The organism is Sphingobacterium sp. (assembly GCF_039596235.1).
Lineage (GTDB): Bacteria > Bacteroidota > Bacteroidia > Sphingobacteriales > Sphingobacteriaceae > Sphingobacterium.
Window position 1 is genome coordinate 57672 of sequence record NZ_JBCNKE010000005.1, and the last position, 57671, is coordinate 115342.

Below are 57671 nucleotides of genomic sequence, written 5' to 3' on the forward strand. Positions count from 1 at the left end.
AACAGTTTATGCTTTCCAAAACTCCGCCCTGCTAGATATGCTCCAGTATCATTCGTCCAAAGCAATATTAAAAACCCAAGCGGAATATAATGATTGAATACGCCATTGATAAAGCCTAGTTGCGCAAAAAGGAAGAAAGGTAAGGTGACATAACAGATTCCCAAAAATGTATAGGCGATATCACTAAAAGGAAAACTTCGTTTTTGAAAAAGTGAAAAAATGTACGTCAAACTAACCAATGGTGTAATAAGCCATAGGAATTTAGGTGCCAAATCACCCATGGCTACCATAGATCCTAGTGCAAATAATGTCGTCGCTAAAATAATTCCCAGTACCTTATTGGGTGCTCGCTCTTCCGACGATACGATTCCATAAAACTCAAATAGGCACCATGCACTCAATAGGGTAAAAAAAACGCTGTATAAATATGGCCCGAATAAGGTAGATGCCACCATGACAGCTACAAAAATGGCTCCGGTTATCGCTCTTGTCTTCATTCTAATTTTCTCCCGCTGCTTCTTCCATCAATCTTTCGGCAGTTTCAACCGAATTTTTATTCACATACAGCTCTATTTTTCCAAACAGATAAGAAGAATCCTGTTTATTCAATACCACAGTAGGAATACCGTTCTCCTCCAGCATCTGTTTTACTATTTCAGCCTGAATAGCATTTGTGTATGTTTTAATTTTCTTCCAGTCGTTCTCCATGGTTTTCTTTTTGTGTTGACAGATAAAATAAGAATACAAAAATAGCAGTAAAAATGAAGGCTACAACATATATCCACCAAGATTGCACTTCAAATGCATTGATTTCATCATAGCTTTTACCATTTCTGGTATAATAAAATGCCATGATTGTAGCCCCTGCATTGTTGACGAAATGGCCGAAAATAGGTAACCAGATATTTTTGCCCCACAGATAGAGGTAACCAAAAAATGCCCCCAATAACATCCGTGGTATAAAGCCAAAAAACTGCAGATGTATGGCACTAAAAACAATAGCTACAATCCAGATGACTACATGGGGATTGGATATCCATCTTCCGACAATATTTTGAAGGATACCGCGAAATAATAGCTCTTCACCTATTGCTGGTATCAAAGCCAAAACAACCAAGTTAAACAGAAATCCGACAAAACTTGTTTCTACGATAATCCCCTCAATCAGATCGCCCGATTCCCGCTCACTACGTTCCATCCAAACCTGCACGGATCGCATATTGTCCGGCAGCTGTAAGGATTCATTCCAATGTCCGATTAAACTCATCATTGGCATAAAAGCAAGCATAGCGAAAAAGATATAAGCAAACTGCTTTGCCCGCGGCTGATATTCCTGCTTAAAATAACGGATTCCGTACCCCTCCCGTGTATTCATCAGATAAGCTGGTACAACAAAGGATCCGAGACTACTCAACAATAACAAAAAACGCATTTCATTTGGGGAACCCTGCATAAGTATGGCCAATGAGAATACCTGCCCTGTAAATTTGTAGTAGAAAAAAAGGATAAGGATACCAATAACCTGTGAGAGAAAGGTAAATCCTATGACCAACAGGACCAGACGCAATAAAGATTGAAATGGGGATGTAGTTTGCTCGGGGTACATAAATTTTAAATATGCTTTAAAGATAACAATAAAAGCATGTTACTTTATAAAGTAGTCACAATTCAATCAAGCTTTCCGGATCTGAGGCTATTGAACACGAAGCAACAAATGACCTAAAACTATTTTAAACAAAGGAATATTTATTAAACACCATAAAAAAGCACTATATAAAGGAGACCTTTTCTTAGTGAGATAGAGGTCGACAGTACGATATAAAAAATTTGGTTGCCAGCTCAAGATGACTTTTTGAGAATGAAAAACGGGCAATTTTCGATCTGAAAATTGCCCGTTTTAGTAAACCAATTATTTGCTCAAAACCAAAATTTGCGAAGATTTACCAAAATCGACTTTATAAATACAACCTTTTCTCTATCGATATTGACTTATTAATTTACCCGTATTGGATCTGCTGGTTTCTGTAGATTTTTGTAAGGATAAGTTTTCATTTCTTCCAATAAAATCTTCACCGTTCTTTCCAATTGTGGATCACGTCCCTCTAACAAATCTTTCGGTAATTGCTCAACAAAGATATCTGGAGCAACACCTTCATTTTCTATAATCCAGTTTCCTTTCAGATCATATACACCAAAGTTAGGTGAGGTAATACGTCCACCATCCAACAACGGCGGATAGCCACTGATACCGACCAGAATACCCATTGTTGTGCGGCCAACCAGCTTACCAAGACCTTTAAAACGGAACATATAAGGCATCATATCACCACCCGAACCCGCATTTTCATTGATGATCATTGCTTTTGGACCATAAATACCATTGCCTGGTGTCGTAAAACCTCTACCATCGCGGATGCCCCAGCCGGAAATTAATTCCCGAGATAGTAAATCAATGACATAATCGGCTACCCAACCACCACCATTGTTTCTTTCGTCCATCAGAAGGGCCTTTTTATCCATCTGAGAGAAATAATATCGGTTGAAGTAGGTATAACCCTCCGGTCCGGTATTAGGCATGTATACGTAAGCTATTTGCCCATTACTTAACTGATCAACCTTCTTGCGGTTGCGCTCCACCCATTCCATGCTACGCAAGCTCATTTCGTCGGCAAAAGAAATTGGTTTTACAACAACTTCGCGGGCGCCAACCTGCGACGGTTTGGAATTAATTTTTAAAGTTACCTGTTTGCCTACAGTGTTATCAAATAAACTATAGATATCCTTTTCTTCGGTTAATTCGATACCGTTTACAGCAACGATATAATCACCTTCTTTGATATTTAACCCCGGCTCTGCCAGCGGCGCTTTAAAAGAAGGATTCCATTCCAAACGTGTAAATAACTTTCCAATCTGATAATAACCATTTTTGATTGTATAGTCTGCACCCAAAACACCTACCGAAACCGACGGAGTGGAAGGTTGATCTCCGGGATAAATATAGTTATGTCCAACAACCATTTCACCCATCATTTCGTTAAGCAAATAACCTAAATCCGAACGGTGGTTAACAAATGGTAGGAATTTTTCGTATTTGGCTTTCATCGCTTTCCAATCAGCGCCATGCATGTTCTCTACATAGAAATAGTCTTTCTGCATAGCCCAAACCTCGTTGAAAACTTGTTTCCATTCTGCGACAGGGTCTACCAGCTGTTGGATCCCATCCAATTTTATTGCGCCCGCAGTTGGAGATGCAACTTTCTGTCCAGCTGTCACGATATTATAACCATTTCCTGTCTGATATAACATTTTCTTGCCATCGGCACTAATTACAAAACTCCGTGCATTTTCAACCAATGTCTTATTTTCCAGTTCTTTAAAATCGAAAGCACCGATAGTGCCGCCGCGTTGGTAAGTCAACTGGTTTGGAACCAGGCCATTCAGGTTCCAATAGGTACCTACCGGCAAAGGCAGAGCTACAATACGGTTCTCGATGCGATCAAAATCTACCTGAATGGATTTATCTTCGGGCTTGTTTGCCGAATTTTCTTCCTTTTTATCATTTTTCGGTGCTTTTTTATCGTTCTCTTTTACGCGTGCCGTTTTATTGCTCTCTTTTTCTACTGGTTTGTCTGCCTTTTCTTCGCGAATCTGTTCTTCATCACTTTCGTTCTTAAAGAAAGAAGGGGTTTTGCTGGATAGAATGAAAGCATATACAGCATAGTCCACATTACGTTGCGTAGCCGACATATGCAGACCGGAATTGGTTAATCCAGTATTGGTGCTTGCTGTAAAGAAAAGATACTTACCATCCTGTGAAAAAGCTGTGCTACGAACAGAACTCATACCATCTGTAATCTGCTGCGTTTTCTTTGAATCCAAATTATACATAAATACTGCCGGTACGCCGTTTTCCAAAGTACGTGTAAATGAAATCCATTTTGAGTCTGGAGACCAGCTAGGCTGGAAATGATTGGATACTCTGCCGGTTTGACCACTCAGTTTATCATCTGCAACCTTCACAATAGCCTTCGATGCAATATCAATGTAATATAGATTGAGATGGGCATCGTTATAAAATAACTTTTTTGAATCCGGAGACCAGGTAGGTTCAAAATAAAAATTCGTTTCGCCCAGATTGAAATACAATGGCTGATCTTTTCCAAACTGATCCACTAAAACTAACTGGTAAGCGCCATTTTTATCCGAAATATAAGAAACCCATTTTCCATTTGGTGACCAATCTGGAAAACGTTCGTGTGAGCCCGGAGAATTCGACAAATTACGGGCTTCACCTTTTTCCTTAGGTACAGTGAAGATCTCTCCCCGTGACTCAAACAGGGCACGTTGACCGGTAGGAGACAGTGCCACATAGCGAATGTCTTCCTTGATATTTTTGTAAAAAGGACGCTTAAACATGGCATCCGTATGTACACTAATGTGTAGGGCAGTTATCTTATTATTGTTATTCAGGCTTAATGTATTCAAAATGCCTGCGTATTCAAAAATCAATTCATTGCCATTTCCATTTAGCGAGCGAACATCATAATCTTTGAAATCAGTCAGCTTTTCAACTTTCTTTGACTTGGTATCATAACTGAAAATATTTACTATTTTATCGCGATCTGATAGGAAATATACCTTGTTACCTAACCATAGGGGTTTGACATCGTTGCTTTTTACCTGTGGAATGGCTTCTATTTCCTTGGTTTTTGTATCAAAGATCCAAATGGTAGGTGTACCTCCACCACGGTAGCGTTTGAACGCTACACGATCGCGCTCCGTTGGATCAGTATTTTTAATATAAGCCCAATAGCGCCCATCTGCGGAAGGGCTGCCTTGCGTTGCTTCGGGCATCAATAAAGCCTTATCCATTCCCAGTCGCTGAATATTAGAACTATATAAGCGTGGGCTTAGCGCATAGGTGAAATCACGTGATGTGGTATAATATACTTCATCATTATTCAACCAGCCACGTAATACATCCGAAGAAGGATGATAGGTAATACGTTGAGGCTCTCCTCCTTCAATAGGAAGAACGTACACATCGGTGTTACCATCATAATTGCCCGTAAAAGCAATTTTCTTCCCGTCAGGGGAGAACATCGGATTTTGTTCGACACCGGGATTTGTGGTCAGACGTCTCGGGTTTGCACCATTCTTGTCTGCTAACCAGATATCTCCACCGTAGACAAAAGCGATATTACTGGCACTGATGCTTGGATTTCGGAGTAATAAAGTCTCTTGTCCTTTGACCTGTAGAAATGAAGTACCGATCAAAAGTGCCGCAATAAACTTAAAATGAGTTTTATTCATAAATTTTCAATGGTTAAAATTAATATGCGAAACTACTGCTTTATAGTACCTGCGATTCGCATACCAACTTCATAAAAATATAAAGGTTAAAATTACAATACAAAGCTACTATTTTATGAAACAAATAAGTTCGTATATCAACAAAGTTGCATAAAAAATATCTTAAAAAAAAAGCCCTGCTTTTTGAGCAGGGCTTTATTCTGTTATTAACGATTAGAAACCGTATTCTTGTTCAATTTCCAATACGATACCTTCGTCTACCAAAACGCGACCACAATGTTCGCAGATAATGATTTTTTTACGTTGACGAATCTCCGATTGCATCTGAGCAGGGATTTTATTGTGACATCCTGAACAGCTATCACGATCGATAGAAACGACCGCCAAACCATTTTTGAAAGAATTACGCAAACGGTAATAAACTTTTACCAAACGCTCTTCTATATTAGCTTCCGCTTCAGCAGCTTTAGCCAATAACGCATCTTCTTCCTTTTGGGTTTCAGAAGTAATTGTTTCCAATTCTTTCTTTTTACCCTCAAGTTCGTTTTTGCTATATTCCAGGTTACCTACGGTAGCATCGTAGTTTTCTGTTTTATTGCGAATCTCGAATTCTGCTTCTTTGATTCTTTTTTCACAAACCTGAATCTCAAGACCTTGGATTTCAATTTCTTTCGAAATAGCGTCATATTCACGATTATTTTTTACCTCATTTAACTGCGACTCATATTTCTTGATAGCAGCCTGGGCATCTTTAATCATGTTTTTACGCTTAACGATTGAATCTTCTAAATCGTCTAAGTCTGTTCTGATCTTCTCAATACGAGTTTCTAAACCCGCAATCTCATCTTCAAGATCTGCAACTTCCATAGGCAATTCACCACGAACCTGGCGAATTTTGTCTATTTTAGTATGTATGGCTTGCAAAAGCCATAATGCTTTCAATTTTTGTTCTACGGTTTGTTCCATCAACTGTAGTATTTTATAGGATTTGTATCTATTTCTGTTGTTAAGGTTGCAAAGTTAGGAAATTTTTTCGTAATAATGTCGTACAATAATTCTTGTGTAAATTGTTCGCTCTCAAAATGTCCCGTATCTGCAATGACAATCTCACCTTCTGCATCAAAAAACTCATGATATTTATAATCTGCTGTGACAAAAAAATCAGCACCAGAACGCTTTGCCGCCCCCAATAGGAAGCTACCTGCACCACCGCAAACTGCAACTCTACTCACCTTCTTTCCCAGAAGGGCTGTATGGCGAATTACATTTAGCTTGAGATTCTCTTTCAAATAAGCCAAAAATCCCAATTCATCCATGGGCTCGGATAAATTACCAATCATTCCAGCTCCAATTTCTCCAGCTGTATTCTGTAAATCGAAAAGATCATATGCAACTTCTTCGTAAGGATGTGCTTCATAGAGAGCCAAAAGAAGTTTTCTTTCAATCGAACGTTTATAGATCACTTCAATGCGTGTCTCTTCGACACGTTCCTGTGTTCCTATTTCGCCAATAGCGGGCTCAGCCCCCGCCAAAGGCCTAAAACTTCCATAACCGGCAGTATTAAAACTGCATTGATCGTAATGTTTTCCAATTTGACCGGCTCCGGCATCAAACAAAGCTTTCCGGACTTCTTCTACATGACTCCTGGGGACAAATACCACCATTTTGCGTAGTACATTTGGCTTGGATTCCAATATCGCCTGATTAACCAGTCCCAGTTTATCAGCTATTTTGGAATTGACCCCGCCAGTGACATTGTCCAAATTGGTATGTATCGCATAGAGCGCAATTCTATTTTCTATTGCTTTTATGACCGTTCGTTCTACATAGTTCTTTCCATTGAATTTTTTTAATCCTTTGAAAACAATGGGATGATGTGAAATAATCAAATTACATCCCTTTTCGATCGCTTCCTGTACTACCTCCTCCGTACAATCCAACGAAATCAATACTTTGGTAATCTCCTGATCTGCTTTGCCGACAATCAATCCTGCATTATCGTAAGTCTCCTGCAAATCCAATGGAGCCAACTGCTCCAGATATTGAATAACCGCTTTAATTTTCATCGTTTATAATAGCCTCCTTTTCTCGAAATTTATCATGTTCTTCCAAAATTCTACGATTTGAGCTGATATTAAACCAATAGTTAGCCAAGGTGACAAAGTGCATGATAACCAGCACGCCTGAAATAGCAATCGGCAACGGAATATTTGTCGCCAGGTAAATCCATGCATATAATGATCCTTTCCGAAATGTCGGATTTTCCTCAACCGCGATCTTGCGGTCGTAAAACTCATTGATAAGAGAATCTCTCAAACGGGAAGCGACTTGAAAATTCCAATAAATATTGACTAAAGGAACGGCTACCAGCCAAGATTGATTGGGTGTCATCAATCTATTTTCTACTGCTATCAGGTTTAACGTCCTACGAATGGTATTCGCAAATAACAACCAAATAATAATGCGTATAACAACGAGGCCTAACGCCGCGTATAATACTTCAGGTTTACTTAACTCTTTTATTAATTCTTCTTGTGACATTGAAATCTTACTCTTATTTATCGTTCCTGTAATAACAAATCTACTAATTCTTTCAGCTTTTTTATTTGCGGGTTGTGATCACCGATCAATTCAATAGTTTTGAAATGCTTCTTTTTTGCTTTCGCATAAAATTGAAAAAAATCATCTTTTTCCATGGGCTGATCTCCCTCGTAGGTCAGGATATAGGTTGCCGGAATTTTCTCCCTTTCCGGATTATTTAAATTGATTCCATCGCTCATCGTCTTCAAAGGGTGGGGGACATCCCGCGGAAACTTCGTATCGTCTTTTACCCAAAATGGAATAATAAAACCTTCTTTCCCATATTTTAAAAGTCCATTGTTGCCATCCGCCTTACCCATCAAAGTCAGAACGGACTCCTGATCCTCCGGAAGAATGGCATCTAAATATACCAACTTTTTTATCCGATCTGGAAGGCTATCCGCAACTCCGGTTATAACCATTCCACCATAGCTGTGGCCAACCAGTACAATATCCCGCAAATCTTCAAATAATATCGTATTGATAACATCATTGATATGGGTCTGTAAACGAATGGAAGTATCTGCTAAGTGATAACGTTCACCTAGCCCTGTTAGTGTGGGTCTATAAACTTTATGACCTTTTTTCTCCAATTCATTTGCTGTCTTTTTAAATTGCCAGGCGCCACCCCAGGCACCATGTACAATAACATAAGTAGTTTGCTGTGCATAAGCAGATTTTAAGCCTACAACTAATGAAAAAAACAATATAAAATAACCTAATTTATTAAATTTCATCACATTATGTTTAGTCAAATTGACACATCACTCCTCCTAAATCTACTCAACAATTTGCTATGTTCCAATAAGCGTTTTCCATTTTTCAGTCGAAAATGACATATGTGAGTAATTACTCACAAAACTACACCTAGCTTTATCCTTATTTAAAGAGAGATTTCATATTAAAACTGCCTCAACAGCTAAAGCAGGGTAGGGGAGAACTCAACATAACTTATTAGACATACAGCAAAAATATTGTCGGTTTTTTATGGTAATCCGCTTTCTGTTTTTTCCATTCAGCAACAGTCAGACTTTTTATAGATTCGTCTGCCGAAGTCACATTACACGCGACACAAAGCTGAGTACTGGATTTACAGGTTTTGAGAAGATCTTCCAAAAGATGATTGTTTCGAAAAGGTGTTTCAATAAAAATCTGAGTTTGTTTCTCACGCATGGATTGCAGTTCCAGATCTTTGATCTTTTTTGTACGCTCGTTTTTATCGATAGGTAAATAACCATGGAAAGCAAATTTCTGCCCACTAAATCCCGAAGCCATAAGTGCAAGCAAGATGGAGCTGGGACCAACCAATGGTACCACTTTAATTCCAAGCTGATGAGCATGAGCAACAATAGAAGCGCCAGGATCGGCTACCCCCGGACAACCAGCCTCGGACATCAAACCGACATTTCGACCTTGTTTAAGACCATCAAAAAAGTCATTAATATTTCCTTTGTCCCGAACATGTTTCCCATAATCGTGTATCTTCAATGCATTTTGGGGAATTTTAAGTCCTGCTAACTTCAGAAACTTTCTTGCCGTCTTCTCATTTTCCACGATATACTCATCCAGCGTATTTATTGTCTCTACCAAATAAGGAGTAAAAGACTGAAATGCTGCGTCATCGCTCAAAGGGACAGGAATTAAATATAATATACCATTTGCCATATACAAACCTACTAATTTAAGGATCACTTGACTACAGTAATTTTAAACTTAGCACAATTTAACCTTTAAAAATGATTAAGTTTGTAAATTTTAAACTCATTATTAGTATTTTAGCATAAGTATTTGTTGCAACAATAAACATCATCCAAATGATCACACAAATAACAGAAGGCGTAAAAATCTCGGTTGAAACCATCTATCAATCGGAGTATTCGAATCCCGACCGTGAACATTTTATGTTTGCTTATCACATTAGCATAGAAAATTTGAGCGATTACACGGTTCAATTGATCAGTCGTTATTGGAAAATATTCGATGCTAAGGGCGACTATAGGGAAGTATCCGGTGAAGGTGTTGTAGGTGAACAACCGATAATTGAACCGGGCAAGGTACATCAATATACTTCGGGATGTAATCTTAACAGCGAATTTGGTTTCATGGAAGGCCATTACAACATGATCCGTTCTTTGGATAATAGTAGTTTTCAGGTTGAAATACCACGCTTCAATCTGATTGCTGATTATGCATTGAATTAAATTTATCAAGGTAATATCATTATTGCCGTTTTATCACACAACGAAGCTTTTTTCGCATCGAATAAGAAACTATTTCTTTATTTTTGCGTGCATTCTAAATCAACTTGTTACTGAGATTACGCTAAACGGGATTTTCGACTTAGCTTCTGATTTACTCCTTTAACATGATAGAAAGCCCCATTAAGATTTAATTAGTCAGCAATCAAAAGATTATTGATTCACTATATAAACAATTGGAAATCGAATTTAAAAAAGTAAATAATTGATTTTCAATACATTAAATAAAAATTTTGAAAATAAAATATTTTCGAAAGGTATTTTTATTGTATAAAAACGACTAAGATTAATTTAGGGTGATATAACGTGAGTATTTTAGCTACAGAACAAGTAAGCCATTCCTTCCATGATAGATGGCTTTTTAGAGACTTACACTTCGGACTCCAAAAAGGGGAGCGGGTGGCTTTGGTTGGCATAAATGGTACAGGCAAATCAACGTTGCTTTCTATTTTGGCAGAGCGTACCTTACCAACTTCGGGAAAAGTTGTAAAAGAAAAAGGAATAAAAATAGGTTTCCTTGAACAAGATCCTGATTTCACAGGATTAAAATCGATCAATGATTTTATTTATAGTGCCGACAACGATCAACAGCGTCTCATAAGAGAATATGAAGAACTGCTCGAAAATAGTGATATTGATCAAAAAAAATTAGAAGACCTCACCGAAAAAATAAGTTCACTGAATGCCTGGGAGTATGAACATAATATAAAGACGATTTTAAATCGTTTAAACATTATGGATTTTAAGCAGGATATTAAAAGTCTATCCGGTGGTCAACGTAAAAGATTAGCTTTGGCTAAACTATTGATTGACGAACCAGACGTATATATTCTTGATGAGCCAACCAACCACCTGGATATTGAGACCATTGAATGGCTCGAAAAGTTACTCACTACCGGGAATAAAACAGTACTCTTAGTCACTCACGACCGCTACTTTCTTGACAATATCTGTACGGAAATTCGAGAACTGGATAGGGGAAACCTTTTTATTTACAAAGGTAACTATGCCTACTTTTTGGAGAAAAAATCCGACCGTGAAGCAATTGATGCCGTCATGGTTGAGAAGAGTAGAAATTTACTTCGGAAAGAGTTAGAATGGATGCGTCGGCAACCTCAGGCACGAGGGACCAAATCAAAATCTCGTATAGAGGCTTTTTATGATCTAGAAGAAAAATCGAAATCAATTAAAGGAAATGACTCTGTACAGTTGAGCGTAAAAGTAAGCAGGCAGGGATCAAAAATTCTTGAACTGGAACATATCGCTAAGCATTATGGAGCAAAAGAAATTATAACTGATTTTTCTTACATATTCAAAAAAGGAGACCGTATAGGGCTAGCGGGTAGAAACGGAACGGGTAAATCGACTTTTCTCAATCTGATTACAAAAGAAGAAAATCCGGACAGCGGGAAGATCGCAATAGGAGATACAACGGTATATGGATACTATAAACAAGGCGGGCTTGAAGTAAGCGAAAACGACCGTGTACTTGATGTTGTAAAAAACATTGCGGAATATATCGAGATGGCAAATGGAGAAGTAATCACAGCTTCCCAATTGCTCACGCACTTTCTATTCCCCCCTGAAAAGCAGTTTGGTTTCGTAAACAAGCTTAGTGGTGGGGAGCGGAAACGCCTCCAGCTTATGCGCGTGTTAATGAAGAACCCTAATTTTCTTATACTGGATGAACCGTCTAACGACTTGGACATTGATACACTAAATGTATTAGAAGAATTCCTTGATAACTATAATGGCGTACTTATATTGGTCTCTCACGACAGATATTTATTGGATAAGTTGACAGATCAACTTTTCATTTTTGAGGGTGAAGGTAAGATCCGTATTTACAACGGCAACTACGCAGACTTCAAAATAGAGCAAGAAGAACTTCAAAAATTAGAAAAGGAAAAGCAAAAAAAGAATATTCAGGAAATTGCAAAACCTCAGGTAAAAGAAGAAAAGAAAAAACTCTCCTATAAGGAACAGCTTGAATATAACAAACTCGAAACAGAAATAGAAAATCTAGAATTACTACTAAAAGCGAAGACGGGAGAACTAAATCAACTGACGGATCATGTCAAACTATCAGAAGTATCAGAAGAGATAAAAACGATACAGGAACAAATAGACCAAAAATCAGAAAGGTGGTTATATCTAGCTGAATTTATGTAAAATTTTCTATTGCGTTTCACGTGGAACGTAAAGAAAAGAGTAAATTTGTAAACAAATAAAAAGCCACGTTTCACGTGGAACAAGAATTAAAAGATGTTTAAAAAATATAATGTAATTGTAGTAGGTGCCGGACATGCCGGATGTGAAGCAGCGGCAGCAGCGGCTAATCTGGGGTCGTCCACTTTACTTATAACAATGAATATGGGTGTGATAGCTCAGATGAGTTGTAACCCGGCTATAGGTGGTGTGGCCAAAGGACAAATCGTAAGAGAGATTGATGCGATGGGGGGATATACCGGGATCATTGCAGATAAATCAACTATTCAATTTCGCATGCTTAACCTATCGAAAGGCCCAGCCATGTGGAGTCCGCGTACACAGAATGATCGCATGCGATTTGCAGAAGAATGGAGGTTACAACTAGAATCTCTTCCAAACTTAGACATGTGGCAGGACACCGTAAAGGAAGTCATCGTCAAAAATGGAAAAGCATGCGGGGTGATTACCTCCATGGGCATAGAAATCGAATCTGATGCCGTTGTACTAACAAATGGAACATTCCTAAATGGGGTGATCCATATCGGTGATAAAAAATTCGGTGGTGGCAGGACAGGAGAGAAGGCCGCTACCGGACTAACTGAACAGCTGGTTTCGCTGGGCTTCGAATCCGGCAGAATGAAAACAGGCACGCCACCGCGGATAGATGGACGTAGTCTTAATTATTCGCTCATGGAAGAGCAGTGGGGTGACGAAAAGAAAGGCCGTTTTTCTTATACTGATGTCGAGATGCCAACAGAACAACGTTGCTGTTGGATCACATATACCAATGATAAAGTACACGAAATGCTCCGAACAGGGTTCGAAAAATCACCTATGTTTACTGGTCGGATTAAGGGATTAGGCCCGCGCTATTGTCCTTCAATAGAAGACAAAATAAATCGTTTTGCAGAACGTGAACGCCACCAAATTTTCGTAGAACCAGAAGGTTTCAAAACTGTAGAAATTTACGTAAATGGATTCTCGACCTCACTTCCAGAAGATGTACAGCTAAAAGCATTGCAACTGATTCCGGGTTTTGAAAATGCAAAGATGTATCGTCCTGGATACGCCATAGAATATGATTACTTCCCGCCAATGCAACTTGATCTCACATTGGAAACTCAGCTGGTAAAACATCTTTTCTTCGCTGGACAGATCAATGGAACTACAGGCTATGAAGAAGCAGCGGCGCAAGGTTTCCTTGCAGGTATAAATGCACATCAACGTGTCAATGACGATAAAGAACTTATTCTAAAAAGATCAGAGTCTTATATCGGAGTATTAGTTGATGACCTAGTCACTAAAGGAACCGAAGAACCATATCGCATGTTTACTTCAAGAGCAGAGCATCGTTTATTATTACGCCAGGATAACGCAGACATCCGTCTGACACCACTAGCCTATAAACTGGGATTAGTGGGAGAGGAAAGATTAAAGAAAGTTCAGGATAAGATCCAAAATTCAAACAGCATTATTGAATACCTCAAACAGAATTCCACAAATCTGGAAAAGATGAATATCGTTCTGTCAGAAGTAGGATCGAGCGCACTTACTCAGAAAACACGTTTAAGCAACGTGCTTGCCAGACCACAAGTTAATATACAGGACATCGTAAAAGGCGACGAAGGCTTTGCAGCGTACGTTTCTCAATTTGACAATGAAACCATAGAGCAGGCAGAGATCAATCTGAAATATGAAAGCTACTTTGAAAAAGAAATCGATATTGTGAACCGCATGAAGAAGATGGAAGATCGAGAAATTAATCCGGATTTCGATTATAGTTTGCTAACTTCACTCTCAATAGAAGCTAGACAGAAATTGGCAAAGGTAAAACCTAGAACATTAGGTCAAGCATCCAGGATTTCTGGTGTATCGCCGTCGGATATCAGTGTTTTAATGGTATACATGAGTTAATATATTGATTATCAATTTATTACAAATAAAAATAAACAAGCTTAAAATAAGCGATTTACGACAATATTTTATTTTTTATGACAACTTCCTTAAAAAGCAATAAAAGTAGCTCAGAAAGGCTAAAAAATAGCTTAAAAGCGAGATTACTTATTTTAAGCATGTTTATAATGCTCATTGGCTTGTCTATACAATGTGCGAGTATACAACAACCAACGGGAGGACCAAAAGATTCCATTCCACCAAAGATTCTACAGGAAAGTCCTGCGAACTTCTCAAAGAATTTTACCGATAAAAAGATTGTCATCACATTTGATGAGTATGTCAAATTGGCTAATCAACAAAAGGAATTTAGCATCACACCGGATATGGGAAGTAACCCCGAGTTCAAAATCAAGAAAAAAAATCTGGAAATCACATTACCGGATTCTCTCGAAAAAAACACCACCTATAGTATCTATTTCGGTAAAGGTCTTGTAGATTATAACGCAGGAAACGCTTTGGTAAATTATGCTTACGTATTTGCAACAGGTGATAAAATTGACTCGCTTAGTATATCAGGAAATGTAAAGAGTGCTGTAACAAAAGAGGTATTAAAAGAGGTTAAAGTTCTCTTAATTCCCACAAGCCAGGATTCTATTTTCGGAAAAAAGAAAGCAAATATCTTTACAACGACAGATACTGCCGGAAATTACAAGCTTAATAACCTACGTGAAGGGACATATCGCATTTATGCGCTCCAGGAAAAAAACAACGACCGAATCTATAATGCACCCGATGAAGAAATAGGTTTTCTAAAAGATTCAATTGTATTGGAACGTGATTTAACAAATATCGATCTCGAAGTATTCAAAGCAATTCCAAAGAAATTCCGTACGCAAGAAAAGAAATTTGAAAAAAATGGAAGTGTACTACTTGTCTTCAATAGAAGGATAGATCATCCAAAATTGAGTATCCTGAATGATGAGGTAAACAACAAGGATAAAATAGTCCGCTTCTCAAAATCTTCAGACTCCGCGTCGCTATTTCTTCCAAATCTAAAAATAGATTCGCTAAAATTAGTGCTAACTGAAAATGAGAAACCGCTGGATACGATCCTTGTCAGAAAGGGAAATGTAAAAATAGAGCAGGTAATTGATCCTCAGTTCACACCAAATAATGGAAAAGTAGATCGGGTCAATCATTTACAGGTATCCGCTTTTACACCCATAAAAAATATAGATAAAGCGAAGCTAAAATTCAAAGAAGATTCTCTCGTAAGAACAAATTATCAATTGGCAGTGGACACAAATGACGCCAATATCTACCATATCCGCTATAACTGGAAAAAGGATAAAAAATATCAAATTGAATTTAGCGAAGGTGCTATAACGGGGTATTTCGGAGAGCATAATAAAGAGAAAAAATTTGATCTTACTTATGATGATAGTGAAAATTATGGGGATCTTACATTTGATTTTACGGATCTGGATAGTAATACAACCTATCTGGTCGAGCTTATTAGTGAGAAAAAAGATAAGATCTATAGGATAGACAAAATCAATAGCAATACCCCCTCGGTAGCCTATAAACAGTTTCCAGGAGGTAAGTATACCCTACGTGTCATTCGGGATAGCAATAATAATGGAATATGGGATACCGGCGATGTTGAAAAGAAGACTTTTCCTGAACCTGTTGTCTACTTAAATAAAGTTTTTACCATACGGGCGAACTGGGAACAAAAAGATAGCTTTTCATTAAGTGGACTCAAAAAGGAATAAAATTCAGTTTTAAAAAATATAACGAAAAGCTACTGCTAATACGTTTAAGCTAAAACCAGGAGCTATATAATACATAATTATGTGGCAACTGTTGCAAAAGCGCCTTCTGTTCGTCAGTTAGCGCTTTTATCTTTTTGGCTGGAACCCCGGCATACAAAAATCCAGACTCACATCGTGTATTCTCCAAAACGACGGCACCGGCAGCGATAATGACATTAGATTCTATCACGGCATTATCCATCACTATCGCCCCCATTCCAATCAACACATAATCCTCCACTATACAACCGTGTACCATCGCCTGATGGCCTATGTTAACATAATTACCAATGGTTGTACCGCTTTTTTTATACGTGCAATGAATAACAGCACCGTCCTGTACATTCGTATAATGACCAATACGAATATAATTGACATCGCCACGTACTACGGCGTTAAACCATATCGAGCAATGGTGCCCAATCTCCACGTCCCCTACAATAGTCGAATTTGGTGCTAGAAAGCATTCTTCTGCAATCACAGGAGATTTGTCCAGAACAGGTAAAATAAGTGCCATGTTTATTAGAATATAGTATCTTGTAATACGGTTGAATGCTGAGGATAATCGGTTGTATAATGCAGACCTCTACTCTCTTTTCTTAGCATAGCAGACTTGGTCACAATATAGGCGACCTGGATCACATTACGCAGTTCGCAAAGCTTTACAGAAAGCCTAGTATTACGATAAAAATCCTCCGTTTCCTCATATAATAGATGTAGGCGTTTTAGCGCCCGTTCTAACCTAAAATCTGATCGTACAATGCCTACATAATCACTCATTATTTTCTGGCACTCCCGTAGATTGTGACTGACCAAAATATCCTCGTTAGAAAGTGAAGTCTTGGAGTCATCCCAATCAGGAACGTTGGCAACATATTGCATTGATCCAATAGTTTTGGTAGCGTCCAAAAATATCCTATGGGCATATACAAGAGCTTCGAGCAGTGAATTCGACGCTAAGCGGTTTGCTCCATGCAATCCAGTTGACGAGCACTCGCCACAAGCGTATAAATTGCGTATACTACTTCTTCCGAAATCATCCACATAAATACCCCCACATAAATAATGCGCGGCCGGAGTAACAGGTATAAAGTCTTTAGCCATATCCAGCCCTATGGAAAGGCATTTTTCATAAATATTCGGAAAGTGTTTGATGATGTCCTCTTTATTCCTATGGGTAATATCCAGATATACGTAATCCATACCTGACTTTTTCATTTCCGCATCGATTGCCCTTGCGACAATGTCCCTAGGAGCCAATGACGCTCGTTCGTCATATTCCTCCATAAAAGACTCACCATTTAAACGTCTTAGGATCCCTCCAAATCCACGAACAGCTTCAGAAACCAAAAATGCCGGAGAATCTTTAGGATTATATAAAGAGGTTGGATGGAATTGCATAAACTCCATATTGCGTACCTTTCCCTTAGCACGATAAACCATTGCTATACCATCACCGGTTGCGATTGTCGGATTAGTGGTACTTGAGTACACATGTCCAGCTCCACCAGAAGCCATAACGGTTACTTTACTTAAAATTTTGTCCACAAGGTGTGAGGAAGTATTGAACGCATAAATTCCATAGCAGGTAATATCATCCCTATTCTTATCCACATACTCCCCCATATGATGCTGGGTAATTAGATCAATAGCAAAATAATGTGTCACAATATCTATATTGGGATCATTATGTGCTTGTTCCAATAAAGCTCTTTCTATTTCATAACCGGTTATATCTTTATAATGAAGAATCCGATGAGCGGAGTGTCCCCCTTCTTTAGCAAGGTCATATACGCCGGATTCCTCCTTGTCAAAGGAAGTTCCATAGGCGATAAGTTCAGCAATCCGATCTGGCGCCTCCCGAACTACGTTTTCCACAATTTCCACATCGCATAATCCGTCTCCAGCTATCTGAGTATCAACGATATGCTTTTCAAAGCTATCAGACTTATCCACAACGGCAGCCACTCCCCCCTGTGCATATTTTGTATTAGACTCATCCTCATTGGACTTGGTGACTATCAATACTTTACCAAATTTAGAAGCTTTTAACGCAAAACTTAATCCGGCAATACCTGATCCAATGACCAAAAAATCTACTTTTCTATCTGCCATATATTTTAAAATTCACAAATTATCCCAAAAGTGACGGTTCAAATTAACGAAAAATGTGGAAAACGTGTAAATAAAAGGTTAAATAAAAATGAAAAGTATTTAACATTCCACAAATCCCCTACTCTGGCCAGGAATTGTCATTATTTTTCCGCACAAAATTTGACAGATTTCCACATTTTTTAGACATGAACTATTCAACAAAAAAATATTGAAAATAAAAAACGTCAAAAATTAGAATTTTAAAAATCAGCTCTTTAATCCGTAATTTCTGTTGAAAAATTGTTGAAAACTCTGTAAAAACCTAAAATCAAAATTCAGAAAGATCAATTTATACCACTTTTCCACACCCTAATAAACAATAAGAGAATCTCTATTTTAAAAAATTAGTATTTATTGAAAAAAAAGATTGTGGAATACGTTCGAAAATCTTTGTTTAGTTTTGTCAACATCGAAACAAACCTATTCAGAATGGAATATTTGGTTGGGGATAAACTCCCCTATTTAAATATCCCATTCTGAACGAGTTTATTTTGAAAATTTAGATTTAAAAGGTTTTTTAAACCTTTTTAGAGTTAGATATTTTTTTAAAAACTTTTTAAACAACATTTTATGGAATTATAAAAGAGCTTGTATTGGGATTTCTGTAGATTTTAGCATAAAAATTGATTTTTTGCTCCTGTTAGAGCAAGTTATTTGCCCGCATTTGGTTTCAATTTCATTTTATGAGAAGCTCAAGCGGTTTAAAATTTTTTGATATAGAAACTTTTAAGAATTAAATCGCTTAGATTGGCATATTTTTATTTTTTCCCGAATTTTTTACGGTGATTTTAATTTGAAAGCGTTTTTCCTAGTGTTTTCCAGAAATAAGTAGATCCGAAATTGGGATGTAATTGAAATTTAAGCAGCCTGAAGTCGTTTAGGTTTTGGAATTAGACTTTAAAATATTTTTTTTTCATTTTACCGTAATTTAAGGGCCTCTTTGTAATAAAGAATATAGCCGTCAAACGTCTTGAAGGGTTATTTCTTTGGAATATACAATTCTTCGAAAAATTTATTTGTATTTAGCGTATTCTGGAACGTTTTGATATAAATTTTTGAAAAAATAAACTCGATTACAATTGAATATATGTTTTTGAGATGTTCTCTTAATTTTTTATTGGATTTTAATACAGTTTGAAAGTATATGGGGAAAGAAAAGCACCTTGCAAATCGTTTAGGTATTGGATGATATCTAATTATTATTAGAAATTTCATTGTTGAACAAACATTCTTACTATATTTGCGAGCCAAAGTCATTTTTTGATTTTGAGTGTTATAATTTAAAGTCTTTTAGATTTAGATAAAAGCTCTGATCGGATACAATGTGCGTTTTATCCTATTCTCAGCGAGCTTGTTTTAAAATTAACCGGCTCAGCATGCTGTAAATTTTTATTGTTGATAAGCCATTTGATTTACCAGATTCTAGCGGCCTTTTTTCATCGAATTAGAAATAGCTTATTTAATATTTTTAGTTATTATATAAAATTATAACTTTATATTTTAAAAATTATATATATTATTTAGAAAGTATAGTTTATCTTTTCTAAATCTCCAGTTTTGAATCTATTTAAATTAAGAGCTTGGCTAGGATTATTAGTTTAAAGCCATTGAGATTTTGATTTAGAAAAATTTATATTGTTTTTGCATAAATATCAAATTGTATAGCTGTTTACTTATGATATTACTGGTAAAGGCTAGTTAGAAGCGCTGCGTGTACGCTATTTTCTCCCGCTTTTGTAGATAAAAATTCTAGCATATTGTTAGGAGCCTTGAGCCAAGAAATTTGTCATCTTTTTGCATTATGGATGAGCGTGTGCGGCTACTGCTTTGGCTGCCTTCATAAGCGTAACCGTTCCGATGGTTGTATCATGGCGAGTTTGACTTGCACATACTAAAAGAATTTTTTCTGTTTATAGCCCCTGAGAATGCTTTATAATACATCATATTACAGCAGATTAAAAATATCCGATTCTCATCGACCTTAATTAAGAATGGATTGCAAAAAATACCTTTATTGAATTTTACTTTGATTTTTATCGGTTGTAAGAATAAAATTAAATGAAATAAAGGTCATGAGATTTTGTTAAAAGCCTTCCTTCCTACTGTCCTACCTAAATATTGTATTCTAAAAGACTTTATTTTCTAGATTTTTAGATTCTATTTGGCTGATATCTCCCCGAAAATGATCTAAAGTGATTGTATCGAATACTACGGTCGCCGATGTATTTTATTTCCAGCTTCGACGTCTTTAGATTTCTATAAACCTTACTGTTTCCCAATTCCTATTTAATTTTGGATTCTACTGGGTAGACGATCCTTTACTATGAAAATGTTAAAAAATAAAGCTTCCGTTTGTGCTATATTTTTACTTGCTTTGTATTATGCCTAAGAACGTTCAATGAGCAAGAAAATGGGAGAAAGTGATTTTCTTGGTTTGAAAGAGTTTGAAACAAAGTCTTTGAGCTTGCGATAATGAGGAGGCTGTTTGGTATTTTTCCGAATATTCTACTCTAAAAGGGTTTAAATCGAGATATATTTTTAATTATTTCTTTTAATTATACTTTTTTAACTTAAAATACCTTATATATAGCTATTTGTTCCAACGACCGATTTGATTAATTTGCTTTTTATTGACTTTTATATTTATAACAATGTGTATTTTTGTTGTTCATAAACTGTTGAAAGTACCCACATGGAAATTGTAAATTATGAGCTTCAGGCAAAAGGATATAATGATGCTCCGATTGATCCTTCATTGGATTTAGTAGCTGAAATCCAACGATTAAAGAAAGAAAAGAATGCTGTAATTTTGGCACATTACTATCAGGAATCTGAAATTCAAGATATTGCAGATTATATTGGGGATAGTCTAGGTTTATCCCAGGAAGCTGCAAAAACGGATGCTGATTTAATAGTCTTTGCCGGAGTGCATTTTATGGCGGAGACGGCAAAGATACTATCTCCATCAAAGAAAGTAATCCTGCCAGACGCTAAAGCTGGCTGTTCGCTGTCAGATTCCTGTCCACCACACCTGTTTGCTAAGTTTAAGGAGCAATATCCAGATCACTTGGTAATTACTTATGTAAACTGTACGGCCGAATTAAAAGCCTTATCGGATATTGTATGCACATCAAGTAACGCTGTCCAGATTGTTGAGAGCCTCCCTATAGATCAGAAGATCATCTTTGGACCCGATCGTAACCTTGGGGCCTATGTAAAGAAAAAAACTGGACGTGATTTAGTGCTTTGGAATGGTGCTTGTATGGTTCATGAAATTTTTTCACAGGATAAGATCGATCGCTTAAAGAGTGAATATCCGGAAGCTAAATTTATTGCGCATCCTGAATGTGAGGATCATATTTTGGCTAAAGCAGATTATGTAGGCTCTACTGCAGGAATGCTTAAGTTTACGCAGACAGATAGCGCGCAAGCTTATATAGTTGCGACAGAATCTGGTATTCTATACCAGATGCAAAAAGCTAGTCCTGAAAAGACTTTTATTCCTGCACCACCAAATAATGCCTGCGCATGTAATGACTGTCCTCACATGAAGCTTAATACGCTTGAGAAGCTTTATAATTGTTTGAAATATGAATCACCTGAAATTCTGCTTCCTGAAGATGTTATACTTCGCGCACAACGCCCGATTGAGCGCATGTTAGAGATATCAGCAAGTTTAGGACTTTAGTAATTTGCATATTATTTGATAATAATCGATATGATAACAGATTGTTTTTCATATCGATATATTTTGTATTGCTGTTAGCTGTCCAATCCATCCGGGTTATGGCAATATTCGTAATGGCATTATGATATTTTGAAATTTAAAATTTTTTGACATGTTTGATTTTGATAATACTGAGCGTACCAATTTGGAAGAAATGGGTGAGTTTGGTTTAATTGATTACATAAGTAAGGCGGTAGAGCTGACTGAAAAATCTACCATTAAAGGAATTGGTGACGACGCGGCCGTATTGGATTTTCAGGGAAAGAAAACTTTGATCTCCACTGATTTGCTCCTGGAGGGTATTCATTTTGATCTGCGATATGTACCTCTAAAACATTTGGGATATAAGGCAGTACAGGTAAACTTGAGTGATATCTATGCGATGAACGGAATTGCTTCCCAAATTACTTTTTCTATTGGGTTATCTTCCAAATTTCCACTTGAGGCAGTAGAAGAGATCTATCAGGGTGCTTTGATAGCTTGCAAAAAGTATAATGTTGATTTGGTCGGCGGAGATACTTCGGCTTCGGCTCAGGGCCTCGTAATTTCTGTAACTAGCATAGGCTATGCCGAGGCAGACAAGATTGTTTATCGTAATGGAGCAAAGGAAGGTGACCTATTGTGTGTATCTGGGGATTTGGGAGCTGCCTACATGGGATTGCAGCTATTGGAAAGAGAAAAGAACATTTATCTGGAAAATCCAAATGTGCAACCAGATCTTGAAGGCAAAGACTATATTGTTGAACGTCAGCTAAAACCGGAAGCAAGAAAAGATATTGTTGAATTATTTGCAAAATTAGCGATTATACCCACTTCGATGATGGATATTTCGGATGGTTTGGCTTCTGAAATACTTCATATCTGCCGGCAATCGGACAAAGGATGTAGATTGTATGAGGAAAAAATTCCATTGGACCAGATGACCTACGATACGGGACGTGAGTTCGGTATCGACCCGACCGTAGCAGCACTTAATGGAGGTGAGGATTATGAGCTCCTATTTACAATTGCTCAATCGGATCATGATAAGATCAAGAATCTACCTGACATTAGTATTATAGGCTATATGACTGCGGCTTCAGAAGGCTGCGAAATGATTTCTAAATCCGGAAATCTCTATCCAATTACTGCACAGGGCTGGAATGCTTTCAAAAAAAAGGATTAAACTAAAATGCCTATAGGAAACAGCGGATTTTTCAATGAGTGGTATTGAAGTATTTTGATGTTTAAATGTTTACGCAATAATAAAAACGGTCGTCCAATAAGCTGGACAACCGTTTTTTATTGTTCTAATTCTTCTTCGAGTACTAAATCCTCTTGTTTGGGATCCCGTTCTTCGACATTGAAATTGTTATATCCCAATCCTACTTCAATCTGCAAAAGCCGCTGCTGCAGCATTTCTAAAATTGCTAGGAAGTTATAGACGAATTGAACCTTGTTTTCAGAGTTTTTCAGCAGTTCCTGAAAATCTAATTTTTTATTGATTTCAATAAGTTCGGCTATTGCCTTTTTCTGTTGTTCAATGGTATAGGGATACTTCACCACAGTGTGTGTTACCTCGGCCGGTCTATTGCGAAATTGATACATCATCTGCTCATAAATCATCATCAGACCATACAGATCAAAACTGTCCAGATTTTCACCTGTAGCATCCAATTGAAGGCGTTGACGTATGTCATACTGAATATTACCTCTACTATACAACTGAAGCCGGTTTTCCTCCATTTCTCTTAGGGACTCACATATGTCTTTAAATTGCTTATAGAGAATAAGTTTCTGAACAAGATCTTCTCTCAGATCTATTTCGTTCTCATTTTCGTCCAGTTCCGGTCTAGGAAGCAGCATTTTCGCTTTTATACGCATCAATGTAGAGGCTACAAAGATAAATTCGCTGGCCATCTCCATATTGAGTGCCTGCATTTGACTTACATAAGACAAAAAATCATCGGTAATTTTCGAAATGGGAATATCATGAATATTCAGTTCATCCCGCTCGATAAAAAATAGTAATAAATCAAAAGGTCCCTCAAATTGAGGAAGCCTGATTTCGTAACCTTCTTCTACTTGCATATCTTATACAAATTTACGTAATAAAATCTTTTGGAATCGTTCACATAAAAACTATTGCTGTTTTTATTTGTTGTAGTTCAATATACAAGTGCGATTTATTTTAAAGATTAAATAAAATTGTCGTTACTTTGTGTAAACATTTAATGTAAAATAGCGGTATATGCAATTTGAGGCTGGAGAACTATTAAGTAAAATAAACGATCCATCTGATCTTAAAAAGCTAAAGGAGGACCAATTAGAACAACTAAGCCAGGAATTACGTCAATTTATTATTGATCAGGTTTCGGTGAACGGTGGTCACTTTGCAGCAAGTTTGGGAGTCGTTGAGTTAACAGTGGCATTACATTACGTAATGAATACTCCCTATGATCAATTGATATGGGATGTAGGACATCAGGCTTATGGTCATAAAATTCTGACCGGACGTCGTGAGATATTTCATACAAATCGTATTGAGAATGGTATTTCGGGTTTTCCGAACCGTTCTGAATCCCAGTATGACGCATTTGGTGTAGGACATTCTTCTACTTCAATTTCTGCTGCTTTGGGTATGGCTGTGGCCTCCCAAATTAAAGGAGAAAAAGACCGTCAGCATATTGCAGTTATTGGAGACGGCGCTCTGACCGGTGGAATGTCATTTGAGGCATTGAACCATGCAGGGATCGCTAAATCTAATTTATTGGTGATTCTAAACGATAATTGCATGTCTATAGATCCCAATGTTGGGGCCCTCAAAGAATATTTGACTAGTATTACGACATCAAAACGATACAATAGATTTCGGGATGATATCGCAGCTGTGCTGACCAAAATTTCTGAAGTAGGTCCAAATGCGCTCGGTATCGTTAAAAAATTAGAGAAAAGTATCAAAGGGACCTTATTAAAGAATGCCAACCTTTTTGAGTCACTAAACTTTAGATATTTTGGTCCCGTTGACGGACATGATGTAAAGAAATTGGCTAAGACTCTTGAAGATCTCAAGCATATACCTGGTCCCAAATTATTGCACGTGGTCACAGTTAAGGGAAAAGGATTTGCACTAGCTGAAAAAGATCAGACGAAGTGGCATGCACCGGGCTTATTTGATAAAATTACTGGAGAGATAAAAAAATCTTCGAGTGAAAAACCAGTGGCACCAAAATATCAGGACGTTTTTGGACATACTATGGTCGAACTTGCTGAGGCGAATGATAAAATAGTTGGTATAACACCAGCGATGCCTTCAGGTTCTTCAATGAATATCATGATGAACGCAATGCCGGACCGGGCATTTGATGTTGGTATTGCCGAACAACATGCTGTCACTTTTAGTGCTGGCTTGGCGACACAGGGACTATTACCTTTCTGTAATATCTATTCATCATTTATGCAACGTGCCTATGATCAGGTCATACACGATGTTGCCTTACAAAATTTAAATGTAGTATTTTGTTTGGATCGCGCAGGTGTAGTAGGTGCGGATGGAGCTACACATCATGGTGCTTACGATATCGCTTTTATGCGTTGTGTTCCAAATATGACTGTTTCTGCTCCGATGAATGAAGAAGAGCTCAGAAACTTAATGTATACGGCGCAATTGCCTAACAAGGGGCCTTTTGTCATTCGTTATCCAAGAGGAAATGGTGTAATGCCGGATTGGCGCCGTCCATTTGCAGAAATTGAAATTGGTAAAGGAAGGGTGATTACTGAAGGGGAAGAACTTGCTATTCTAAGTTTTGGTGCTATTGGAAATGAAGCTGTCAAGGCTGTACAACAATTGAACGAATTGGGAATACATCCTGCACATTATGATTTGCGATTTGCGAAACCTTTAGACGAATCTTTATTGCATCAGGTCTTTAAAAAATTCAAAAAAATAATTACAGTTGAAGATGGCTGCCTTCAAGGCGGAATTGGTTCAGCTGTGTTGGAATTTATGGCTGACCACGGATACAATAGTCAGGTTGTCCGATTGGGAATCCCTGATCGTATTGTTGAGCATGCTGAACAGAATGCACAGTGGAAAAGTTCTCATTATGACGCAGCTGCCATTGTGGAAGAGGGAAAGAAAATGTGCGATGGAAAATTTACCCATACGATGGTGGGTTAAATTCTGCTATATATATTCAAAAAAAGGAAATCCTACTACGGATTTCCTTTTTTTTTGAATTAAATTGGATTCTATCTTGTTACAGAAATAACTGTTCTACAGCTTCGAATCGACCGTATTTTTTGATTTGATAAAGCCTTAAGAGGCGATAAAGAGAAGCTCAGTAAGGTTGTTAAGCCTACTTTAAATTCTTATAAATTTAATATTAAAAATATATGAACTAAAGGTTGTATTTCGCTTTTATTTTGGTTAATTTAGGACTATACCTTTAAGACTGAACCGTAGTATGTTTACTACTTTTTTTGTTCTTTTTTTTGAAATAAATTTGGAATGTTAATAATTATTTTTAGAGATCAATTTTAGCTCGAGTTTTCCACAATTTTACAAGGTAACTGACTGATTTATAGAATTTTGATATTTTTTTTATATTTTAGTTTTTTAGCTGATTTTTTTTTGTCATCTTCGTTCTCAGAGAAAGTTATCAACATATTTTTTGTCGCGTATTGTAAATCAACTTATTAACAATTTTAGAATGGAAAAAACGTATTCAAGTGTCTGGAATAATTGTCTTTCGATTATCAAAGATAATATCCCAGCGCAAAGTTTCAAGACCTGGTTTGAACCTGTGAAAGCAGTCCGTTTGGAGGGTGACGTTTTAACTATTCAAGTACCTAGCTTATTTTTTTACGAGTGGTTGGAGGAGCACTATGTGGGTATCCTTCGCAAGACCGTAAAGAAGTTTCTAGGAGAGCAAGGTAGATTGGAATACAATATTGTAGTGGAGAAGTCATCGGCTTCTCATCCTTATACGACTAATCTTCCATCGAATGGCAATGGGGCAGAGGGTAAGAGACAATCTATTCCTGTACCGGTATCTTTGAACAGAGATATCAAAAATCCGTTTGTTATTCCTGGATTAAAGAAATTGCAGGTTGACCCGCAATTGAATCAAAACTACACATTTGAGAATTTTATTGAAGGTGAATGTAACCGTCTTGCTCGTTCTGCAGGCTATGCAGTAGCAAACAAACCGGGAGGTACATCATTCAACCCTTTAATGATTTATGGTGATGTAGGTTTGGGAAAGACACACCTTGCCCAAGCTATCGGTAATGAAATTAAAAGAAATCTTCCCGATAAGTTGGTCATTTATGTGTCCTGTGAGAAATTCTGTCAACAGTTCGTCGATTCATTGAAAAACAATACGATCAATGATTTCGTCAATTTTTATCAAGCAATGGATGTCATTATCATGGATGATGTGCACAACTTTGCTGGTAAAGAGAAAACACAGGATATCTTCTTCCATATATTCAATCATTTGCATCAATCTGGAAAGCAAATTATTTTGACTTCTGATAAAGCACCCAAGGATTTGGCTGGCTTAGAAGAACGTTTGCTTAGTCGTTTTAAATGGGGGTTATCTGCAGATATTCAAATTCCAGACCTTGAGACAAGAATGGCGATTTTGAAGAAGAAGATGTACTCTGATGGCATTGAATTACCTGAAAATGTCGTGGAATATGTCGCAACACAGATCGATAACAGTGTAAGGGAGTTAGAGGGAGCTATGGTTTCTTTATTGGCTCAATCAACATTGAACAAAAAGGAAATTGATCTGGGATTGGCAAAATCGATGTTGAAGAATTTTGTGAAAAATACACATAAGGAAATTTCAATGGATTTTATTCAAAAATTAGTTTGCGAATACTTTGAGGTTCCTGTGGATATGGTAAAGTCAAAGGTCCGAAAGCGTGAAATCGTGCAGGCCAGGCAAATTTCGATGTATTTAGCGAAAAGCCACACAAAATCTTCACTTAAATCGATTGGTGCATTCTTTGGAGGAAGAGATCATTCAACTGTCATCTATGCATGTCAAACCGTTGAGGATTTAATTGAAACTGACAAGAAATTTAAAACTTATGTCAGTGACATTATGAAAAAGTTGAAATCGTAGTGTCGCCTGATATTGAGTTAAAGGAAAGGGGCTATCCAAAATGGGTAGCCCCTTTTTATGCTATTTTATACGTTCTTTTAAAGCATTATTTCAGCGATTAAATTATCAAGTGTTAACTTATTTTTTCGGGATATCCGCTGTTATCGCATAAATAATGGTTTTAAAAAAAACTCCGAATATGCCAAAGCATATCCGGAGTTTTAATAATTCCATTAAACGGAATTATTATTGTTGTTGTTGATTGCTATTTTCGTTCGTATTTTCCTTTTGTTCCGTTGGTGTCGGTGTTGTAGGAATGCTTACTGGAGGCCGCTCTTCGATATATTTTTGAAAAGCTGCTTTCTGTTCATCTGTCAATAGCTGAGCAATCTTGTTATCTGATTCGCCTTGGAGTTTTGCAATACTCTCTTTTTTCACATCCGGAGTAGTTGTAGAATCCTGTATTAGAGCTGCTACTGCTTTTTCTTGGTCCAGTACAATTGTTGATACAGCAGTTTTCTGTTCGTCATTCAGCGTAAGCTTCGTGACCAATTCGGTCACAACTTTAGTCGCATTTTCTTCTGGAGTTGCTTGTTGAGCGAAGGTAAGGCTCATCGCTAGAAAGAAACCTATACCGGTTAAAAATAACTTTTTCATGATGTTTAATTTTAAATGAATTATTCAATGAATCTATAAATGTCTTTATTTATTAAATACCAAAATTTTGTTAGTTTGAACTGGATTCTGTTTTAGAAGGTTCGGTCGTTGTCGGAACAGCTTTTGCCGGACGTTCGGCAATTACCTTCTGATAAATAGTTTTTTGATCTTCTGTCAGTAATTGACTGACTTTTGTATCTACTTCTGTTTGAAGTTTATTGAGCGTTTCGCCTTTCGCAGCAGCAGTGGAACTGCTGTCTTTTAGAATCGTTTCTTCTGCTTTTGCTTGGTCCAATAGAATAGAGGATACAGCAGTTTTCTGTTCATCATTCAGATTCAGCTTTTGTACCAGTTCGGTAGTAGCTTTCGCAGCAGTTTCTTCAGGTGTAACCTGTTGGGCGAATGTTAGGCTAAGCGCCAGACACAATCCTATACTTGTTAAAATTAGCTTTTTCATATCAATTGTATTTAAAAAGTTACAACTATGATCTCTTGATATAAAAACTACTAATGTGGGGGGTATATTGTATCAAGTATGTTACTTTAACAAATTTTTAACGCTACATGTTTGTGTATCTTATTTATTATCAATGATATATGTGTTTTTTTTCTGCAAGATACAATAGATAACGATTGTTTTGTTTTAAATAAAGGGTGGGAATCGCTTTTCGTATAAAAGAAAGGAATAGGCTTACTTAGAAGGATAATGGTCTTAAAAGACCTAATAATGGTATTACAAGGCTTTATAAGTCTTATGTTATAGAGAAGTATACTTCTATTATTGGAGCTAACCATAGATTAAATAAAAAAGGTCGATAAATAATCGACCTCCTCCATTAAATTAGTTTTCAGAACGTTTTTTCATTCTCTCCTTCATTTTTTCCTGCTGTTCATCGAATAGCTTTATTTGATCTGGAGTGAGCCAGGATTTTATTTTAGTTGCCTGAGCTTCTTGAAGCTGTTTAAACTTTTCCATATTTGCTTTGCGGTCTCCACCATCACTTTTTATTGCCGCTCGCTGTTGGGCTTGGCTTAATGTAAGATTATAGATGGAATCTTTTTGCACTTGATTAAGTGTGAGTAGTTTGTCTAGATGTTCCACACGCATCTTTGCCTGTTCTTCGGGACTACGTTGTTGGCGCTGTTGCGCAAAAGAAACTGTTGTCGCCAATAGTAGGCCGCTTATTACCATTAAAGTTTTCTTTTTCATCGCTTTATATTTTAAGTTTACTTTCTTTTTGAATATAAATTTGACGAAAAAGTTTACTAAAATATTAGCCCTTAACAAAATTTAAGGTTGATTAACACTTAATGCGACTGTATCACTTATAATATTACAAAATTGATCTCTTTGCTCTGGATCATTAAATTTAAGTCCTATTGGTAAATAGATGAGTTCTATCGTATCGAAACGATCTTTATATGGCTTTAGCCGTTGATAATCCTTTTCCGTGGTTAATACTATTTTATTGCTGCTATTTAGCGATTGGAAAGCTTTTATGATTTGGTCAATATCGGAGTCGTTAAATGTATGGTGATCTCCAAAAGAGATATGATTGACAGCGTTCGCTTTTTTCTTGACGTGATCTAGCAAGGGCTGTGGCCTGGCAATACCAGTCACTAATATGATATCTTTATCTCGGATATCAATTAGTCTACCATCAGCACTAACAGGTTCAAAATAGTCTATATGACTAAATGCGATCAAGGCCTCTCTATTATAACGACGGAGCTTTTCTTCTATGTGTATCTTTTCCTCACTAGAAATGTTAGGCGGACATTTTGTAACGACTATGATTTGCGCTCGTTTCGATTCAGTAAGTAAGTCTCTGAAATTTCCTGCAGGAAAAACAAACATCGGTTGAGAAAAAGATCTAAAATCGAATAAGAGGATATTAAATGATGCTGATAATTTTCGATGTTGAAAGGCATCATCCAAGATAATAAGCTGATGATCCGTCTGAAGTTTTTCTATTCCAGTACAACGATCTTCACATACCGCTACTGTGACATTTGGAAGCTTGTTTTTGAATTGCAATGGTTCATCGCCTACTTCAGTTGCCAAAGAATCTATTTGTACTGTCCGGAATCCTTTGGTCTTCCGGCCATATCCTCTGCTGAGGATAGCTACCTTGTAGTTACTACTAAGATAGGAGACAACAAATTCGGTCATGGGGCTCTTACCGGTACCACCAACAGCTAAATTACCAATTACGATGGTAGGAATTTGAAAAGATTGGGCTGGTAGCAAATGGAAATCATATAGCCGATTTCTTAACCATACGACTAATCCAAAAATAATGGAAAAGGGAAGAAGGAGATATCGTAGGAAAGTCCACATTATTTCGGTATCACGGTTAATCCAATATCTGTAATTTCTTGCAAGGGGTTTTCCCGCATATTCTGTTCAATGGATATCGTATATAATCCGGTGTCCGGAAATATATAATCTTTATGCAGGATAGCCTGCTGATTGTAGAGGCTACCGGATGATTTTCCAGCCCATCTTCCATCTGATTTTGCCAATTTAATTTCCTTGCGGAAGGTATGTGTTTTTTTATCAGGATTTTGCTGATAAATCAAAACAAAAAGATTAGAGAAAGCATATTCTGGAGTATGGCGTACATCCATTAATACATCATATTTCTTCGTATTGTCGCTAATATGAAATTGAAAACGAGGATGTGAAGTATGTAACCAAGTCTTATTTTCGATAGGTTTATTTTCATTTAAAATGGCAGTTTGGTCACAAGATGTCCATAAACCAATACATAAAATTCCAAAAAGAAAAGCCTTTAGTTTCATTTTAAATCTATATAAATAGAATATGCCTAATATTTTTAATTAGGCATATTCGTTTTATTCTGTTTTTGAGGCAGTGTTGTTATTGTTGCCTTTGTTTTTATTTCTATGACGATTAAAGCGTTTTTTTGGTCGATTATTTTGACCTTCTTTATTCTCTTTGCCCGTCGGTGCCGTGTTTGAATTATCCGTATTGCTCTGCTGTTTTGCTACCACCTGCTTTGGCGAGTTTTGTTCAGCTTTATCGTTTTTCTGGCTATTTTTATTTTCCGGTTTAGCATTATTGCTTTTCGTTTTCCGTTTTTTCTTCCTTTTATTGCGATCATCCAGACGGGTCAAACTATCTTGACCGACTACATTCTCGTAATCGTAATTGACAATCTTTTCCTCTCGGATCTCTTCGGCATCTATTACACTTGATATAGCCTCAGGTTTAATTCCCTGCTTGTTCATTTCAACAAGTTCTTTGACCTGTTGAACTGGCATAGCAATCCAGTTTTCTGCTCCTGGGAAAGAAAACCACATCATTTTTTTGAAGATATCAGTTTTCTGGAGATAAGCGACACCTTTTTGTGTCTCAATACGATCGATATTATTTGGAATGTCTTTCAACGCATCCATATAACTATCCAATTCATAATTGAGACAGCATTTCAATTTGCCACATTGCCCAGCCAGCTTTAACGTATTTAATGATAAGTTCTGATAACGGGCTGCTGAAGTCGATACCGTTTTAAAGTCTGTCAGCCAAGTAGAGCAACATAGCTCGCGGCCACAGGATCCGATACCGCCAAGACGGCTTGCTTCCTGTCGCATACCGATCTGTCGCATTTCAATCCGTATACGGAATGCTTCGGCCATTTTCTTGATCAGTTCACGAAAATCCACACGACCTTCTGCAGTATAATAAAACGTTGCTTTCGTTTTATCCCCCTGATAGTCTACGTCGGAAATCTTCATCGATAAGCCTAAGTCTAAAGCAAGTTTACGCGCTTTATGCATGGTTTCCCATTCAAGATCTTTTGCCGCATTATACTTTTCTACATCCACTTCATTCGGCTTCCGATAGATTTTTTTTGTTACCATCTCCGGGGTAACATTATTCTTTTTTAACTGTAATCTAACCAATTCACCAGTCAAAGAAATGTGGCCTACATCATATCCACCTGTTGAGGGCTCTACAATGACCATTTCGCCCATTTCAAGGTAAAGGTTGTCTACATTAATAAAGAAATCTTTTCGAGATCCTTTGAATCGTACTTCTACGATATTGAAGGGTTTATAGTTTGATGGCATATCCATATCGGAAAGCCAGTCATATACATCTAATTTATTACATCCGCTGGTCATGCAAGAGCCATTATTTTGGCATCCCGCCGGTGTACCATTTACTGTGGTAGTACCGCAACCTCCGCCGGATGAGCAACTGCCACATCCCATAGTTTTCTATTTATATATATTGAGTTCCTTTCGGAAACGTTTTGTATTTGTACATTAATGTTAATTGCAAAGATAAATCTAAAAATAATATTTTGGGATTCGCATTTCTTTCGACAAAATAGTGCGTTTCCTCAAATAGATTTATTGTTGCTTCAATTTGTTCTATATCATAATGAACTGCAAATTTTTGGACAAAGTCCAATTCTTTTGCCGATAAAAATACGAGATTAGAAAGTCCCTCCTTGATCAAAATAATCTGCCGCATCATATTGATCGCATAAAAAAGAAAGCTTTTTTGATTTTCCCGACCCATTTTAGATAATTCCTCTTCTACCAAAGAGATCATATTTGTACCGGCATCCGATACAATAAATCGCAACCAGTTGACCAGAATGCCAAAATGATTATTGGTCTGTGTGTTGAGTTGATTAAATGCTTCCTGTAAATTTCCATCCGCTATAAAAGCTATCTCGGATGCCTCTTGATCGGAAAGATGATGCATTGTTTTCAAGTAATCAACGACTTCAGTATGGGCCAGTTTCTTTATTTTTACCAGTTGTGTCCGTGAAATAATAGTATTTAAAATTTTGTCCTGATTTTCAGCAACAAGAATAAATAAGGTTTTTTCGGGCGGTTCTTCAATCAGTTTTAATAGCGCATTGCCTTGGGTATCCAGATATTCGGGCAACCACATGATTAAAACTTTATATTCAGCCTCGAATGCTTTAAGACTTAATTTCTTGATGATGCCATGTGCTTCGGCAATATTAATATTGACCTGTTTATTATCTGCATCCAATTGGTTTCGCCAGTATTCCAACCCCATGTAAGGATTGGTTAAAAAGGATTTTCGCCAGTTTTCAGCATAATCTGTAGCTGTATCTTCCTTGTGCTTGGCAATAAACGGATAAGACATGTGCAAATCTGGATGGATCAGCTTGCTGTATTTTCGGCAGGAAGGGCATTCGCCACAACTATCGGTAGTTTGTTTATTCTCACAGTTTAAAAACTGAGCATAAGCATAAGCTAGCGCGAGGCTTCCGGATCCCTCTGGACCAAGAAATAATTGCGCATGACTCACACGGTTTTCATGAACCGTACGAACAAGATGTTCTTTGATGTCTTTATGCCCAATGATATCTTTAAACTGCATACACTATTGCTATTATACAAATGTAATAAATATTGTGATTTATAAGGGTGTATTTGCTTTCTATACTTTTGGAAGTGTGCTTATTAATTGAAATACAATCGCTTATTTACGTGTAATAAATCTTCGTATGTGGAAAGAAAGGCAGTTACAAAACCGAAAAATATTGATTAATTTGTGTATTATTGCACATAATAATTAGTAATTAGGAAATGAGATTCATTGTATCAACATCAATTTTATTAAAGCAGTTACAAGCTATCAATGGAGCATCTAGTACAAGTACTGTTTTGCCAATATTGGAAAACTTTCTTTTTGAAATAAAAGACAATAACTTGACTATTTCTGCTACCGATCTGCAGACAAGTATGGTTACTTCTTTACAGATTGAAGCAAAAGAAGAAGGAAGGGTAGCAATGCCTTCAAAGATTTTGATAGAAACATTAAAAACTCTCCCTGATCAACCTGTTGCTTTTTCAGTAGACATGAATACATTGGCTATTGAAATTAGTGCTGGCGATGGTAAATATAAATTGAGCGGAGAAAATGCAGATGATTTTCCTAAAATTCCGTCCATTGATAACGGATCTATTATCCAAATGCCTGCTCCGGTTCTTTCAGAAGCTATCAGTAAAACCATCTTTGCAGTGAGCAATGACGAATTAAGACCGGCAATGTCTGGGGTTTTGGTACAATTGGCCGAGAAAAATGTAACTTTCGTTTCTACAGATGCACATAAATTGGTCCGTTATACCAGATCGGATATCAGCGCTGAAAAACCTGCTTCACTTATTCTTCCTAAGAAAGCACTTTCTCTGCTTAAATCGTCACTACCTTCGGATGATACAACAGTATCTATCGAATATAACCAGACAAATGCATTTTTTAGCTTTGGCAATATCAACTTGATCTGTCGTTTGATTGATGAGCGTTATCCTGACTATGCCGCAGTGATTCCGCAGGTTAATCCAAATAAGCTAACTGTTGATCGGTTACTTTTCTTAAATACATTGAGAAGGGTTGTAATTTTTGCGAATAAAACAACACACCAGGTACGTTTGAAGATCTCAGGTAGCGAATTGAATATCTCAGCTGAAGATCTGGATTTCTCCAATGAGGCACATGAACGTTTGTCATGTCAATTTGAAGGCGATGATATGGAAATAGGTTTTAATGCCAAGTTTTTGGTGGAGATGTTAAACAACCTTGAAAGCGAAGAAGTGGTTATCGAAATGAGCACACCAAATCGTGCCGGTTTGTTGATTCCTGCTACATCCGAAGATCACGAGGATATTTTAATGTTGGTTATGCCAGTAATGTTGAATAACGCTTAATCTCCTGATCAGTTTGGAAATAATTACACATCTTATTGACTTTATTCTCCATATTGATAAGCATTTGGTTGAAATCGTCAACGACTATCAGCTATGGACATACCTTATTTTGTTTCTCATTATTTTTGTTGAAACAGGAGTTGTTGTCATGCCTTTCTTACCGGGAGATTCCCTATTGTTTGCTGCCGGAATGCTTGCTGCACAACCAAATGAACTTAATGTGTGGTTAATGATCTTGATTTTGTTAATAGCAGCGGTAACTGGAGATTCGCTGAATTACTCCATTGGAAAGCACTTCGGGATGCGATTAACAAAAATCAAACTTTTTGGCAAACAGGTTGTCAAGGATGAGCAGATTGCCAAAACACATGCTTTCTATGACAAATATGGTAGTAAAACAATTGTAATTGCCCGTTTTGTACCTATTGTACGTACGCTAGCACCATTTGTTGGCGGAATCGGAAAAATGAATTACGGTACTTTTATTACTTATAACGTTGTTGGAGCGGTGTTGTGGGTCGGCGGTATAACGTTAGCAGGCTATTTTTTGGGCAATATTCCAATCATTAGAGATAATTTTTCTAAAGTGGTACTGCTGATCATTTTTATTTCAGTACTGCCTATTATATTTGAATTGGTCAAAGAAAAAATAAAAACTAAAAAGGGAGTTCAATAGGACTCCCTTTTTTTATTGTATTTATCGAATATGGAGTTTGTTTATCAGCTGGTCAATTTTATCCTGCATATTGATCAACACCTGTTGCAGATTGTCAATACTTATGCTGGATGGACTTATTTCATTCTATTCCTGGTTATATTTGCTGAAACAGGATTTGTGGTTACACCATTCCTCCCGGGGGATTCCGTATTATTTGCATTGGGTGCTATTATTGCGCGACCAGAAAGCAACCTTTCACTGTCACTTTTCCTACTTGTTCTGATATGTGCAGCTATTTTTGGAGATTTTGTGAATTATGAGATAGGTAAATATTTTGGAATTCGAGTTTTTAAATCAGACTCAAAAATTTTTAAACTAGCCTATCTTAAAAAGACACAAGCTTTCTATGCAAAATATGGTACTAAAACTATTGTTTATGCTCGTTTTGTACCTATTGTCCGAACCTTCTCTCCATTTGTTGCAGGCATTGGAAAGATGCCTTATACTCTTTTTGGTAAATACAATATTTTGGGAGGTGTATTGTGGGTACTCATATTCGTTCTGACAGGGTATTTTTTTGGACAGCTTCCTTATTTCAGACGTAACTTTTCTTTCATCATACTAGCGGTGATATTTATTAGCTTAATACCCATGCTGATACAGTTTTTAGCTGTTAAAAGGTCAAAAAAAGATTAAACATTCCATACTAAATCCAGTCTTTTAAGGTTAAAGGATTGGTATGAAATACATCATTTTAGCATTTACCTTATTTGTTACACAGTTTGCTTTAGCGCAACGCGTAACTGTCGATCGTCATCAAGCAAAAGAAGCCTACGATCTCTTGAACAAAATCCGAACAAATCCTGAGAGATATAAAAAGGAACTGAAGCTTTTTAATTTGCATAAGGTTACCCGGACAAAGCTTAATTGGAACAAGCAACTTGCCGAAGTAGCAGAATATCGGGCTAAGGATATGGCCAAACGGTCTTATTTTGATCATGTCTCTCCCGAAGGTTACGGCCCCAATTATTTTATTGAAGAGGCCGGATACCAGCTCAATCAGGCTTGGTTAAAAAAAAGGAATGCCAATAATTTTGAATCCATTGCTGCTAATCGCGCCAGTGCGACCGATGCGATTAAAGCATTGATCATCGGTAGAGAAGCGCCCGGTTATCATCATCGTACACATCTGTTAGGTATGGATCAATGGAATGGCTCGCTATATGATATCGGAATAGGTTATGTAAAGTGTAAAGGAGCTAAACCTTACGAAAGCTATCTCGTTGTTATTATTGCTAAGCATGATTGGTAAATAAACTAGCCTATTTGAAGGTAATTTGAGGAGTATCAGCAATTAATCGATGTTGCGTCTTCAACTTTTATTTGAAAAGTCATACCTTTGCATATGATAAAATCCATGACAGGATATGGCACGGCTTCCAAAGATAACGGTAAAGTCAAATATAGTGTCGAAATAAAGTCCTTAAATTCAAAATTCCTTGAATTAAATCTTCGTCTGCCCAAAGTAGTTTCGGACAAAGAATTGACCTTGCGCACAGAGTGCAGTAAGCTTATCGAACGCGGAAAAGTTAATCTGAACGTGGCTGTAGAATATACTGATCAAACAGCCAAGGCTTCATCCATCAACGCTGATTTACTGAAAAAATATTATGGTCAATTGCAGCAGATTGCAAATGAGTTAAATGACAATAAAGTTAATTTATTTGAATTGGCGTTGAATATGCCGGAAGTTGTCACTAATAACGATGATACTGTTGATGATGAAGAATCCAGCGTATTGATGGATGCTTTTTACGATGCGGTCAGACATTTCAATACATTCCGTGAGGACGAGGGAAATGTATTGGCTCAAGATCTAAAAAAGCGAGCTGAACTTATTTTGACTTATCTAGGTGATGTGGAAGGTTTGGAAGTTGAGCGTATCCCATTGATTAGACAACGTATAGAGCAATTTCTAAATGACAGCGTGGGCAAAGAGAATGTAGATCAGAATCGTTTTGAACAGGAACTTGTTTACTATATTGATAAATTGGATGTTACTGAAGAGAAAGTTAGATTGCGTTCCCATTGTAACTATTTTCTGAAAGCCTTTGATTCTGCTGATTCCAATGGTAAGAAATTAGGTTTTATCTCTCAAGAAATGGGACGTGAAATCAATACCTTAGGGTCCAAAGCTAATCATGCCGGTATTCAGCAGATCGTGGTTAAAATGAAAGAAGAATTAGAAAAAATAAAGGAGCAATTGCTCAACGTATTATAAGGATGAGCGGTAAATTAATTATTTTCTCTGCACCGTCGGGGGCTGGAAAAACAACTATAGTAAGAGACCTATTAAGTAAACATGGCGATAAAATAGAATTTTCTATTTCTGCGAGTACCCGCGATCCCAGAGGACAGGAGATCGATGGAAAAGACTACTACTTTATGTCCAAGGAAGAGTTTTTACATAAGGTTGCCAAACAAGAATTTATCGAGTTTGAAGAGGTATATTCGGGTACATTTTATGGCACTTTGCGTTCAGAAATCGAACGCATCTGGAAAGAAGGTAAAAATGTTATTTTCGATATCGATGTTGTTGGTGGGTTGCGCCTGAAATCTAAATTCCCAGAACAGGCTATCTCCATATTTGTACAGCCACCTTCCTTGGAAGTACTTAAAGAACGTCTGACTGGACGCGGTACAGATTCGGAGGAAAAACTGCAAGAACGATTTGCCAAAGCAGAATTGGAACTTACTTATGCGAATAAGTTTGATGTTATCCTGAAGAATTATGATCTGGCGACGGCCTGTGCTGAAGCAGAAGAAATTGTTATGGGTTTTATCAATAAATAAAGTGCTAGATGAAAAAGATTGGTTTGTTTTTTGGCTCTTTTAATCCAGTGCATGTCGGGCATTTGATTATAGCAAATTACATGGCCAATTTTACAGGGCTGGATGAAGTTTGGTTTGTGGTCTCTCCACAGAATCCCTTTAAGAAGAAATCGACCTTAGCAGATCCTTATGACCGTTTAGAAATGCTAAATCTTGCGGTTGAAGATTGTGAACATTTACGTGTAAGTGACATTGAATTTCATTTGCCAGTTCCGTCCTATACCATAGATACATTAACGCATCTAAAGGAAAAATATCCGAATAAAGAATTCGTACTTTTAATGGGAGAAGATATCTTAGAATCATTGGAAAAATGGAAGAATGCTGAGATTATTTTACGTGATTATCATATTTATGTATATCCGCGTCCAGGTTATAACGGTGGGAAACTAAAGGAGCATCCTTCCATAACCATGACTGATACACCCTTAATGGAACTTTCCTCTACCTTTCTACGAAAGGCAATTAAAGAGCATAAAAATATTCAGTTTTTCACGCCCCAAAAAGTGATAGATTTTATAGATAAAAAAGGACTTTATTCCTGAAAGCAAAATTATAAAAAGAGTTTACTTCCCTGAATTTGATAGGATTCAGGGATTTTTTTTGTGTTTCTCGAAAGCTTATCAAATAACTCGGAGTTTGGAATGTAGGGGACATATAGAAAAGAGACATTTATAGATCAGCTGTAAATAAAATTTAAGCAACTAGATTTGACAAATGGAATTGTTTTTGGTAGGAATAATTTCATTACTTTTAAATAGTATTATCAATATTTTATGAAGAGTTTAATTTTATTATTTATCTGCCTAGGTTATTGGACTTGTGGCTTTGCACAGACGGAAAATGATTATATTATGGATCCTGCTGCTATTGAATTTAGAACGAAGATGACAATACCACCTTATGGTTTGGCTAAAGTCAAAGCAATGATAGCAAAGCTGTCCCCAATAGAGGATAAAGATGGTACAGATACTGGAATATTGGCTCTCTCCGCAGCTGATTTTAAGAATCTTAGTTTACGTGAAAAATTTACTTATACGATGATCCACGCTGAAGTATATGCTCAAAATTGCGATATACCAGAAAACCAAAAGGCTATCGATAAGAAGATATTCGGCAAGTTGCTTGGCGGTTTTAATGAAGCGTGGTGGTCGGAAAGACAGACCGATTTTTTGCAGGAAAATAGGGATTCGGTTATGAAACTGATTCAAGAGTCTGTGATAAGAAGTAAACGGATGGGGGTGAATTATAAAGAAACTATTGAACAGATCAATGGCTGGCAAATGATTCCATTTATCATTGAATATGCAAAGAATACTCCCAAAGATAAGGATGCATTGACTTTATTGTTATTACTGATGAAACGTGGCGAGTATAGCGAATTCATGAAGTCAACTTCCTTCAAAAAGTTGTATGGTGAGACGAGTAACTACTATTCCTATTTAGACTATAATAAGGAGAATGAAGCACTAATCTATCGTAGAGCAATGGGGTATTACAATGAAAAAAAAGGTAAATAAAATATGGGCTTGTTGGCTGATTTTGCTTGGAATTATTGGCAATCCTTGTTTTAGCCAAGATTTCTCCGGCTGCATTTCTCCGGCGGGACTGGAGAAGGGATATATTTTAATTCCAGGCGGAGATTATCAATTGGGGGATACGATGAGTCTGGATAATCCGAAAAGAGCAGTACAAATAGAACCTTTTTGGATTGCACAATACGAACTGACCAATGCCGAGTTTGAAAAATTTATACAGGCTACGGGCTATCAGACTTTGGCAGAACGATATCATAATGCAATGGTATTTGAGCCTGGGCTTGGGGAATTCAGGTGGCTACAGGATAGTAGCGCTTATTGGCGTTTTCCAAATGGGATAAGCCGTGGTGGAATAGCAGACAAAATGGATCATCCGGTCACTTGTATATCTTTTAAAGACGTATTGGCTTATTGCGCTTGGGCCGATTGCAGGTTACCCACTTTTGAGGAATGGGAGGTCGCTGCGAGAGCCGGCAGTGATGGACGTTATTTTGATGGGGTGAATGAAGAAAATATAGGCCAATATGGCAACATATGGCATGGTAAGGATCATCTTAAAGCGGACTTATCTGACGGTTATATGTATACTTCTCCGGTAGGTACATTTAAGCCGAACCCGTGGGGACTGTTTGATGTATTTGGTAATGTCTTTGAATTTTGTTCGGGTAAGTTAATTAGAGATGGGGAGCGTTATGTGGCTCACGCGAGAGGAGGTTCGTGGTGGTGCAGTAGAAATAGCTGTTCGGCCTTTAATACTGTCTATATTGGCTCCGTCAGTCCAAATGCCTCATTCAGTAATCTCGGATTTAGGATAGTAAAAAAAGCCTTTACCCCGAAGGATAAAGACTTTTAAAAACAAAAAATCTTAAAAGGTTGATTTTTTATCTTCCCATCCAGCCGCCATCTACAGTAAGGATGGTACCATGTACATAATCTGCTGCTTTTGATGCAAGAAATACTGCCGGCCCTTTAAAGTCTTCTGGGGTACCCCACCGTCCGGCAGGTATACGGTCCAAAATAGATTTGGAGCGTTCCGGATCATCTCTTAGTGCTTCCGTATTATCTGTTGCAATATAACCTGGGGCAAAACCATTTACGTTTACGCCTTTAGCGGCCCATTCGTTTGCAAAAGCTTTGACCAATGATCCTATTGCACCTTTTGACGCTGCATATCCGGGGACATTGATACCACCTTGGAATGTTAGTAATGAAGCTGTAAATACGATTTTACCGGTTCCACGTGAAATCATATCTTTTCCAATTTCCCTTGTCAGAATGAATTGCGCATTTTGATTGATTTCAATGATTTCATCCCAGTATTCGTCTGGATGTTCAGCAGCTGGTTTGCGAAGGATATTTCCGGCATTGTTAAATAGGATATCGATTGTTGGATGTTCAGATTTAACTTTTTCAATAAACTGATATAGTTCGCTTCTTTTCGAAAAATCACATTGATAAGCATAAAAATTTCTTCCTAAAGCCTGTATGGATTTTTCTACGGCGGATCCTGTCGCTTCCAACGATGCCGAAACCCCGATGATATCCGCTCCAGCCTCCGCTAATGCTTCGGCAATAGCTTTACCGATACCTCTTTTACAGCCAGTTACCAAAGCGACCTTCCCGGTCAAATCAAAAGATTGCAGTATAGACATTATTTTGAATATTTTATCTTTAAAGGTTGATTTAAGTTATTTCTAAATGCTTTAATATAGGATTGCCATTGATCAAAACTGGTTATTTTACCCGCTTTATTAAATGCTGCTCCAGCAAAATAGATTAAAGGTTGGTTATTTTTAACGGTAGTTGCCAATAAAAACTGTTTCGGACTATCCTTAAATACATAATTTGTTTTAGGTAAGATCACAGCAGTTCCAGTAATTTTATCTCCCTCAGCAGGCTCCCAGTAAGCCAAGATACCATTTTTGGTATCGTTTAAGAGCTGAGGTTTCTCCTCTTTACGTTTAGCTAGACCAACGACTATAGACGTACTATTCGAAGTTGTATTTTTTATCGCATAACTTATTTTATTCAGCTGGCTTCCAGCATCCAAAGAGACTGTCTTTTCAACCTGTATATGCTGTCCTTTTACATCTTCCGGCTCATAAATAAGCTTAAAAGTAGTGCGTAAAGGACCATTATCCAATACTTTGTACTGACGATAATGTTTGTGATAGACGACCTGCTGGTCAATAAATGGAGTTGCGTCACCTACACCAAGGGTCTGGCCTACAGAATAGTAATCTAACCCTTTGCCATGATCGGCATGGTAATCTCCTGTTTTATACCATTCGTCAATAATTAGGTCATTCGTCCTTTTGGACCAAAAATCGAATCCCTGTGCATCTTCAGAACTGCCTTCTAAAGCTTTTCCATAAGTCCTGAATGCAGCAATGTCATTTTCCCAAGCAAAGTCATCCTTACGCTCAGGGACATAACGAGCATATGCCTTGGAAGCTACTGCTTGTGGACTATTTCCAGTTACGCCGAAAGTTAAAGCGCTTTTAGGCGCAATAGCGACTTGTATCAGCACATTTTGAGGTGTTGATTGTCCTAACTTTTCCAATTGGTAAGCCAGTTCCGCTTTATTCTTGCTATCGATAATCGTAAAAACATTTTTCTTCAATGCAAAATGTTTTTCGAACGTTGCATAGGGGATGCTGATCAGCTCCGTCCTTGTTATAGCCGAAGGATTATTAACCGTAATCGTCTTATTGTTTTGCGCAAAGGCAATACTTGAAAGTCCCAGCGTTAAACTTAATATGAATGTTCTTTTCATTTGATAAAGGATTAAAGAAAAAATATTAAAGACAGTGTTTGTAAGCAGAATGCTTGGCTACCCAAGATCTCAAATCTATCATCTAAAAATTACTTAAGTTTGGTAATAGCGCATTTGTCCATATCATCATAGTCGAGGTTTTCGCCCGCCATCCCCCAAATAAACGTATAGTTGGACGTTCCAGCTCCTGAGTGAATTGACCAGGGGGGAGAAATGACAGCTTGATCATTATGCATCCAAATATGGCGTGTTTCATCTATTGGTCCCATAAAATGAGATACAGCCTGACCCTCAGGCAACTCAAAGTAAAAGTAAACCTCCATGCGACGGTCATGTGTGTGTGATGGCATTGTATTCCATACAGACCCTGGTTTTAGTTCCGTCATTCCCATTTGCAATTGGCAGGTTTGTACGACTTTGTTCAGCAACATTTGATTGATGGTACGGTGATTGGCAGTTTCCAGGGAGCCTAATTCTATTTTATTGGCGTCTTCCTTGGTGACCTTTTTGGTAGGATAGCTGTGGTGTGCTGGCGTTGAATTTAAATAAAATTTTGCCGGATTTGCACTGTCCTGACTTGAAAAATAGATATCTTTCGCACCCTGTCCGACATAAAGTGCTTCTTTGGTTTTAAGTTCGTATAATGTGGCATCTACTTCCACCTGACCGTTACCTCCGACATTGATAATACCCAATTCTCTTCTTGAAAGGAAGTAAGGTTCTTTTAACAATTCAGGGATTGTTTCTAATTTGATTTTTGAATTTACGGGCATTGCACCACCAGCCATATAACGGTCGTAATGCGTATAGACAAAGTTAATTCTATCCGTTTCGAAAACTTTTTCAATGAGAAAATTATCTCTTAACCCTTGTGTATCTAATGTTTTGTATTCTTTAGGCCCGATTGCATAACGGGATTCAAAATTAATGCTCATACCTGAATGATTTTTCTTTATTTGAAAGCTAAATTTAAGGCTATTATTTATCAAAAACTATACAATCTTACGCAATCGATGTCGTACTTATGTAAAGGAACCATTAAGACAAATTTTCTTGAGCTTTTTATTTTTTAGATTTACTAACTTCGTATATGGTAAAGAAGAAACCAAATATTTTAGTTGTTAATGACGATGGTATTACAGCTCCCGGGATAAAGGTGTTGTTAGAAGAAATGCAAAAGATTGGCAATGTGGTTGTCGTAGCACCGGATTCAGCTCAATCAGGAATGGGACATGCGATCACACTTGGCCGACCGCTGCGATTGGATAAAATCAACCTTTATGAAGGAGTGGAGATGTATCAATGTTCAGGAACACCCGTTGATTGTGTCAAACTTGCAGTTAATAAGGTTTTTAAAGGGCAGAAACCTGATATTTGTGTGTCAGGTATTAATCATGGACTCAACAATTCAATTAACGTGTTATACTCTGGGACAATGTCTGCTGCGGTCGAAGGAGCGATAGAAGGAATACCTTCTGTTGGTTTTTCGTTGGATAATTTTTCCCATGATGCAGACTTTAGCTACTGTAGACCATATGTGATTTCTATAACGGAACAAGTTTTGGCCAATGGTCTACCCAAAAATACCCTGTTGAATGTTAATTTTCCACAGACGCAAGGATTTAAGGGGATTAAAATCTGTAGACAGGCTGGAGGACATTGGGTAGAGGAATTTGATGAACGTATTGATCCACACAACCGTGATTATTATTGGACGACAGGAAAGTTTGTCTTACAGGACCGCGGAGAAGATACGGATAGTTTTGCATTAGCAAATGGTTATGTTTCAGTTGTTCCTACACAATTCGACATGACTGCACATCATGCGATTCCAGAACTGAATTCATGGAGTTTTGATCATTTGCAAGGAACTACGAAACACAGCAAAAGTGAAAAATAATATTTGGATAGGTCTGGGTCTAGGAGTTATCTTTCCTTTAGTGGCTTTTTTGTTGCTGCGTTTTACTGCTATTGAACTTTATTTTCTTCCTGAGAAGCCAATGGCAACGTATACCATTGCCGTATTGATCAATTTGGTTTTCTTAAGGTTTGCATACCGTTCAGGAAATGATCAAATAGGAAAAGGAATCATTATCATGACATTTTTGGCCATGATACTTTATTTAATTACACATAAAGTGACGGTATAAACGACATGTAAATAAGTGGCAACACAGTATTTGTTTACGAATTTTTTATCTGTCCATATTTTAAGAAGAATAAGATGAAATTAACATTGGGGTTTTCTCCCTGTCCAAATGATACATTTATATTTGACGCTTTGATTCATCATAAGATCGATACAAAAGGGCTGGATTTTGAAGTAGCGTATCAAGACGTTGAGACATTAAATTTAAAGGCCTTCCAAGGAGAACTTGATATCACCAAACTGAGTTATCATGCTTTTGCTTATGCTGTTGAAGACTATGAACTATTGGACGCGGGTAGTGCTTTAGGCTTTGGCGTGGGACCAATGCTAATTGCTAAAGATGCCTTTTTGGCGAAAAAGCTGCAGGAGAAACTGCAGAAAGGTGAAGGTTTAGGCGAATTTGATAAGCTGAAGGTCGGATATCCGGGGAAGTTTACAACCGCGAATTTCCTGTTAGGCCTGGCATTTCCGGAACTGACCAATAAAATAGAATTGGTTTTTTCTGAAATCGAGGGCGCATTATTAGATGGTTCAATTGATTTGGGACTCATTATTCATGAAAATCGCTTTACTTATGCAGAAAAAGGATTGTATAAAGTAGTTGATCTCGGCGAATATTGGGAAAGTACGACAAAATTTCCGATTCCGCTGGGTGGTATCGTTGTAAAACGTTCGTTGCCAAAGGATGTAAAAGATACGCTTAACACAATTTTGAAAGAGAGCGTGGAGTTTGCCTTTGCAAATCCGAAGTCCGGACTGGAGTTTATACGTAGTCATGCACAGGAAATGAGCGAGGTAGTCATGTATAAGCATATCGAACTATATGTCAATAAGTATTCGGTGGAACTGGGGGCTGAAGGGCGTGATGCTATTACTAAAATGTTTCAAAAAGCACAGGAAATGGGCTTTATCCCGCATTCGGATAAAAAACTTTTTCTTTCATAATATTGTCCTACTTTATTTAGCCGCTGTATACTTTATTTGTCTGTGCAGGAAGAAACCGCGATGTCTTTAAGTAGAACTATTTTTGATTTGACGGAGAAAAGGATGGGATAGTGATAAAGGCGCAAACGGCTCGAATACGATAAATAGTGAATAGGAGGATAGGCCGCCAATCTTATTGAAAAAAATAACGCAAAAAAAATAAGGGTAAGCTGTTAGATATCATATCTAATAACTAAATTTGCCCGATTAGTGTCAAATTGTCTGCAATTTTACTTTGGAGTCATTATTGTACAAAATCTTTAGTTGAGATAGAAAAAAAATTATGTTAAAGTTTTTAAGTAAATTATTTGGAAGTAAATCCGAAAGAGATATCAAGGGGATTCAGCCAGTTGTAGAGCAAATCAAAGCTGAATATGATAAACTTTCAAATCTAACCAATGACGAGTTACGTGCCAAGACCGCTGACTTCAAAGAAAGAATTAAGAATTACCTCGCAGATATTGACCAAGAAATAGATACGCTAAAAGCAGAAGCGGATCAGGACGAGGATGATATGGCGAAGAAAACTTCGATTTACGAACAAGTGGATAAATTGTCCAAAGATCGTGATAAGAAGTTGGAAGAGGTTTTGAAGGATATTTTGCCTGAGGCCTTTGCTGTGGTGAAGGAAACTTCAAGGCGTTTGACAGAAAACGAAGAACTGGAAGTTACTGCCAGCGATTTCGATAGAGAATTGGCTGTCTACAAGCCGAACGTTATTATTAATGGCGATAAAGCCATTTGGAAAAACAAATGGATGGCTGCGGGGACTGAGGTCACCTGGAACATGGTACATTATGATGTACAGTTGATTGGCGGTATCGTACTACACAGCGGGAAAATTGCCGAGATGGCTACGGGTGAGGGTAAAACATTAGTCGGAACCCTACCAACTTACCTGAATGCACTTTCTGGACAAGGGGTACATATTGTGACTGTGAATGATTATCTTGCACGTCGTGACTCCGAATGGAACGCTCCACTATTTGAATTCCATGGTTTATCAGTAGATTGTATTGATAAACACCAACCAAACTCGCCACAACGACGTAAAGCTTATCAAGCCGATATCGTATATGGTACGAACAACGAATTTGGCTTCGACTATTTGCGTGATAACATGGTGCAAACACCAGATGCATTGGTGCAGGGAAAATTACATTTTGCGATGGTCGATGAGGTGGACTCTGTATTAATTGACGATGCCCGTACACCTTTGATTATTTCCGGACCGATCCCCCGCGGTGATCAGCATGAGTTCTATCAATTGAAGCCACGTATCGAGCGTTTGGTACATGTTCAGAAAGCCTACATCAATACCGTATTAAATGATGCTAAAAAAGCTTTGGCTGCGGGTGATTCTGATGTAGAAGGCGGTGGTCTGGCTTTATTAAGAGCTTATAGGGGCTTACCTAAAAATAAAGCGTTAATCAAATTCTTAAGTGAAGGCGCTAACCGTTCTATTTTGCAAAAAGTAGAAAACTACTATATGCAAGAGCAAAATAAAAATATGCCTAAAGTTGACGCAGAACTTTATTTTGTCATTGATGAGAAGAATAATCAGGTTGAACTGACAGAAAAAGGTATTGAATTGATTACAGCGACTGGAGAGGATCCTTCGTTCTTTATTTTACCTGATGTGGGTACGGAGATCGCGGAAATTGAAAAGTCTTCGTTGACTTTGGAAGAAAAAGCAGCTCAAAAGGAAGACCTATTACGTGATTATTCTATTAAGGCTGATCGTATTCACTCAATCAACCAGTTATTGAAAGCATATACTTTGTTTGAGAAGGATGTGGAATATATCGTAGATGAGGGTAAAGTAAAAATTGTCGATGAGCAAACGGGCCGTATCATGGATGGTCGTCGTTACTCAGATGGTTTGCATCAGGCTATCGAAGCGAAAGAGAATGTAAAGGTCGAAGATGCGACACAAACTTATGCGACGATTACTTTACAAAACTACTTCCGTATGTACCACAAACTTTCGGGTATGACCGGTACAGCTTCAACAGAAGCGGGAGAGCTTTGGGAAATCTACAAATTGGATGTGGTTGAAATTCCTACGAATCGTGGTATTCAACGTGAAGACCGTCAAGATTTAATTTACCGCACTGCGCGTGAAAAATACAATGCGGTAGCAGAAGAAATCCAACGTTTGACAGAACAAGGTCGTCCTGTATTAGTCGGTACAACATCAGTAGAAATTTCCGAGTTATTGAGTCGTATGCTTCAATTGCGTAAGATCAAACATAATGTATTGAATGCGAAGTTGCACCAAAAAGAGGCCGATATTGTTGCTGAAGCAGGTCGTCCGGGTCAAGTAACGATCGCTACAAATATGGCGGGTCGTGGTACCGATATTAAATTGGCCGAGGCAGTGAAAAACGCTGGTGGTCTTGCCATTATCGGTACTGAAAGACATGAGTCCCGTCGTGTTGACCGTCAGTTACGTGGTCGTGCAGGTCGTCAGGGAGATCCAGGATCATCACAATTCTTCGTTTCGTTAGAAGACAACTTAATGCGTCTATTTGCTTCTGAAAGAATCTCCAATATCATGGTAAAAATGGGGGTTGAGGAAGGCGAAGTGATGCAACATAGCATGTTGACCAAATCTATCGAGCGTGCACAACGTAAGGTTGAGGAAAACAACTTTGGAATTCGTAAACGTCTATTGGAATACGATGACGTCATGAATTCCCAACGTACAGTAATCTATTCAAAACGTAAAAATGCTTTGTTCGGCGAACGTCTGGATGTGGATTTGAACAATATGATTTTTGATGTTGCTGAAGAGATTGTTGCTGAAGCAAAAGAGCAGGGTAACTATGAAGACTTTCAAATTGAGGTTATTCGCATCTTTGCTATTACACCAGAAATCACTGCAGAAGAATTTGCGCAAGGAAAGATCGAAGGGTTGACAGACCGTCTTTTTGATCAGGCAATTAGAGCATATCACCATAAAATAGATGCCATTGGTGCATTGACAGTTCCTGTATTAAACAATGTATACGCAGAACGTGGTCAGATTGTTGAAAATGTTGTTATTCCATTTACTGATGGTGTACGTGGTATCCAAGTTTCTGCTAATCTGAAAAAAGCGATTGAGACCAATGGTAAAGAGGTTTTCAAATCTTTTGAAAAAGGTATCGTCTTGGCATTGATCGACGAAGCATGGAAAGAGCATTTACGTGAGATGGATGATCTAAAACAATCCGTTCAAAATGCTGTTTATGAACAAAAGGATCCAATTATTATCTATAAAATGGAAGCCTTTAATTTGTTCAAGTCTATGTTGGCTTCGATGAACAAGGATGTTGTAAGCTTTATTTTCAAAGGTGAGATCCCAGGCCAGGAAACAACTTCCTTACAGGCACGACAAGTAACTCAAGCTCCTGTAAAGACGGTTGAGACAAAAGCGGAGTTGGTTTCCCCAACAGGTGTTAGTGAAGAGGATGTGAATGATGGCCCGAAAGAGCCTGTTCGTAATGAGAATACAGTAGGACGCAATGACGAATGTCCTTGTGGTTCCGGAAAAAAATATAAAAATTGCCACGGCGCAAATAACTAATCGATAAGAAAGGTTAAACTATGCTGAAGAGAGGATTGATTTTCATACATGCACTCGTGCTATTTACACTTGTTGATGTAAAAGCGCAGGAAAAAGGTGGAGTTATTGTAACCAAAGATTCTTTGATTACCCAACTTCAAAATTTTAGGGCAACAATGGGAATCAATCCTGTCGAAAGCAAAACCACGACAGTCCCTTCCAAACCTGTTGTACGTTCTGCTGCAACACGTGTTAAGGTGAGAGGTTTTCGCGTTCAGATCTTTGCTGGATCCAGTCGAAATCAAGCTTTTTCAGAGCAAACTCGTTTCCGGGGAATGTATAAAGATGTTGATACCTATATCACCTATGATGAACCCAATTACCGGGTGAAGGTGGGCGACTTCAGAAGCCGTTCCGAAGCGAATGCGTTTATGCGTGAGCTACGTCAATATTTTAGTAACGTTTTCGTGTTTTCAGAAAGCGTTTTTGTCTATCAATAAATCAAACAACCTCATGGCAAGTACGAAAGAAAAAGTTCTGGCCTTAGCCCACCAATATTTCGAAGATACAGTCGCTAACCGTAGACATCTTCATCAGAATCCTGAGCTTTCCTTTGAAGAATATAACACTTCAGCATTTGTAAAGGCCCAGTTGGATCAATTAGGCATTCCTTACGAGGTCAAAGCAAATACTGGTATTGTAGCGCTAATTCGTGGCGAACTTCCCTCTGACGAAGTTATCGCTTTGCGTGCCGATATGGATGCGTTGCCTATTCAGGAAATTGAAGGGCGTTCTTATGGATCTAATACTGCAGGCATCATGCATGCATGTGGCCATGATGTGCATACCTCCTCACTTTTGGGAACCGCGAAAATATTGCAGCACTTGAAAGCTGAATTTGGTGGGACAGTGAAATTGATCTTTCAACCAGGAGAGGAACGCTTACCTGGAGGAGCATCCATTATGATCAAAGAAGGAGCACTACAAAATCCAGCACCTTCTGCTATAATAGGCCAGCACGTAATGCCCTTTATTGAAGTGGGAAAAGTTGGATTTCGTGAAGGAAAGTATATGGCTTCTTGTGATGAGCTGTTTATGACCGTAAAAGGAAGAGGAGGACATGGCGCACATCCACATCAAAATATCGATCCTATTGTTATCACAGCGCATATAATTACCGCTTTACAACAGGTTGCGAGCCGCTTTGCGGACCCCCGCACGCCGACGGTGTTGTCTTTTGGTAAAATCATTGCGAATGGCGCGACAAATATTGTACCTGATCAAGTGTATCTCGAAGGTACATTCCGAACATTCGATGAGCGCTGGCGGGCTGAAGCACATGAAAAGATGGTGAAAATGGCTGTCGGAATCGCTGAAAGTATGGGTGCTGCCTGTGATTTTGAAGTTCGAAAAGGCTATCCATTTTTGATCAATGAGCCTGAACTGACGAAGAGTGCGCGTACTTTTGCGGAGGAGTACCTTGGGAAGGATAATGTCGTGGATTTAGATCTTTGGCCAGCTGCGGAAGATTTTTCCTACTACTCACAAGAAATCAATGCTTGTTTCTACCGGCTGGGTACAGGAAATAAATCGAAAGGGATAACTTCTGCGGTGCATACACCAACCTTTGATGTTGACGAGTCCTCGTTAGAGATCAGCACAGGGTTAATGGCGTATATCACCTTGCGCAGATTAGGTTATTAGATCTTTCGAAATGTCATCACATCATATTGTCCGAGAGAACCAGGAACCCGCTCTGCTGATTGAAGACCTTTTTCTGATCGAAGAAGAAGATTTGGGACAACTGTTGGAATGGAGCCCTACTGTTGCTATCGAAAATAATCTTGTTGATCCACTGGATGCCAGAGGATATAAGTTTGACATTGTTTTTGCGAAAAGGCTTGCGGATCCAATTCAGGAAAATTCAAAAGTCATCCCCTATCGTGGTAATTTTTTACAATCGGCCATTGAATATCTTATTAAACATCAATATAAGGCAGTTAATATTATTACAGATCAAATAGATCATACACCCTATCAGCCCTATTTGGATCAGATCAATATTGTATTATTGGCCCGGGGCATGCGTTATTATTTTGTCACAACCGGTTTTACAAAATGGAAAATGGGCGGTGAACAACTAAGAGTAGATTCCCAGGGAGAAGAAATCACAACAGCAGGTCTTCGGAAAATAGGAGCTGAGCTGTATGAAACTGAAAGGGATGGTTTATTTAAGCTTGAGTTTTCGAAATCAAAATATATTTTAATAGGGGAGACAATCTCATGATAACAATAGAATTAGCAGAACAGACAGATATCCGTAGCATTTCCAATATGGCCCACATTATATGGCCTGACGCCTATGGAGAAATACTTTCGAAAGAGCAGATTGATTTCATGTTGGAGAAAAGTTATACCGTCGAGGGCTTAGCTGAGGGAATGGTAAATGGACAGTTTTTTTATATATTAAAGGAAGACGGTATCGGCCAGGGCTTCGTTGCACTAAAGACTTTTGAAGATAAACTCCGTATCGAAAAACTTTATTTGATGCCTCATGTGCAGGGAAAAGGTTTTGGGAAGGCATTAATTGATTTTGCTGTTGAAAAAGCAAAAACCAAAGGCAAGGATATTTTGGAACTCAATGTCAATAGAAATAACCCTGCTTATCATTTCTATCTAAAGCAGGGCTTTCAGGTTGTCGAAACGGTCGATATTCCGTATTATGGTTTTGTATTGAATGATTATGTGATGCAGCGGGCAATAGAACGCACCGCCTATTAATCCTTTAATTTTTCTACACGTGAGGGCGTTTGTTTTCCTTCTACAATGCCTGAAGTACCTATCGCGATTGCTTCTATACTGGAAATAATATTTTGAACGTTTAAGGTGCTGACTTCGTCCTCTACCGTATGGTAATACTCATCTTTGTCCATTTGGGAGGTAGAAAACGAATGTGCGGGAACACCTTTTGCCGCTAATACGGCATTATCACTGCGATAGAATAAATTTTGTTTTGTATAGGGATCTGGATAAAATTTGAAAGCCGTGTTTTTTAGGTTTTCCTGCATCAATTTACCCAAGTCAGATTGATCATAGCCTGTTATATATACTGTATTAGGACCAAATTTTGAATCTTTTCCGATCATTTCCATATTAATCATCGCCACGACCTGATCGGCATTAATATGGTTGGAAAAATATTTTGAGCCATACATGCCGAGTTCTTCGGCTGTAAAGGCCACAAAAATAAGCGTCCTTTCATTGTTATTTTTCTTCTTGTAGTAATCTGCAAGGGTCAGCATCGCTGTTACTCCCGAAGCATCATCATCGGCTCCATTGGCTATCGAGTCCTGTCCAACAGCAGGTAATATACCAATATGATCATAATGGCCAGAGAAGATTACATATTCATTTGGCTTACTCTTTCCGGGAATAATTCCGGCAACATTAAAAAGTGGGAAGTGCTGAAGATCACGTTGGATATGAATATCAAATGTTTTCGGTTTTTCTGAGCTTAGCAGATAAACTATGGACGGTTTTTGTATGTTAGGATCCTCCACAAATTTAGGTTTGTTGAGCATCTGGCCAAAACGAACAAAAGAGGCTTCAAACGAAGGGTCTACCAGCACGAGCGTATTTTCCTTGGATAAGGACTGTTCACGAAAGGCTTGGGAGAAATCAGCCCCAGCAGCGATATGGGTGATCCTTACAGGACTTTTTTCGTTCCATTTGAGGTCAACATGGCTGCCCAGTGATATGATATGCTCAGCAGCAATCGCTTTTTCATTGATCGCGGCCACATTGCTTTTGGGCGAGAGTTTGTCCAGTTGGAATGTCTGTCTGAAAGATTCTTCCGCATAAGGTTTGAGCCCTATTTTTTTCATTTCTCCGGCGATAAAATCTGCGGCCGGCTCAATGTCTTTTGTCAGGGCCGATCGTCCGCGCATATCATCCGATGCCAAAGTATTTAAGATACGGCTCACGCCCTGACGTTGTTGTTCGGAAATCACTTGCTGTCCAAATGTCATGGAGCATAGGGCGATTAGCGAAAATACTAAAGATATTTTAGGTGCTGAATTCATAAAATTAGTCATGTTCGGATGAAGATAGTGATTTCGGCTGTAATTTTTGTAGAAATTCGTGCTAGCGGCCCCATAATGGGCAAATACCGTTACCCTCAAAACGGTAAAGTTTAAATGAAGGATCTTGTTGACCCTTCAGGAATGAAATGCATTCAATAAAATTTCGTCTTTCTGTTATTAGCGACAAGCATGAATGTTCCTGATGGCTTTTGAAGAAAGACAATTCAGAAAAAAATGTAGTATATTTGATTATAAATTATTTGACAATGAAAGAAGTATCTGTACAAGAATTAAAGAATAAGATCGATAACAACGAAGATTTTCAATTGATTGATGTGCGTGAGTCATTTGAATATGAAGTTTCAAATCTGAACGGTTTGAATATTCCCCTATCTGGAATCCTGATTGAGGCAGATAAGATTGCGAAGGATAAACCCGTTATCGTTCAGTGTCGTTCCGGAAAACGTTCGGCACAGGCAATTATGTTGTTAGAGCAACAAGGATTTGATAATCTAGCAAATTTAAAAGGCGGCATCTTGGCATGGAAAGAGGAAATCGATCCAGAGTTAGACGTTTATTAATATGAAAAACTTGGAGCATCAGACTAAACAAGCTTTCTTGTTTAGTCTTGCTTTTTATATTGTAGCCCTATTCACTCGGCTCTTAAACTTAGGGATCTTCCCTGTATTAGGTAGTCTCTCTATTTTATTGTCCCTTTTATGGGTGATATTGACCTTGCGGGAAATTATGCTTTCCAGGACTATTCCCAATGGTGAGCGGATGTTGATGGCACTGGCTATCGTACTGTTTAATATTATCGGCGGAATTTTCTATTTCTTCATGTGGCGACCGCGTGTATTGGGATTAACAAAAAAGTAATATGACAAAATATTTTATACTGAATATTGTATTGAACTTGGCCATTGTATTTTTGGCGTATTGTGGATTTGAAGGGTATAAAGCCGGAAATATGTTGGTGACAGGATTGTCTATCGCATTTTTGGTTGTTTTGATTTACCTTAAGGTTGTCTTAAGCAAGCGGATAAAAGTCGTTATCCAAGAAAAGGATCGTGAAAAAAAGCGGGAATATGCCGCTAAACAAGCGAAAGGAAAAAATAAATAGGACGATTTTCTTACTTATAATACACAAAAAGAGCAGAAAACAACAGTTTTCTGCTCTTTTTGTGTATTGCCTACACCTGTTCTTATTTTACAAATGGAGGTTTCGTTACTTTAGCTTTAACTTTTTGATTACGGATATGGATAAAGATATCTGTACCGTCTTTTGCAAAGGCAGTATCCACGTAACCCAAACCTACTGATTTTTTCAATGTTGGCGATTGCGTTCCCGAAGTAACACGGCCAATCACATGGCCATCAGCGTCTACGATCTCATAATCGTGACGCGGGATACCTCTGTCGATCATTTCAAAACCAACCAGTTTCTTTTTAAGTCCAGCTTCTTTTTCAGCTTTAAGCGCAGCAGAGTTTACAAAATCTTTTGTAAACTTCGTTACCCAACCTAATCCCGCTTCTAAAGGAGACGTATTATCGTCGATGTCATTTCCATAAAGGCAGAAACCCATTTCTAGGCGTAGGGTGTCACGTGCCCCCAATCCGATAGGTTTAATTCCGTAAGCTTTTCCGGCTTCAAAAATAGCATCCCAAACTTTTTGTGCATCTTCATTAGCAACATAAATTTCGAAACCACCAGCGCCAGTATAGCCGGTTGCTGATACCAATACGTTTTCTACACCAGCAAAGGTACCCTTGGCAAAAGTATAGTATTCCATTGGCGCGAGCTCAATATCCGTCAATGATTGTAAAGCATCGGCTGCTTTAGGACCCTGAACGGCAAATAAAGAAGTCTGGTCAGAAATATTTTTCATTTCTACACCATCGGTATTGTATTTGGAAATCCAGTTCCAGTCTTTCTCAATATTGGAGGCATTAACAACCAAAAAATAGGTCTTATCGTCGATTCGGTATGTTAGAAAATCGTCTACTACACCGCCTGTTTCGTTTGGAATATAAGCATATTGAACTTTACCGTCATATAATTTCGATACATCGTTTGAAGAGATTTTTTGAAGAAGATCCAGGGCCTTTTCACCTTTAAGGATGAATTCGCCCATGTGGCTTACATCAAAAACTCCTACACCTGTACGAACTGTTTCGTGCTCATCATTGATACCGGTATATTGTACCGGCATGTTGAAGCCTGCAAAGGGAACCATCTTTGCTCCTAAAGCAATGTGCGTCTCCGAAAGGGCAGTATTTTTTAACATAAAAATTAAGTTTTAATCAGTTGCAAATTTAATAAAATATACGTGATTCCTAGCTTTGATTCTATTTTAGAACAAATGATTTAATTCGTTACTTTCAACGAATAAACCGTCAGTTCAGCATCTTCAGTATCCGTATCTTCGCAGAGTAGGAAAACTAACCCCTTATCGGTTTTCTCCTTGAAGGCGATACCCTCAAACTTGTGATTTTCGGGGATCTGAAATACTTCGTATTTGGAGGATAGATCGGCTGGTATCTTACCCAGGAAAGATCCTGCAATCTCGCCGTCAAGATAGGTCGATTTCGCATCTTCTGCTGTAGCGATGAAATAAATGTCTTCACCGACAAGTGTGGCATCCGAAAAACCGGTACTGATGCCATTTAACTTGGGTAACTCGATTGGAATACAGCGCGACTTCTCTTCAGCTTTACTGTTGTATTCTAAAATCGCATTGATGCCTTTTGGGCCATTTCCTCTGTTGAAAAACAAGATCCGGTCGTCAATATGCAGCACTCCCTCGATGTTGAAGTCCGATTTACTGATCTTAAATTTCCTCATTAAACGCGCGTAGATTTCGCTATAGTCTTCCTTCACGACTTTGTTTCCGTCCCAAATAAACCGGTTGTTTCTCTTTTCAGTTGATCCTGAGCCATAAAGGTAGTATCGCTTGCCGTCGAAAGTAATGGATTCAAGATCCATTTTGTTTGCTTTACTGATATTTTCCATGGGTTCAGCTTCCAATAAGACCGTTTTGGATAGGCGTTGCTGAGCAAGGTTATAGCTATACAGATAATTGCTGTTGTCCGAGACAATATGAAGTTCATCGTTATTATAGACGATCCCAGATGCCGCGGCGATGCCTGATATGCTGATAAATGCTTCGAGAATTAATTTTAGCATAATTCTTTTATATTTAAGATTCCAAGAACTTTCCGGAAATCAGATTGAATAGCAGCTTTAATATGAATCGTTTCATCCGACTGAGGATGTTTGAAAGTTAATTCAGAGGCATGCAGTAACATCGTGTCCATTTGGTAATTCTCTTTCCAGAATTTATTTTGTTTATTGCAGCCATGCGGACGATCACCGATAATGGGATAAAAAATATGGGCAAAGTGACGCCGCAATTGATGCATGCGACCTGTCAGTGGATTGGCTTCAACCAGACTGTAACGGGAAGTAGGGAATTTCCCGAAAGGAATATCGAGCTCACTTTTGGCCAGCAGTCTGAATGATGTCTGGGCATCTTGTAACGTGCCATTTTCTTTTTTCAAAGGATAATCGATCATCCCTTCCTCAGGTGCGAATCCTCGGAGTACAGCGA

General features: G+C 37.9%; 54 protein-coding genes (2 of these 54 cut by a window edge). 28 read left to right on the top strand and 26 right to left on the bottom strand.

What is annotated here, in order from left to right; translation table 11 throughout:
• The 9 genes from ABDW32_RS12200 to ABDW32_RS12240 all read right to left on the bottom strand — a co-directional run.
• Positions 1–497, bottom strand: partial view of a phosphatidate cytidylyltransferase gene (locus ABDW32_RS12200; protein WP_343562747.1) — the 5' portion only. It extends 304 nt beyond the left edge of the window; 497 of the gene's 801 nt are visible here — the first part of the coding sequence; the start codon lies at positions 495–497; the stop codon falls past the left edge of the window.
• A gap of 1 nt (position 498) precedes the next feature.
• Positions 499–708 carry a DUF2007 domain-containing protein gene (locus ABDW32_RS12205; RefSeq protein WP_343562749.1) on the bottom strand — a complete coding sequence of 70 codons (210 nt, stop codon included), beginning with the start codon at positions 706–708 and terminating at the stop codon, positions 499–501.
• The gene (locus ABDW32_RS12210) at positions 683–1606 is read right to left on the bottom strand and encodes a CPBP family intramembrane glutamic endopeptidase (RefSeq protein ID WP_343562750.1); all 924 of its coding nucleotides are present in this window, start codon (positions 1604–1606) and stop codon (positions 683–685) included. The genes ABDW32_RS12205 and ABDW32_RS12210 overlap by 26 nt, the downstream gene beginning before the upstream one ends.
• Positions 1607–1992: 386 nt before the next feature.
• Positions 1993–5313, bottom strand: coding sequence for a PDZ domain-containing protein (locus ABDW32_RS12215; protein WP_343562751.1), 3321 nt, complete (start codon positions 5311–5313; stop codon positions 1993–1995).
• A gap of 213 nt (positions 5314–5526) precedes the next feature.
• Positions 5527–6279, bottom strand: coding sequence for a C4-type zinc ribbon domain-containing protein (locus ABDW32_RS12220; RefSeq protein WP_077436898.1), 753 nt, complete (start codon positions 6277–6279; stop codon positions 5527–5529).
• On the bottom strand, positions 6279–7379 hold the full coding sequence (locus tag ABDW32_RS12225) for a Nif3-like dinuclear metal center hexameric protein (protein WP_343562755.1): 1101 nt from the start codon (positions 7377–7379) through the stop codon (positions 6279–6281). Before ABDW32_RS12225 ends, ABDW32_RS12220 begins: the two co-directional genes overlap by 1 nt.
• Positions 7369–7854, bottom strand: coding sequence for a hypothetical protein (locus tag ABDW32_RS12230; RefSeq protein ID WP_343562757.1), 486 nt, complete (start codon positions 7852–7854; stop codon positions 7369–7371). Before ABDW32_RS12230 ends, ABDW32_RS12225 begins: the two co-directional genes overlap by 11 nt.
• 17 nt (positions 7855–7871) lie before the next feature.
• The gene (locus tag ABDW32_RS12235; RefSeq protein WP_343562759.1) at positions 7872–8630 is read right to left on the bottom strand and encodes an alpha/beta hydrolase; all 759 of its coding nucleotides are present in this window, start codon (positions 8628–8630) and stop codon (positions 7872–7874) included.
• Between the two features lie 217 nt (positions 8631–8847).
• On the bottom strand, positions 8848–9558 hold the full coding sequence (locus ABDW32_RS12240; protein WP_343562761.1) for an SAM-dependent methyltransferase: 711 nt from the start codon (positions 9556–9558) through the stop codon (positions 8848–8850).
• A gap of 149 nt (positions 9559–9707) precedes the next feature.
• On the opposite strand from ABDW32_RS12240, the gene apaG reads away from it, so the two are divergent.
• The 4 genes from apaG (at position 9708) to ABDW32_RS12260 (ending at position 16033) form a co-directional block, all read left to right on the top strand.
• On the top strand, positions 9708–10094 hold the full coding sequence (apaG, locus tag ABDW32_RS12245) for a Co2+/Mg2+ efflux protein ApaG (RefSeq protein ID WP_077436893.1): 387 nt from the start codon (positions 9708–9710) through the stop codon (positions 10092–10094).
• Positions 10095–10457: 363 nt separating this feature from the next.
• Positions 10458–12323, top strand: coding sequence for an ABC-F family ATP-binding cassette domain-containing protein (locus tag ABDW32_RS12250; RefSeq protein WP_343562764.1), 1866 nt, complete (start codon positions 10458–10460; stop codon positions 12321–12323).
• 93 nt (positions 12324–12416) lie between these two features.
• Positions 12417–14276: a tRNA uridine-5-carboxymethylaminomethyl(34) synthesis enzyme MnmG gene (gene mnmG / locus ABDW32_RS12255; RefSeq protein WP_343562766.1), complete on the top strand. Its 1860-nt coding sequence runs from the start codon at positions 12417–12419 to the stop codon at positions 14274–14276.
• A 158-nt stretch (positions 14277–14434) separates the two neighbouring features.
• The gene (locus ABDW32_RS12260; protein ID WP_343562768.1) at positions 14435–16033 is read left to right on the top strand and encodes an Ig-like domain-containing protein; all 1599 of its coding nucleotides are present in this window, start codon (positions 14435–14437) and stop codon (positions 16031–16033) included.
• 49 nt (positions 16034–16082) lie between these two features.
• Here the strand turns inward: ABDW32_RS12260 and ABDW32_RS12265 are convergent, their stop codons facing one another.
• On the bottom strand, positions 16083–16589 hold the full coding sequence (locus ABDW32_RS12265; RefSeq protein WP_343562770.1) for a gamma carbonic anhydrase family protein: 507 nt from the start codon (positions 16587–16589) through the stop codon (positions 16083–16085).
• Positions 16590–16594: 5 nt separating this feature from the next.
• Positions 16595–18187, bottom strand: coding sequence for an L-aspartate oxidase (nadB, locus tag ABDW32_RS12270; RefSeq protein ID WP_343562772.1), 1593 nt, complete (start codon positions 18185–18187; stop codon positions 16595–16597).
• 2731 nt (positions 18188–20918) lie between these two features.
• Here nadB and nadA point away from each other — a divergent pair.
• Entirely contained in the window at positions 20919–21914 is a 996-nt protein-coding gene (gene nadA, locus ABDW32_RS12275) for a quinolinate synthase NadA (protein ID WP_343562774.1), read from the top strand.
• Between the two features lie 151 nt (positions 21915–22065).
• Positions 22066–23118 carry a thiamine-phosphate kinase gene (thiL, locus tag ABDW32_RS12280; RefSeq protein ID WP_077436886.1) on the top strand — a complete coding sequence of 351 codons (1053 nt, stop codon included), beginning with the start codon at positions 22066–22068 and terminating at the stop codon, positions 23116–23118.
• 116 nt (positions 23119–23234) lie between these two features.
• Here the strand turns inward: thiL and ABDW32_RS12285 are convergent, their stop codons facing one another.
• On the bottom strand, positions 23235–24023 hold the full coding sequence (locus ABDW32_RS12285; RefSeq protein WP_077436885.1) for a segregation/condensation protein A: 789 nt from the start codon (positions 24021–24023) through the stop codon (positions 23235–23237).
• Between the two features lie 160 nt (positions 24024–24183).
• Here ABDW32_RS12285 and dxs point away from each other — a divergent pair, with 160 nt between their 5' ends.
• Positions 24184–26112, top strand: coding sequence for a 1-deoxy-D-xylulose-5-phosphate synthase (gene dxs / locus ABDW32_RS12290; RefSeq protein WP_343562777.1), 1929 nt, complete (start codon positions 24184–24186; stop codon positions 26110–26112).
• A gap of 532 nt (positions 26113–26644) precedes the next feature.
• Positions 26645–28069 carry a chromosomal replication initiator protein DnaA gene (dnaA, locus tag ABDW32_RS12295; protein WP_077436883.1) on the top strand — a complete coding sequence of 475 codons (1425 nt, stop codon included), beginning with the start codon at positions 26645–26647 and terminating at the stop codon, positions 28067–28069.
• 225 nt (positions 28070–28294) lie between these two features.
• Here dnaA and ABDW32_RS12300 read toward each other — a convergent pair whose 3' ends face one another.
• The 7 genes from ABDW32_RS12300 to ABDW32_RS12330 form a co-directional block, all read right to left on the bottom strand.
• Positions 28295–28705: a hypothetical protein gene (locus ABDW32_RS12300; RefSeq protein ID WP_077436882.1), complete on the bottom strand. Its 411-nt coding sequence runs from the start codon at positions 28703–28705 to the stop codon at positions 28295–28297.
• Positions 28706–28775: 70 nt separating this feature from the next.
• A complete protein-coding gene (locus ABDW32_RS12305; RefSeq protein ID WP_343562780.1) occupies positions 28776–29162 on the bottom strand; it encodes a hypothetical protein in 387 nt (128 codons plus the stop codon).
• A 384-nt stretch (positions 29163–29546) separates the two neighbouring features.
• Positions 29547–29915 (bottom strand): hypothetical protein, encoded by a 369-nt coding sequence (locus ABDW32_RS12310; protein WP_343562782.1) that lies wholly within the window; start codon positions 29913–29915, stop codon positions 29547–29549.
• An 81-nt stretch (positions 29916–29996) separates the two neighbouring features.
• Positions 29997–31046, bottom strand: coding sequence for a tetraacyldisaccharide 4'-kinase (lpxK, locus tag ABDW32_RS12315; protein ID WP_343562784.1), 1050 nt, complete (start codon positions 31044–31046; stop codon positions 29997–29999).
• Complete coding sequence (locus tag ABDW32_RS12320) at positions 31046–31510, bottom strand: gliding motility lipoprotein GldH (protein WP_343562786.1); 465 nt, start codon at positions 31508–31510, stop codon at positions 31046–31048. The genes lpxK and ABDW32_RS12320 overlap by 1 nt, the downstream gene beginning before the upstream one ends.
• Before the next feature lie 54 nt (positions 31511–31564).
• A complete protein-coding gene (ricT, locus tag ABDW32_RS12325; protein ID WP_343562788.1) occupies positions 31565–32947 on the bottom strand; it encodes a regulatory iron-sulfur-containing complex subunit RicT in 1383 nt (460 codons plus the stop codon).
• A 10-nt stretch (positions 32948–32957) separates the two neighbouring features.
• On the bottom strand, positions 32958–34100 hold the full coding sequence (locus ABDW32_RS12330; RefSeq protein ID WP_343562790.1) for a hypothetical protein: 1143 nt from the start codon (positions 34098–34100) through the stop codon (positions 32958–32960).
• A 209-nt stretch (positions 34101–34309) separates the two neighbouring features.
• Here ABDW32_RS12330 and dnaN point away from each other — a divergent pair, with 209 nt between their 5' ends.
• The 9 genes from dnaN to ABDW32_RS12375 all read left to right on the top strand — a co-directional run bounded on the left by dnaN (position 34310) and on the right by ABDW32_RS12375 (position 41372).
• Positions 34310–35431, top strand: coding sequence for a DNA polymerase III subunit beta (dnaN, locus tag ABDW32_RS12335; protein ID WP_077436875.1), 1122 nt, complete (start codon positions 34310–34312; stop codon positions 35429–35431).
• A 13-nt stretch (positions 35432–35444) separates the two neighbouring features.
• Entirely contained in the window at positions 35445–36107 is a 663-nt protein-coding gene (locus tag ABDW32_RS12340) for a DedA family protein (protein WP_343562793.1), read from the top strand.
• 30 nt (positions 36108–36137) lie between these two features.
• Positions 36138–36785 carry a DedA family protein gene (locus tag ABDW32_RS12345; RefSeq protein WP_343562795.1) on the top strand — a complete coding sequence of 216 codons (648 nt, stop codon included), beginning with the start codon at positions 36138–36140 and terminating at the stop codon, positions 36783–36785.
• Positions 36786–36828: 43 nt separating this feature from the next.
• The gene (locus ABDW32_RS12350) at positions 36829–37401 is read left to right on the top strand and encodes a CAP domain-containing protein (RefSeq protein ID WP_343562797.1); all 573 of its coding nucleotides are present in this window, start codon (positions 36829–36831) and stop codon (positions 37399–37401) included.
• Between the two features lie 93 nt (positions 37402–37494).
• The gene (locus tag ABDW32_RS12355) at positions 37495–38370 is read left to right on the top strand and encodes a YicC/YloC family endoribonuclease (RefSeq protein WP_343562799.1); all 876 of its coding nucleotides are present in this window, start codon (positions 37495–37497) and stop codon (positions 38368–38370) included.
• Between the two features lie 2 nt (positions 38371–38372).
• Positions 38373–38942, top strand: a complete 570-nt coding sequence (gmk, locus tag ABDW32_RS12360; protein ID WP_343562801.1) for a guanylate kinase — start codon at positions 38373–38375, stop codon at positions 38940–38942.
• Positions 38943–38950: 8 nt separating this feature from the next.
• Positions 38951–39526, top strand: a complete 576-nt coding sequence (gene nadD, locus ABDW32_RS12365) for a nicotinate (nicotinamide) nucleotide adenylyltransferase (RefSeq protein WP_343562802.1) — start codon at positions 38951–38953, stop codon at positions 39524–39526.
• A 231-nt stretch (positions 39527–39757) separates the two neighbouring features.
• A complete protein-coding gene (locus tag ABDW32_RS12370) occupies positions 39758–40501 on the top strand; it encodes a hypothetical protein (protein WP_343562804.1) in 744 nt (247 codons plus the stop codon).
• Positions 40482–41372 (top strand): SUMF1/EgtB/PvdO family nonheme iron enzyme, encoded by an 891-nt coding sequence (locus ABDW32_RS12375; protein ID WP_343562806.1) that lies wholly within the window; start codon positions 40482–40484, stop codon positions 41370–41372. The genes ABDW32_RS12370 and ABDW32_RS12375 overlap by 20 nt, the downstream gene beginning before the upstream one ends.
• 28 nt (positions 41373–41400) lie before the next feature.
• On the opposite strand, the gene ABDW32_RS12380 is transcribed toward ABDW32_RS12375, so the two are convergent.
• From ABDW32_RS12380 to kduI, 3 genes are all read right to left on the bottom strand, one after another.
• Entirely contained in the window at positions 41401–42165 is a 765-nt protein-coding gene (locus ABDW32_RS12380) for an SDR family NAD(P)-dependent oxidoreductase (protein WP_343563202.1), read from the bottom strand.
• A 5-nt stretch (positions 42166–42170) separates the two neighbouring features.
• On the bottom strand, positions 42171–43295 hold the full coding sequence (locus tag ABDW32_RS12385) for a DUF4861 family protein (RefSeq protein ID WP_343562808.1): 1125 nt from the start codon (positions 43293–43295) through the stop codon (positions 42171–42173).
• 89 nt (positions 43296–43384) lie between these two features.
• Positions 43385–44230, bottom strand: coding sequence for a 5-dehydro-4-deoxy-D-glucuronate isomerase (gene kduI / locus ABDW32_RS12390; RefSeq protein ID WP_343562810.1), 846 nt, complete (start codon positions 44228–44230; stop codon positions 43385–43387).
• A 155-nt stretch (positions 44231–44385) separates the two neighbouring features.
• Here kduI and surE point away from each other — a divergent pair, with 155 nt between their 5' ends.
• The 8 genes from surE to ABDW32_RS12430 all read left to right on the top strand — a co-directional run bounded on the left by surE (position 44386) and on the right by ABDW32_RS12430 (position 52759).
• The gene (gene surE / locus ABDW32_RS12395; protein WP_343562812.1) at positions 44386–45195 is read left to right on the top strand and encodes a 5'/3'-nucleotidase SurE; all 810 of its coding nucleotides are present in this window, start codon (positions 44386–44388) and stop codon (positions 45193–45195) included.
• Positions 45185–45445 (top strand): hypothetical protein, encoded by a 261-nt coding sequence (locus ABDW32_RS12400; RefSeq protein WP_343562814.1) that lies wholly within the window; start codon positions 45185–45187, stop codon positions 45443–45445. The genes surE and ABDW32_RS12400 overlap by 11 nt, the downstream gene beginning before the upstream one ends.
• Positions 45446–45519: 74 nt before the next feature.
• Positions 45520–46389 (top strand): 1,4-dihydroxy-6-naphthoate synthase, encoded by an 870-nt coding sequence (locus ABDW32_RS12405; protein ID WP_343562816.1) that lies wholly within the window; start codon positions 45520–45522, stop codon positions 46387–46389.
• 322 nt (positions 46390–46711) lie between these two features.
• The gene (gene secA, locus ABDW32_RS12410; protein WP_343562818.1) at positions 46712–49999 is read left to right on the top strand and encodes a preprotein translocase subunit SecA; all 3288 of its coding nucleotides are present in this window, start codon (positions 46712–46714) and stop codon (positions 49997–49999) included.
• A 20-nt stretch (positions 50000–50019) separates the two neighbouring features.
• A complete protein-coding gene (locus ABDW32_RS12415; protein WP_343562820.1) occupies positions 50020–50478 on the top strand; it encodes an SPOR domain-containing protein in 459 nt (152 codons plus the stop codon).
• Between the two features lie 13 nt (positions 50479–50491).
• Positions 50492–51682 carry a M20 family metallopeptidase gene (locus ABDW32_RS12420; protein WP_343562822.1) on the top strand — a complete coding sequence of 397 codons (1191 nt, stop codon included), beginning with the start codon at positions 50492–50494 and terminating at the stop codon, positions 51680–51682.
• Positions 51683–51692: 10 nt separating this feature from the next.
• Positions 51693–52265 carry a thiamine diphosphokinase gene (locus tag ABDW32_RS12425; RefSeq protein ID WP_343562824.1) on the top strand — a complete coding sequence of 191 codons (573 nt, stop codon included), beginning with the start codon at positions 51693–51695 and terminating at the stop codon, positions 52263–52265.
• Positions 52262–52759: a GNAT family N-acetyltransferase gene (locus ABDW32_RS12430; protein WP_343562826.1), complete on the top strand. Its 498-nt coding sequence runs from the start codon at positions 52262–52264 to the stop codon at positions 52757–52759. The genes ABDW32_RS12425 and ABDW32_RS12430 overlap by 4 nt, the downstream gene beginning before the upstream one ends.
• On the opposite strand, the gene ABDW32_RS12435 is transcribed toward ABDW32_RS12430, so the two are convergent.
• A complete protein-coding gene (locus ABDW32_RS12435; RefSeq protein ID WP_343562828.1) occupies positions 52756–54060 on the bottom strand; it encodes a M20/M25/M40 family metallo-hydrolase in 1305 nt (434 codons plus the stop codon). The two genes, ABDW32_RS12430 and ABDW32_RS12435, sit on opposite strands and share 4 nt — an antisense overlap.
• A 266-nt stretch (positions 54061–54326) precedes the next feature.
• Here ABDW32_RS12435 and ABDW32_RS12440 point away from each other — a divergent pair, with 266 nt between their 5' ends.
• From ABDW32_RS12440 to ABDW32_RS12450, 3 genes are read left to right on the top strand one after another with little or no spacing between them, the layout of a single operon-like run.
• A complete protein-coding gene (locus tag ABDW32_RS12440) occupies positions 54327–54641 on the top strand; it encodes a rhodanese-like domain-containing protein (protein ID WP_070562591.1) in 315 nt (104 codons plus the stop codon).
• Between the two features lies 1 nt (position 54642).
• Positions 54643–54939: a PLDc N-terminal domain-containing protein gene (locus ABDW32_RS12445; protein WP_343562831.1), complete on the top strand. Its 297-nt coding sequence runs from the start codon at positions 54643–54645 to the stop codon at positions 54937–54939.
• Between the two features lies 1 nt (position 54940).
• Complete coding sequence (locus ABDW32_RS12450; RefSeq protein WP_343562833.1) at positions 54941–55183, top strand: DUF6358 family protein; 243 nt, start codon at positions 54941–54943, stop codon at positions 55181–55183.
• Positions 55184–55265: 82 nt separating this feature from the next.
• Here the strand turns inward: ABDW32_RS12450 and gcvT are convergent, their stop codons facing one another.
• From gcvT to ABDW32_RS12465, 3 genes are all read right to left on the bottom strand, one after another.
• Positions 55266–56348, bottom strand: a complete 1083-nt coding sequence (gcvT, locus tag ABDW32_RS12455; protein ID WP_343562835.1) for a glycine cleavage system aminomethyltransferase GcvT — start codon at positions 56346–56348, stop codon at positions 55266–55268.
• A gap of 80 nt (positions 56349–56428) precedes the next feature.
• Positions 56429–57247, bottom strand: coding sequence for a hypothetical protein (locus ABDW32_RS12460; RefSeq protein ID WP_343562837.1), 819 nt, complete (start codon positions 57245–57247; stop codon positions 56429–56431).
• Positions 57241–57671, bottom strand: partial view of a pseudouridine synthase gene (locus ABDW32_RS12465; RefSeq protein WP_343562839.1) — the 3' portion only. Its footprint extends 262 nt past the window's final position; 431 of the gene's 693 nt are visible here — the last part of the coding sequence; the start codon falls outside the window, past its right edge; the stop codon is at positions 57241–57243. The genes ABDW32_RS12460 and ABDW32_RS12465 overlap by 7 nt, the downstream gene beginning before the upstream one ends.

Coding starts and splice junctions, on each gene's coding strand:
- ABDW32_RS12205 (WP_343562749.1), bottom strand. CDS start 708: ATGGAGAACGACTGGAAGAAAATTAAAACATACACAAATGCTATTCAG.
- ABDW32_RS12210 (WP_343562750.1), bottom strand. CDS start 1,606: ATGTACCCCGAGCAAACTACATCCCCATTTCAATCTTTATTGCGTCTG.
- ABDW32_RS12215 (WP_343562751.1), bottom strand. CDS start 5,313: ATGAATAAAACTCATTTTAAGTTTATTGCGGCACTTTTGATCGGTACT.
- ABDW32_RS12220 (WP_077436898.1), bottom strand. CDS start 6,279: ATGGAACAAACCGTAGAACAAAAATTGAAAGCATTATGGCTTTTGCAA.
- ABDW32_RS12225 (WP_343562755.1), bottom strand. CDS start 7,379: ATGAAAATTAAAGCGGTTATTCAATATCTGGAGCAGTTGGCTCCATTG.
- ABDW32_RS12230 (WP_343562757.1), bottom strand. CDS start 7,854: ATGTCACAAGAAGAATTAATAAAAGAGTTAAGTAAACCTGAAGTATTA.
- ABDW32_RS12235 (WP_343562759.1), bottom strand. CDS start 8,630: ATGAAATTTAATAAATTAGGTTATTTTATATTGTTTTTTTCATTAGTT.
- ABDW32_RS12240 (WP_343562761.1), bottom strand. CDS start 9,558: ATGGCAAATGGTATATTATATTTAATTCCTGTCCCTTTGAGCGATGAC.
- apaG (WP_077436893.1), top strand. CDS start 9,708: ATGATCACACAAATAACAGAAGGCGTAAAAATCTCGGTTGAAACCATC.
- mnmG (WP_343562766.1), top strand. CDS start 12,417: ATGTTTAAAAAATATAATGTAATTGTAGTAGGTGCCGGACATGCCGGA.
- ABDW32_RS12260 (WP_343562768.1), top strand. CDS start 14,435: ATGTTTATAATGCTCATTGGCTTGTCTATACAATGTGCGAGTATACAA.
- ABDW32_RS12265 (WP_343562770.1), bottom strand. CDS start 16,589: ATGGCACTTATTTTACCTGTTCTGGACAAATCTCCTGTGATTGCAGAA.
- nadB (WP_343562772.1), bottom strand. CDS start 18,187: ATGGCAGATAGAAAAGTAGATTTTTTGGTCATTGGATCAGGTATTGCC.
- nadA (WP_343562774.1), top strand. CDS start 20,919: ATGGAAATTGTAAATTATGAGCTTCAGGCAAAAGGATATAATGATGCT.
- thiL (WP_077436886.1), top strand. CDS start 22,066: ATGTTTGATTTTGATAATACTGAGCGTACCAATTTGGAAGAAATGGGT.
- ABDW32_RS12285 (WP_077436885.1), bottom strand. CDS start 24,023: ATGCAAGTAGAAGAAGGTTACGAAATCAGGCTTCCTCAATTTGAGGGA.
- dxs (WP_343562777.1), top strand. CDS start 24,184: ATGCAATTTGAGGCTGGAGAACTATTAAGTAAAATAAACGATCCATCT.
- dnaA (WP_077436883.1), top strand. CDS start 26,645: ATGGAAAAAACGTATTCAAGTGTCTGGAATAATTGTCTTTCGATTATC.
- ABDW32_RS12300 (WP_077436882.1), bottom strand. CDS start 28,705: ATGAAAAAGTTATTTTTAACCGGTATAGGTTTCTTTCTAGCGATGAGC.
- ABDW32_RS12305 (WP_343562780.1), bottom strand. CDS start 29,162: ATGAAAAAGCTAATTTTAACAAGTATAGGATTGTGTCTGGCGCTTAGC.
- ABDW32_RS12310 (WP_343562782.1), bottom strand. CDS start 29,915: ATGAAAAAGAAAACTTTAATGGTAATAAGCGGCCTACTATTGGCGACA.
- lpxK (WP_343562784.1), bottom strand. CDS start 31,046: ATGTGGACTTTCCTACGATATCTCCTTCTTCCCTTTTCCATTATTTTT.
- ABDW32_RS12320 (WP_343562786.1), bottom strand. CDS start 31,510: ATGAAACTAAAGGCTTTTCTTTTTGGAATTTTATGTATTGGTTTATGG.
- ricT (WP_343562788.1), bottom strand. CDS start 32,947: ATGGGATGTGGCAGTTGCTCATCCGGCGGAGGTTGCGGTACTACCACA.
- ABDW32_RS12330 (WP_343562790.1), bottom strand. CDS start 34,100: ATGCAGTTTAAAGATATCATTGGGCATAAAGACATCAAAGAACATCTT.
- dnaN (WP_077436875.1), top strand. CDS start 34,310: ATGAGATTCATTGTATCAACATCAATTTTATTAAAGCAGTTACAAGCT.
- ABDW32_RS12345 (WP_343562795.1), top strand. CDS start 36,138: ATGGAGTTTGTTTATCAGCTGGTCAATTTTATCCTGCATATTGATCAA.
- ABDW32_RS12350 (WP_343562797.1), top strand. CDS start 36,829: ATGAAATACATCATTTTAGCATTTACCTTATTTGTTACACAGTTTGCT.
- ABDW32_RS12355 (WP_343562799.1), top strand. CDS start 37,495: ATGATAAAATCCATGACAGGATATGGCACGGCTTCCAAAGATAACGGT.
- gmk (WP_343562801.1), top strand. CDS start 38,373: ATGAGCGGTAAATTAATTATTTTCTCTGCACCGTCGGGGGCTGGAAAA.
- nadD (WP_343562802.1), top strand. CDS start 38,951: ATGAAAAAGATTGGTTTGTTTTTTGGCTCTTTTAATCCAGTGCATGTC.
- ABDW32_RS12370 (WP_343562804.1), top strand. CDS start 39,758: ATGAAGAGTTTAATTTTATTATTTATCTGCCTAGGTTATTGGACTTGT.
- ABDW32_RS12375 (WP_343562806.1), top strand. CDS start 40,482: ATGAAAAAAAAGGTAAATAAAATATGGGCTTGTTGGCTGATTTTGCTT.
- ABDW32_RS12385 (WP_343562808.1), bottom strand. CDS start 43,295: ATGAAAAGAACATTCATATTAAGTTTAACGCTGGGACTTTCAAGTATT.
- kduI (WP_343562810.1), bottom strand. CDS start 44,230: ATGAGCATTAATTTTGAATCCCGTTATGCAATCGGGCCTAAAGAATAC.
- surE (WP_343562812.1), top strand. CDS start 44,386: ATGGTAAAGAAGAAACCAAATATTTTAGTTGTTAATGACGATGGTATT.
- ABDW32_RS12405 (WP_343562816.1), top strand. CDS start 45,520: ATGAAATTAACATTGGGGTTTTCTCCCTGTCCAAATGATACATTTATA.
- secA (WP_343562818.1), top strand. CDS start 46,712: ATGTTAAAGTTTTTAAGTAAATTATTTGGAAGTAAATCCGAAAGAGAT.
- ABDW32_RS12415 (WP_343562820.1), top strand. CDS start 50,020: ATGCTGAAGAGAGGATTGATTTTCATACATGCACTCGTGCTATTTACA.
- ABDW32_RS12420 (WP_343562822.1), top strand. CDS start 50,492: ATGGCAAGTACGAAAGAAAAAGTTCTGGCCTTAGCCCACCAATATTTC.
- ABDW32_RS12425 (WP_343562824.1), top strand. CDS start 51,693: ATGTCATCACATCATATTGTCCGAGAGAACCAGGAACCCGCTCTGCTG.
- ABDW32_RS12430 (WP_343562826.1), top strand. CDS start 52,262: ATGATAACAATAGAATTAGCAGAACAGACAGATATCCGTAGCATTTCC.
- ABDW32_RS12435 (WP_343562828.1), bottom strand. CDS start 54,060: ATGAATTCAGCACCTAAAATATCTTTAGTATTTTCGCTAATCGCCCTA.
- ABDW32_RS12440 (WP_070562591.1), top strand. CDS start 54,327: ATGAAAGAAGTATCTGTACAAGAATTAAAGAATAAGATCGATAACAAC.
- ABDW32_RS12445 (WP_343562831.1), top strand. CDS start 54,643: ATGAAAAACTTGGAGCATCAGACTAAACAAGCTTTCTTGTTTAGTCTT.
- ABDW32_RS12450 (WP_343562833.1), top strand. CDS start 54,941: ATGACAAAATATTTTATACTGAATATTGTATTGAACTTGGCCATTGTA.
- gcvT (WP_343562835.1), bottom strand. CDS start 56,348: ATGTTAAAAAATACTGCCCTTTCGGAGACGCACATTGCTTTAGGAGCA.
- ABDW32_RS12460 (WP_343562837.1), bottom strand. CDS start 57,247: ATGCTAAAATTAATTCTCGAAGCATTTATCAGCATATCAGGCATCGCC.